This is a genomic window from Methylobacterium frigidaeris (genome assembly GCF_022179185.1).
GTDB classification, from domain to species: Bacteria; Pseudomonadota; Alphaproteobacteria; order Rhizobiales; family Beijerinckiaceae; genus Methylobacterium; species Methylobacterium frigidaeris.
In genome coordinates this window covers 1-42,262 of record NZ_BPQJ01000054.1, presented here as the reverse complement: position 1 = coordinate 42,262, position 42,262 = coordinate 1, and the positions used below count along the sequence as shown (strand labels likewise).

38 protein-coding genes and 2 pseudogenes are annotated in these 42,262 nt (G+C 66.8%); 18 read left to right on the top strand and 22 right to left on the bottom strand.

Annotated features, from left to right (window positions below):
- Window positions 1–7 precede the first annotated feature (7 nt).
- The 9 genes from MFF64_RS31580 to MFF64_RS31540 form a co-directional block, all read right to left on the bottom strand.
- A complete protein-coding gene (locus MFF64_RS31580) occupies window positions 8–892 on the bottom strand; it encodes an alpha/beta fold hydrolase (RefSeq protein WP_309296475.1) in 885 nt (294 codons plus the stop codon).
- A gap of 235 nt (window positions 893–1,127) precedes the next feature.
- Window positions 1,128–1,871: an SDR family NAD(P)-dependent oxidoreductase gene (locus MFF64_RS31575; RefSeq protein WP_238193335.1), complete on the bottom strand. Its 744-nt coding sequence runs from the start codon at window positions 1,869–1,871 to the stop codon at window positions 1,128–1,130.
- 18 nt (window positions 1,872–1,889) lie between these two features.
- Window positions 1,890–2,690 (bottom strand): SDR family NAD(P)-dependent oxidoreductase, encoded by an 801-nt coding sequence (locus tag MFF64_RS31570; protein ID WP_238193334.1) that lies wholly within the window; start codon window positions 2,688–2,690, stop codon window positions 1,890–1,892.
- Window positions 2,691–2,722: 32 nt separating this feature from the next.
- The gene (locus tag MFF64_RS31565) at window positions 2,723–3,436 is read right to left on the bottom strand and encodes an ABC transporter ATP-binding protein (RefSeq protein ID WP_099903345.1); all 714 of its coding nucleotides are present in this window, start codon (window positions 3,434–3,436) and stop codon (window positions 2,723–2,725) included.
- A gap of 2 nt (window positions 3,437–3,438) precedes the next feature.
- Window positions 3,439–4,206 (bottom strand): ABC transporter ATP-binding protein, encoded by a 768-nt coding sequence (locus MFF64_RS31560; RefSeq protein WP_099903347.1) that lies wholly within the window; start codon window positions 4,204–4,206, stop codon window positions 3,439–3,441.
- A complete protein-coding gene (locus MFF64_RS31555; protein WP_238193333.1) occupies window positions 4,206–5,258 on the bottom strand; it encodes a branched-chain amino acid ABC transporter permease in 1,053 nt (350 codons plus the stop codon). The genes MFF64_RS31560 and MFF64_RS31555 overlap by 1 nt, the downstream gene beginning before the upstream one ends.
- Window position 5,259: 1 nt before the next feature.
- Window positions 5,260–6,162 carry a branched-chain amino acid ABC transporter permease gene (locus MFF64_RS31550; protein WP_238193332.1) on the bottom strand — a complete coding sequence of 301 codons (903 nt, stop codon included), beginning with the start codon at window positions 6,160–6,162 and terminating at the stop codon, window positions 5,260–5,262.
- 174 nt (window positions 6,163–6,336) lie between these two features.
- Window positions 6,337–7,605: an ABC transporter substrate-binding protein gene (locus MFF64_RS31545; protein ID WP_099904404.1), complete on the bottom strand. Its 1,269-nt coding sequence runs from the start codon at window positions 7,603–7,605 to the stop codon at window positions 6,337–6,339.
- A 184-nt stretch (window positions 7,606–7,789) separates the two neighbouring features.
- Entirely contained in the window at window positions 7,790–9,421 is a 1,632-nt protein-coding gene (locus MFF64_RS31540) for a flavin-containing monooxygenase (RefSeq protein WP_099904402.1), read from the bottom strand.
- Between the two features lie 270 nt (window positions 9,422–9,691).
- Here MFF64_RS31540 and MFF64_RS31535 point away from each other — a divergent pair, with 270 nt between their 5' ends.
- From MFF64_RS31535 to MFF64_RS31530, 3 genes and pseudogenes are all read left to right on the top strand, one after another.
- Entirely contained in the window at window positions 9,692–10,681 is a 990-nt protein-coding gene (locus tag MFF64_RS31535) for a LysR family transcriptional regulator (protein ID WP_238193331.1), read from the top strand.
- A 419-nt stretch (window positions 10,682–11,100) separates the two neighbouring features.
- Window positions 11,101–11,235: a hypothetical protein gene (locus MFF64_RS37930; RefSeq protein ID WP_273557186.1), complete on the top strand. Its 135-nt coding sequence runs from the start codon at window positions 11,101–11,103 to the stop codon at window positions 11,233–11,235.
- Window positions 11,236–11,298: 63 nt separating this feature from the next.
- Window positions 11,299–11,598: pseudogene (locus MFF64_RS31530) on the top strand (alpha/beta hydrolase); the annotation flags it as partial.
- 59 nt (window positions 11,599–11,657) lie between these two features.
- Here MFF64_RS31530 and MFF64_RS31525 read toward each other — a convergent pair.
- Complete coding sequence (locus MFF64_RS31525; protein WP_238193330.1) at window positions 11,658–12,356, bottom strand: GntR family transcriptional regulator; 699 nt, start codon at window positions 12,354–12,356, stop codon at window positions 11,658–11,660.
- A gap of 105 nt (window positions 12,357–12,461) precedes the next feature.
- Here MFF64_RS31525 and MFF64_RS31520 point away from each other — a divergent pair, with 105 nt between their 5' ends.
- The 9 genes and pseudogenes from MFF64_RS31520 to istB all read left to right on the top strand — a co-directional run bounded on the left by MFF64_RS31520 (window position 12,462) and on the right by istB (window position 25,385).
- Window positions 12,462–15,824, top strand: coding sequence for a molybdopterin-dependent oxidoreductase (locus tag MFF64_RS31520; RefSeq protein ID WP_238193329.1), 3,363 nt, complete (start codon window positions 12,462–12,464; stop codon window positions 15,822–15,824).
- A 19-nt stretch (window positions 15,825–15,843) separates the two neighbouring features.
- Window positions 15,844–17,304 carry a short-chain fatty acid transporter gene (locus MFF64_RS31515; protein ID WP_238193328.1) on the top strand — a complete coding sequence of 487 codons (1,461 nt, stop codon included), beginning with the start codon at window positions 15,844–15,846 and terminating at the stop codon, window positions 17,302–17,304.
- Between the two features lie 115 nt (window positions 17,305–17,419).
- Window positions 17,420–17,725 carry an acyl-CoA dehydrogenase family protein gene (locus MFF64_RS31510; RefSeq protein WP_309296474.1) on the top strand — a complete coding sequence of 102 codons (306 nt, stop codon included), beginning with the start codon at window positions 17,420–17,422 and terminating at the stop codon, window positions 17,723–17,725.
- Window positions 17,722–18,306, top strand: coding sequence for an AMP-binding protein (locus tag MFF64_RS31505; RefSeq protein ID WP_238193327.1), 585 nt, complete (start codon window positions 17,722–17,724; stop codon window positions 18,304–18,306). The genes MFF64_RS31510 and MFF64_RS31505 overlap by 4 nt, the downstream gene beginning before the upstream one ends.
- 364 nt (window positions 18,307–18,670) lie before the next feature.
- Window positions 18,671–20,330, top strand: a pseudogene (locus MFF64_RS31500) (IS1182 family transposase).
- Between the two features lie 904 nt (window positions 20,331–21,234).
- On the top strand, window positions 21,235–21,417 hold the full coding sequence (locus MFF64_RS31495; protein ID WP_238193326.1) for an Rmf/CrpP family protein: 183 nt from the start codon (window positions 21,235–21,237) through the stop codon (window positions 21,415–21,417).
- Window positions 21,418–22,726: 1,309 nt separating this feature from the next.
- Window positions 22,727–23,113, top strand: a complete 387-nt coding sequence (locus MFF64_RS31490; protein WP_238193325.1) for a response regulator — start codon at window positions 22,727–22,729, stop codon at window positions 23,111–23,113.
- Window positions 23,114–23,250: 137 nt separating this feature from the next.
- Window positions 23,251–24,576 (top strand): IS21 family transposase, encoded by a 1,326-nt coding sequence (istA, locus tag MFF64_RS31485; protein ID WP_238193324.1) that lies wholly within the window; start codon window positions 23,251–23,253, stop codon window positions 24,574–24,576.
- A complete protein-coding gene (gene istB, locus MFF64_RS31480; RefSeq protein ID WP_238193323.1) occupies window positions 24,516–25,385 on the top strand; it encodes an IS21-like element helper ATPase IstB in 870 nt (289 codons plus the stop codon). Before istA ends, istB begins: the two co-directional genes overlap by 61 nt.
- A gap of 187 nt (window positions 25,386–25,572) precedes the next feature.
- On the opposite strand, the gene MFF64_RS31475 is transcribed toward istB, so the two are convergent.
- From MFF64_RS31475 to MFF64_RS31445, 8 genes are all read right to left on the bottom strand, one after another.
- Window positions 25,573–26,547 carry an alpha/beta fold hydrolase gene (locus tag MFF64_RS31475; protein ID WP_238193322.1) on the bottom strand — a complete coding sequence of 325 codons (975 nt, stop codon included), beginning with the start codon at window positions 26,545–26,547 and terminating at the stop codon, window positions 25,573–25,575.
- 67 nt (window positions 26,548–26,614) lie between these two features.
- On the bottom strand, window positions 26,615–26,770 hold the full coding sequence (locus MFF64_RS38085; protein ID WP_244913921.1) for a hypothetical protein: 156 nt from the start codon (window positions 26,768–26,770) through the stop codon (window positions 26,615–26,617).
- Window positions 26,770–26,892: a hypothetical protein gene (locus MFF64_RS38080; RefSeq protein ID WP_309296473.1), complete on the bottom strand. Its 123-nt coding sequence runs from the start codon at window positions 26,890–26,892 to the stop codon at window positions 26,770–26,772. Before MFF64_RS38080 ends, MFF64_RS38085 begins: the two co-directional genes overlap by 1 nt.
- A 114-nt stretch (window positions 26,893–27,006) precedes the next feature.
- Window positions 27,007–27,477 (bottom strand): phasin family protein, encoded by a 471-nt coding sequence (locus tag MFF64_RS31465; protein WP_099900397.1) that lies wholly within the window; start codon window positions 27,475–27,477, stop codon window positions 27,007–27,009.
- 564 nt (window positions 27,478–28,041) lie between these two features.
- Window positions 28,042–28,847 (bottom strand): IS5 family transposase gene (locus MFF64_RS31460; RefSeq protein ID WP_099900399.1). Its coding sequence is split into 2 segments (ribosomal slippage): window positions 28,042–28,505 and window positions 28,505–28,847, totalling 807 coding nucleotides; the frame shifts between segments, so codons are not numbered across the junction.
- A gap of 867 nt (window positions 28,848–29,714) precedes the next feature.
- Window positions 29,715–30,038, bottom strand: coding sequence for a recombinase family protein (locus MFF64_RS31455; RefSeq protein WP_238193321.1), 324 nt, complete (start codon window positions 30,036–30,038; stop codon window positions 29,715–29,717).
- A 169-nt stretch (window positions 30,039–30,207) separates the two neighbouring features.
- A complete protein-coding gene (locus tag MFF64_RS31450; protein ID WP_238193320.1) occupies window positions 30,208–30,543 on the bottom strand; it encodes a hypothetical protein in 336 nt (111 codons plus the stop codon).
- 326 nt (window positions 30,544–30,869) lie between these two features.
- Window positions 30,870–32,108 (bottom strand): MFS transporter, encoded by a 1,239-nt coding sequence (locus MFF64_RS31445; RefSeq protein WP_099902024.1) that lies wholly within the window; start codon window positions 32,106–32,108, stop codon window positions 30,870–30,872.
- Window positions 32,109–32,586: 478 nt separating this feature from the next.
- Here MFF64_RS31445 and MFF64_RS31440 point away from each other — a divergent pair, with 478 nt between their 5' ends.
- A complete protein-coding gene (locus tag MFF64_RS31440) occupies window positions 32,587–33,657 on the top strand; it encodes an IS630 family transposase (protein WP_238193319.1) in 1,071 nt (356 codons plus the stop codon).
- Between the two features lie 353 nt (window positions 33,658–34,010).
- Here MFF64_RS31440 and MFF64_RS31435 read toward each other — a convergent pair whose 3' ends face one another.
- From MFF64_RS31435 to MFF64_RS31425, 3 genes are all read right to left on the bottom strand, one after another.
- A complete protein-coding gene (locus MFF64_RS31435; protein ID WP_238193318.1) occupies window positions 34,011–34,301 on the bottom strand; it encodes a hypothetical protein in 291 nt (96 codons plus the stop codon).
- A 375-nt stretch (window positions 34,302–34,676) separates the two neighbouring features.
- Window positions 34,677–34,916 carry a hypothetical protein gene (locus MFF64_RS31430; protein WP_238193317.1) on the bottom strand — a complete coding sequence of 80 codons (240 nt, stop codon included), beginning with the start codon at window positions 34,914–34,916 and terminating at the stop codon, window positions 34,677–34,679.
- Between the two features lie 190 nt (window positions 34,917–35,106).
- On the bottom strand, window positions 35,107–35,364 hold the full coding sequence (locus MFF64_RS31425) for a DUF6894 family protein (protein WP_238193316.1): 258 nt from the start codon (window positions 35,362–35,364) through the stop codon (window positions 35,107–35,109).
- Between the two features lie 212 nt (window positions 35,365–35,576).
- Between MFF64_RS31425 and MFF64_RS31420 the strand changes: the two genes are divergently transcribed.
- The 5 genes from MFF64_RS31420 (at window position 35,577) to MFF64_RS31400 (ending at window position 41,879) form a co-directional block, all read left to right on the top strand.
- Complete coding sequence (locus MFF64_RS31420) at window positions 35,577–36,341, top strand: Crp/Fnr family transcriptional regulator (protein ID WP_238193315.1); 765 nt, start codon at window positions 35,577–35,579, stop codon at window positions 36,339–36,341.
- A gap of 66 nt (window positions 36,342–36,407) precedes the next feature.
- The gene (locus MFF64_RS31415; protein ID WP_238193336.1) at window positions 36,408–39,419 is read left to right on the top strand and encodes a PAS domain S-box protein; all 3,012 of its coding nucleotides are present in this window, start codon (window positions 36,408–36,410) and stop codon (window positions 39,417–39,419) included.
- A gap of 350 nt (window positions 39,420–39,769) precedes the next feature.
- Window positions 39,770–40,030: a hypothetical protein gene (locus MFF64_RS31410; protein ID WP_207767950.1), complete on the top strand. Its 261-nt coding sequence runs from the start codon at window positions 39,770–39,772 to the stop codon at window positions 40,028–40,030.
- A 281-nt stretch (window positions 40,031–40,311) separates the two neighbouring features.
- Window positions 40,312–41,430, top strand: coding sequence for a sensor histidine kinase (locus MFF64_RS31405; protein ID WP_238193314.1), 1,119 nt, complete (start codon window positions 40,312–40,314; stop codon window positions 41,428–41,430).
- The gene (locus MFF64_RS31400) at window positions 41,427–41,879 is read left to right on the top strand and encodes a response regulator (protein WP_099901019.1); all 453 of its coding nucleotides are present in this window, start codon (window positions 41,427–41,429) and stop codon (window positions 41,877–41,879) included. The genes MFF64_RS31405 and MFF64_RS31400 overlap by 4 nt, the downstream gene beginning before the upstream one ends.
- Window positions 41,880–41,883: 4 nt before the next feature.
- Here the strand turns inward: MFF64_RS31400 and MFF64_RS31395 are convergent, their stop codons facing one another.
- Entirely contained in the window at window positions 41,884–42,060 is a 177-nt protein-coding gene (locus MFF64_RS31395) for a hypothetical protein (protein ID WP_165795613.1), read from the bottom strand.
- Window positions 42,061–42,262: the final 202 nt, after the last annotated feature.

Below are 42,262 nucleotides of genomic sequence, written 5' to 3'. Positions count from 1 at the left end.
CGTCGGCTCAAAGCCATACTTCAGGGCGGACCACTCCGATGGGGGCTGACCAATAGCCCTGCAGGCCGCCCTGGAAGCCGGTCCGCGTGTACTCCGTCACGTACACGTCCAGCTCGGCATCCGTCAGCCAGGCGCATGCCCTGATCTGGTCATTGGACGGCATCTCGGTGGCGACGGTGGCGGCCATGCCCTTGTGACGGTCCATCACGTAGTAGGTCGGAAGCCGCGCGAGATCCTCGGCCGATCGTGACGCGAGCGGATGCGGATCGTTGTCGGTCCAGTCGGCGCTCTTCGCGTGGTAGTAGGCGCGTAAGACATCCCGAAGCCCCTGGGGGGCTTGCAGCAGGTCGTCGTTCGCCTCGCGGGTCCTGTACCAGCGCTGGTAGAACTTGCGCGGACGGCTCAAGGCGGCCAGCTGCGCGTCGAGGGCGTCGTCGCTCTGCGCGGGCGAGAGAAGGGCGGCACCCTCGGCGCTCAAGGGAACGGTGGGAGGTCCGGAAAACGGCGCGCTCATCATCACCACAGAGCGGAAGACGTCCGGCCGGAGGAGCGCACACCACGCTGCCGCCGGCGAGCCGGCGTCGTGCCCGACCACGCAGGCGACTTGCTCGCGTCCCAGGGCGGCGGCCAGCGTCAGGGTGTCGGTGACGACGTTCAGGAAGCCGAAGGGATGGGTGCTCGCGTCGTAGGACGGATCCCAGCCGGTCGTCCGGCCATAGCCGCGCTGGTCGGCGGCCACGACGTGGAACCCGGCCTGGGCCAGCGGCAGCATGATCCTGCGCCAGCTATAGGCCAGTTCCGGGAAGCCGTGCAGCAGCATCACGAGCGGCCGGTCGGCCGATTCGAACCCCGCTTCGAGCAGGTGAACGGTCAATCCGTTGATGCCCGGCACCAGCCGCGACCGGATCCCCGTGGGAAGGGTGCCTCGTCCATAGGATGCAGGCGCGTCACCGAAGGGGACGTCGCCGCTACTCGTCCGAGCCCGAGATCGCATGGGTGCGATGCCTGTGATCAGACCTGCGCTCGGACGGAGCGCGGATCGCCGCGTGAGTCTCGAACGGGGCATCGTCCGACGAACCGAGCGTTCCCCCGCCGGACGATGTTCCGGATGGGACGGTCCCCTCCCCTCAGTGGAAGTGCGTCCCGCCGTTGATGTCGAAGATCGCCCCCGACGCGTAGCCGGCTCCCGCGCCGCACAGGAACACCGCGGTCGCGGCGATCTCCTCCGGCCGGGCCATGCGCCGGAGCGGATAGGCCTGCGGATCGTAGCCCTTGCCGGCGGTCATGCCGGTCTCGACCGGGCCCGGGGCGATGCCGTTCACCAGCACGCCGTGCGGTGCGCCCTGGCGCGACAGCCAGCGCACGAAGGCGTGGAGGCCGCCCTTCGAGAAGGCGTAGTGCGGCCCGGAACGGATCCCGCCCATCCAGCCGGCGACCGAGCCGCACAGGACGAGGCGCCCCTCCCCTGCGGCGACCATGCCGGGCAGGAAGGCGCGGGCGAGGTTGATCGGCCCCTTGACGTTCGCCCGGATGACGGCGTCGAGCGCCTCGTCCCAATCCTCGGCCATCCAGTCGTCGACGGGCGCGATGGCGGCGGTGTCGATCAGGCCGTAGACCGGGCCGACCTCGGCGGCGAACGCCGTCACGGCCTGCCGGCAGCCGGTATCGACGCTGTGAATCGCGGCGCGTCCGGCCACCTCGGCGCCGACGCGATCTCGGATCTCCTCGATGGAGAGCCGGTCGGCGAGCACCAGCCGCGCGCCCTGCGCGGCGCAGAGCCGGGCCGTGGCGCTGCCGATGCCGCCGGCGGCGCCCGTGATCGCGATCAGGCGGCCGGTCAGGTCGAAGGGCGATGGTGTCGGGGCGGTCATGGGGCGTCGTCCTGCCGGTCAACGGGCCGGCCGAAGGCCGCCGTAGGTCGTGAGATGCGAGCCCGCGAGCCAGCCCGCATCGACCGGCAGGTTGATGCCCGTGATCGCCGCGGCGTCGTCCGAGAGCAGGAAGGCCACGCCATGGCCGATCTCGGCCGGCTCGACGAGGCGGCCGAGGGCCGCCGCATCGGTGAGGAGGCGCGGGTCGCGCTTGCCGCGGTCGATCGCGGCCTGAAGCGGCGGCGTCGCGACGTAGCCCGGCGAGACCGCGTTCACCCGCACGCCCGAGCGCCCCCACTCGGCGGCGAGGCAGGCTGCCATGTGCACCACCGCCGCCTTCGAGGGCGCGTAGGCGTGGAGCGGCGCCGTGCGCCACGCGGTGACCGAGCCGGTGATCACGATGCCGCCGCGGCCGCGCCTCGCCATCCGGGTCCCGGCGGTGAGGCACGAGACGTAGACCCCGCGCAGGTTGACCGCGACGATGCGGTCGAACTCGGCCATCGGCAGGTCCTCCGGCCGCCCCCCGGGCTGGATCAGCCCGGCATTGGCGACGAGCGCCTCGACGGGGCCGATCCGCCCCTCGATCTCCGCGAAGGCCGCCTCCGTCGCCGCCTCGTCCACCACGTCGAACGGTACCGCCTCGGCGCCGATCGGTCCGGCCGCCTCGCGGGCCCGGGCGGCATCGATGTCAGAGATGACCGCGCGCCAGCCGCGCCCGGCGAGCACGCCCGCGACGGCGAGACCGATCCCGCTCGCGCCGCCGGTCACCAGGGCGACCCGGCCGCGTCCCTCGTTCCGCTCCAAGTCCTGGCGTTCCATGTCCGCCTCCCGTTCGGTCGGTCTCATGCGGCTCACACCGCGAGGTAGCGCTGCGTGATCGCGGTGTTGCCGCGCAACTCCGCCACCGGCGCGCGGTAGACGACCTGCCCCTTGTCGACGACCGTCGCGTGGGTGGCGATGTCGAGGCAGAAATGCATGTTCTGCTCGGCGAGCAGGATCGTGACGCCCATGCCGCGCAAGGTCCGGATCAGCCCGCCGATCGCCTGGACGATGATCGGCGCCAGGCCCTCGCTCGGCTCGTCGAGGAGCAGCACGTCGGGGTTGCCCATCAGGGCGCGGGCGATGGTGAGCATCTGCTGCTCGCCGCCCGAGAGGCGCCCGGCATGGCGGGTGCGCATGCCGGCGAGGATCGGAAAGACCTCGTAGATGCGCGTCAGGGTCCAGTACGCCTCACCGCGCCGTCCGCGCTTCATCGCGACGATCAGGTTGTCCTCGACGCTGTGCTCGGGAAAGACCTGCCGGTCCTCCGGCACGTAGCCGATGCCGGCCCGGGCGATGCGGTAGGGCGCCCTCCCCGAGACGGTCTCGCCGGAGAGCCGAACCTCGCCGCGCCGGGGCGGCACGAGGCCGGCGATCGCCTTGAAGGTGGTGCTCTTGCCGGCGCCGTTGCGGCCGAGCAGAGCCATCGTCTGGCCCTTCTCGACGGTGAGGTCGAGGTTGAACAGGATCTGGCTGGCGCCGTAATAGACGTCGGCGCCGCGGACCTCGAGCATCGGGGTGCTCATGCTCACGCCTCCCCGACCGTCTCGGACAGGCGGTGATCGGTGCCGAGATAGGCGTCGATCACGTCCTTGTTGCGCCGGATCTCCTCCGGATTCCCTTGAGCCAGGACCGCGCCGTACTTGAGGACGTGGATCGTCTGCGCGATCTTGAAGACGATGTCCATGTCGTGCTCGATGAACAGCATCGTCATGCCGGTGACCTGCCACAGGCTGTGGACCTTGCCGATCATGCGCCAGCGCTCCTCCGGCCCCATGCCGGCGGTGGGCTCGTCGAGGAGGAGCATCTTCGGGTCCATCGCCAGGGCGAGCCCGATGTCGAGGAGCTTCTGGTCGCCGTGCGAGAGGTTGGCCGAGACGACCTTCGCCTTGGGGCTCAAGCCCATGAGGTCCATGATCTCGTCCGCCTGGCGGCCGGCCGCCGCGACGGGAAAGCGCGTGAACACCCGGGCCGAGCCGCGCCGGTGCGAGACCACCGCGGCGGTCAGCGCCTCGCGCACCGTGAGGCTCGGGAACAGCGAGGCGACCTGGAACGCCCGCGCCATGCCGCGCCGCACCACCTCCAGGCTCGAGAGCCCGACGATGTCGGCGCCGTCGAACACCACCCGGCCCTCGTCCGGCCGGACATGGCCGGAGATCAGGTTGAAGAACGTGGTCTTGCCGGCGCCGTTCGGCCCGATGATCGCCGTCAGCGAGCCGGTGGGGAAGTCGATCGAGACGTCGCGGCTGGCGCACACGCCACCGAACGACTTCGAGAGGTGCTCGACGCGTAGCATCACACGATCCTGCTCTTGAGAGCGCCGTCCGGGAGGGGCGCGGGCTCGGCCCCCTCGGGGGTGGGCCCGGCCGGCGTATTCGGACGGGTTGTGCGCCGGCCCTGCAACCAGTCGTAGACGACGTCGGCGAGGCCGCGGCGCAGGCCCAGCACGATGACGAGGATGACCGTCCCCAGCACCAGCCCGTGATGCTCGGTGTAGATCGTCACGAAGTGGTTGAGGGTCTGGAGCAGCAGCGTGCCGACGAGGGGACCGAGGAAGATCGTCGTGCCGCCGAGCATGATCATGAAGATCGCCTCGCCCGAGGTCGTCCAGAACGCGAATTCCGGGTAGGCGCCGGACACGAACAGGGCGAGGATCAGCCCGCCGACGCTCGCCATCGCCGCCGCGAAGACGAAGATGCCGAGCTTCATCGCGGTGACGTCGACGCCGAGGAAGTTGGCCCGGGCCGGGTTGTCGCGGATCATCCGCAGCGTGTAGCCGAAGGGCGATTGCGAGACCTGCCGCATCGCCAGGATGCAGAGCACGAACACCGCCGCGCAAGCGCCGTAAAGCACGCGGGCATCGTTGAGGTCGAGTCCGAGGATCGGCGGGCGCGGGATGCCGCCGCGCAGGCCCTGGTCGCCGCCGGTCAGGCTCACCCAGGTCACGATCACGCTGTGGATGAACATCTGGAAGGCGAGCGTGATGAAGGAGAAGTAGATCTCCTTCAGCCGCACGCAGATCGCCCCGATGACGAGGGCGACGAGCGCGGTGCCGCCGACCGCCGCCAGCATGGCGAGCGGGATCGAGACCCGGCCGGTCTGCATCAGGAGCCCGAACGCGTAGGCGCCGGTGGCGAAATAGGCGGCGTGCCCGAACGACACGAGGCCGGTGAGCCCGACGAGCAGGTTCAGCGACATCGCCAGGAGCCCGTAGGCGAAGAAGTAGATCAGGAAGTCGCGGAGCGCCGGGGCCGGGAATGCCATCGGCAGAACGAGGAGCAGGGCGAGAGCCGCGATGGCGAACGCCACGTCGCGCAGGAGGCCGGGACTCAAGAGGCCGGAACGCATGTCAGGCGGCCTCCCGGCCGAGCAGGCCGCTCGGCTTGACGACGAGGACCAGGGCCATCAGGGCGAACATCAGCCCGTCGACGAAGAGCGGAAAGCCGATCGCCCCGAAGGCGCGGGTGAAGCCGATGAGCAGGGCGGCAAGGAAGGCGCCGGCGATCGACCCCATGCCCCCGATCACCGTAACGATGAAGCTCTCGATCAGGATCGAGACGCCCATGCCGGGGGTCAGGGTGCGGATCGGCGCCGCGAGCGCGCCGGCCAGCCCCGCGAGCAGGCTGCCGAGGCCGAACACGCCCGCGTAGAGCAGCGTGGTGTTGATGCCCAGCGCCCCGACCATCTGCGGGTTGATGGCGAGCGCCCGCACGATCTTGCCGAGCCGCGTCCGGTTGATGCCGAGCCAGAGGACGAGGCCCGCCGCGAGGGCGACCCCGACCATGAACAAGTAGTAGCCCGGCACGAAGCCGCCGGCGATCTCAACGGGGGGCAGCGCGAAGACGTCGGGCATGCCCATCATGCGGTACTCGCCGCCGTAGAGGATCTTCACGCCGTCATCGAGGATCAGGATCATCGCGTAGCAGACGAGGAGCTGCATCAGGATGTCCCGGCCGTAGACCCGGCTCATCACCAGCCGCTCGAACGCCATCCCGAACAGCCCGACCCCGATCGCGCCCGCCGCCATCGAAGCGAGGAAGCTGCCGGTCAGCGCGTAGGCGGTGAAGGCGAAGTAGGCGCCCATCATGTAGAAGGCGCCGTGGGTGAAGTTGATGATGCCGAGCACCCCGAAGATCAGAGACAGGCCCGAGGTGACGAGGAACAAGAGCATCCCGACGATCAACCCGGTCGAGACCTGGGTGACCGCACAGGATGCCGAGGACAGGCAGTCGACGAGGGCCTCAAGGTTCAAGGCGTTTCTCCCCAGGGGCAGAGGGGTCGAGGCTCGGCGCGGAGCCTGCTTGATCTGTTCGTGTCGATCGACCCGGCACGCGGGCGAACATCTCTCCACGTCATCCCGGGCTCCGCTGCGCGGCCCCGGGATGACATCGAGGGCTCCAATTCGTTCGGCCCATACGAACAGCGCTCAGGCGTAGCCCTTGCTCTTCTTCCACTGGGTCTCCAGCTCGACGATCTTGCCCCAGCCGACGTCGGAAAAGTCCTCGACGAAGGGCGCCTTCGGCACGGTGCGGCCCCAGGCGACGGGGTAGCCGATGATGGTGTGGTCGCTGTCGCGCATGGTGATTGTGTCGCCAACCGCGAAGGGGGCGGCGATCGACATGCCCTTCAGGGCTCCGGCGAGCGCCGTGCCCTCAGTGCGGCCGTTGGTGCGCTTGAGTGCCTCGGCGATGAAGAGGCAGCCGAGATAGACCTGCCAGGCCCAGTTGGTCGGCTCGTGGCCCGCGATCTTGGCGAAGGCGTCGGCGAAGGCGGCGTTGGCGGGTTTGGCCGGATAATTGCGGTTGTAGCGGTAGGCGGTGTTGAGCCCCGGCGGCAACTGCTTGATCGCGGTCAGCACCGGCGGGTCGCCGAGGCCGCCGGAGAACATCGTGATGCTGTTGAACAGGCGGTAGAGGTTGCTCTGCTCGATGAAGGCCACCAGGTCGCCGCCCCACAAGGCCGAGTACACCGCCTGCGGCTTCGTCTGCAGGATCTTGGTGATGCTCTCGGTGTAGTCGGGGGCGAACAGCTTCGGCCAGACCTGGTCCACGGTCTCGATCGAGGGCTCGAACATCTTGGCGAATTCGAGGAACTCGGCGGTGTTGTCGCGACCATAGGCGTAGTCGGGCGAGCACGTCATCCAGCGCTTGAGCCCCTTAGCTTTCGCGTTCCGCGCCGCGTAGGTGCCGCCCGCGACCGCGTCGTGGATGCCCTGGCGGGCGCAGCGGAAGGCGGTCTTGACGTGCAGCTTCGGGTCGGCGGAGAGCGAGGAAGTCTCCGAGCAGGTGTGCAGGCACAGGACCGGCAGGTCGCGGATCACCTCGTGCACCGCGAAGGCCCCGGACGAGGCCTCGCCGTCGATGATGATCTCGCAGCCGTCGTTGTTGATGAGGTCGCGGGTCACCTTGGCGGCCTCGTCGGGCCGGCCCTTGGAGTCGCGGTCGATCAACTCGAGGGTGCGGCCGTTGATGCCGCCGGCCTCGTTGATCTGCCGGAAGGCGAGCTGCGCTGCGGCCCGGCTCGACGTGCCGAGGATCGCGACCCGCCCCGAAAGGATCGTCGGCATCCCGACCCGGATCGCCTTGGCCTGGGCACCCGCGACATGCGGGAACCCCGTGACTGCGGCGCCGGCCGCCAGCCCGCCCAACACCTGCCGGCGCGATGGCGCGCGGCTGCTGACCGTGTTCGTGCCCATCCGGTTCCCGTCCCTGATCTTGCAACCCGGGCGCTTTCGCCCTGGGCCTGTGCCGGCGTCTTTTGTTATTTACTTGATGTTTGGTACGTCGATCCTCCGGCATGGTCGGAGGCGAGTCAATCGATACTTGGCTGAAACATTTGGCTGAAACCCTTGGCCGAGAACGTCGCCCGGCGGGCCGCCGTCAGCGCAAGGCGAAGCCCTGGTAACCCTCGGCGGCGACGCGCTCGCAGATGCCGCGGTAATGCGCCATGCCGCCGGCATAGGGCATGAACACCCGCGGCTTGCCCGGCACGTTGGCGCCCAGATACCACGAGCTGCTCGCCATTGGCAGAAGCGTCGCGGAGGCCGCCCGGTCGACCTCCTCGCCCCAGAATTCCGCCGCCTCCGCCTTGGCCTCGATCCGGTCGAGGCCTCGCTCGCGCAGGTGCGCGATGCAGTCGGCGATCCACTCGGCGTGCTGCTCGATCGCTACCGGCATGTTGGTGAGCACCGACGGGCTGCCCGGGCCGGTCATGGTGAACAGGTTCGGAAAGCCCGGCACCTGCAGCCCGAGATAGCTCTTCGGACCCGCCGCCCACACCTCCTTGAGTCGAATGTCGTCGCGCCCGCGGATGTCGAGGTTGAGCAAGGGGCCGGTCAGGGCGTCGAAGCCGGTGGCGAACACGATCACGTCGAGCGGATAGGTCGCATCCGTAGTCCGCACGCCCTCCGGCACGATCGCCTCGATCGGCGCCTTCTTCAGGTCGACCAGGGTGACGTTGTCGCGGTTGAAGGTCTCGAAGTAGTTCGTGTCGATCGGCGGGCGCTTGGTCGCGAACAGGTGGTCGCGCGGCGTCAGCGCTTCCGCGGTCTCCGGGTCCTCGACGATGCTGCGGATCTTCGCCCGGATGAACTCCGAGGCGGTCTCGTTGGCCTCCTTGTCGAGCATGATGTCCCGGAAGACGGCACGGAAGCGTAATCCCCCGCGCTCCCAGGCGGTCTCGTAGATCGCCTGCCGCTCCTGCGGTGACACGTCGAAGGCGGAGCGGTCGTGGAAGTCGAACGGGTGGCCGTTCGGCGCCGCGCGGGCCTTCTCGCGCAAGGCAGAGGAATTCTCGCGGACCCAAGCCTTGAACGCATCGTCCATCGGGCCGTTGCGGGCCGGCACGCTGTAGTTGGCGGTGCGCTGGAATACCGTGAGGTGGGCCGCCTCCGCGGCGATGACCGGCGTCGCCTGGATGCCGGTCGAGCCGGTGCCGATCAGCCCGACGCGCTTGCCCGAAAAGCCGACGCCCTCGTGCGGCCAGCGGCCGGTATGGTACCAAGCGCCCGAAAAGCTCTCGAGGCCCGGGATCGCCGGCACGTTGGCGCTCGACAGGCAGCCGACGGCGGTGATCAGGAACTGCGCCTCGAAAAGCTCGCCGGATTCCGTGGTCACCGTCCAGCGGTTCTCGGCCCCGTCGTAGGCGGCACCGGCGACGCGGGTGTTCAGCTGGATGTCGCACCGTAAGGAGAAGCGGTCGGCGACGTGGTCGAGGTAGCGGCGGATCTCGCCGTGCTCCGGGTAGCGCTCGGTCCAGTCCCACTCCTCCTCGAGCTCGCGCGAGAACGAGTAGGAATAGTAGTAGCTCTCGGAGTCGCAGCGCGCGCCGGGATAGCGGTTCCAGTACCAAGTGCCGCCGATGCCCTCGGCCGCCTCCAGCACCCGCACCGACAGGCCGAGCCGGTCGCGCAGCAGGTGCAACTGGTACAGGCCGGAGAACCCAGCCCCGACGATGATCGCATCGTAATGGTGCGGCCCGGCCTCAACAGTCTCCGCGCGCGGATTCCTCATCGCGTCCTCCCTGGTCGGACACGTCGCCCGGAAACCCCGGTGCGGTCCGTCTCGTTCCTGTGGCGAGGCCGATCCGCCGGACCGGCGTGATGGCCGTTCTCGATTATCCAGCCGTCGGCCATGGCGTGGCCGCGGCATTCCGGCATCGTGGCTTCGACAGCCCGGCGCCTTAGACGCCGGAGGCTAACGCGTTGCGGACGCAGCATCCATTTCCCATACTGCGAACCACATGTGAAATTTATTCATCATGTGCCCGGGAGGCGAACGACAATGAACCGCTTCGGGGAGATGCTGGTCTTCGTGCGGGCGGTGGAGGATGGCGGCTTCTCGGCCGCGGCGCGCAGCCTGACGATGACGCCCTCGGCGGTGAGCAAGCTGATCGGCCGCCTGGAGAGCCGGCTCGGCGTGACGCTATTCAACCGGGCCTCCCGCACCGTCACGCTGACGGCGGAGGGCGAGGCGTTCTACACATCGGCGCTGCGGGCGATCGAGGCGGTGGAGGACGCGGAGGCCTCGGTGCTCGGCGGCGGGGCGACGCAGGGCACGTTGCGCGTCCGCTCGATGCCGACCTTTGCGACCCACCAACTCGCACCGCTGATCCCGGCCTTCCGCCGCCTGCATCCGGGCCTGCGGCTCGACTTCGTCCTCAGCATGGAACCGGGCAACCTGCTCGACGGCGGCATCGACGTGGCGATCCATGTCGGGGAACTCGCCGATTCCTCCCTCACGGCCCGGCGGTTCGCGAGCACGCGCTGGATCATCTGCGCGTCGCCGGCCTACCTCGCAGCGAAGGGGACGCCGAGGCGCCCGGAGGATCTGGCGGCCCACGAATGCCTGAACTTTCCCTCGACCGCCCCCTGGAGCATCTGGAGCCTGCGCGACGCGGCAGGAGAAACCCGGCGGCTCAAGCCGGCCGGGAGCGTCGCGGCGAATACGGGACAGATGCTGCTGGCCATGGCCCGCTCCGGGGCCGGTATCGTGCGGCTGGCGGAATTCCACATCATCCACGATCTGCGCGCCGGCCGGCTGGTCGAGATCCTGCCCGAGCGCCACAGCGGCGCCGAAGATCCAATCTTCGCCCTCTACAACGGCCGGCGCCACCTCAGCCCACGGATACGCGTCTTCCTGGATTTCCTGGAGATGTCCTTTTCCCAACAGCCGCCGGCGTGGGAGAGATCCTTGAACGAGAGGGTGTGGAAAACGCCTCATGACGAGCAGCTGAAGGAATGCGATCCGGGCACGCACGCTCAGCCTGCTTGACGAGGCTGGCCGTAATTCCGCGCTCGAGCCCGATAGCGTCGGCCTATCCGAGATCCTCGAACGTCTCTCACGCCTCGCAAGCAGGTTCGAGCCACGCCCGTGCCGTGCAGACGGAGCCCGAGATGCGGGCTTGATGCTGTGACGACGAATGGCGCCTCGAGCGCCTCATAGGACTTCCGATTGATTGCCTCGCAATGCGGAAGTCGGCTTCGTTCAGGTGTGTGGAGCCTCCGGCTCCACCGCGCGGGCTGATGATACGAATTCCGGAAGGATCCTTCCGGAATTCATGTCACATGTCGGTCGCCTGATCATCCCGTGAACCGCCCCGGATTTCCGAACGACTGTAATCAGATAGCGGCGGCCACGGCGCAAACGGTACCTTGGCAAACATATTCCTATCCACGGCTTGCGGTCGGTTCATGGCCGAAGCAGGCCGGCAGGACGTGCCGCAGCTCGAAGCGACGCGGCTGTCGCTGCATTGCTCCGTGCAGCAGGCGGCTCGCTGCTACAACGAGGCCGGAATCGACGCAGGCAAGGCCTTTCGGCTGATCTGATCGGTGCAGGCAGGGCACGGCAAGCGACCTGCGAGCTTCCGCCTCGCGCCAGTTGCAGCTCACATCGGCCGCGCCGCCAAGCTGTATGCGGCGGGCCACGACCTGAGGGACCCGCAGCTCTCGCCGATCTACGGCGATTTCAGCCGCTTCCCGCCAGCGATCCTGACCTCGGGCACGCGCGACCTGTCCCTGTCGAACACCGTGCGGACGCATCGCGCGCTCAAGCGTGCCGGCGTCGTGGCCGAGCTGAACGTCTACGAAGGTCAGTCGCACGCCCAGTAAATGGGGAACGTCGACGCACTGGAGACGCGGGAGGCGTTCACCGACATCGCCCGGTTCTTCGACGCCCATCTCGGGCGATAGAACGGTCGCGTTTGCGAGCGCCCCCGATCCGGATCCACGGATCGGGGGCGCCGTCCGGATCAGGCCCGGACCGCCCCGTCGCGCGGCGCTTTCAGATAGTCCGAGAAGATCGGCTCCCAATCCATGATGTGCTTGTGCATGAGCGCCGCCGCGTCTGTCTCGCTGCCCTGCTGCAGCAGCGCGATGATGCGGTAATGCTCAGGGACGGATTCCTCCTGGCGCGCCAATCCGGCCGGTGAGCCGATCCCGTAGAGCCGCATCGTGTCCCGCAGCCGCATCACGATGCCGGTCAGGACCGCGTTGCCGGCCCGGGACAAGAGCTCGCGGTGGAAGGCCCGGTCAGCGGCGAGGTAGAGCGGGACGTCGCGCGTGCGCACCGCCCGGGCGATCGCATCGGCCTGACGCGTGAGCTCCGCGACGTCGGCCAGCCCGGACCGCACCAGCTTCACGAAGGCGGAGGTCTCGAGCTGCAGCCGGACCTCGAACAGGTTGCGCAGATCCTCCAGGGTCGGCTCGACGACGCAGAAGCCGCGGTTGCGCAGGGGCTGAAGAAGGCCGTCGTCGGAGAGCTGGAGCAGGGCCTCGCGCACCGGCGTCGTCGAGATGCCGAGCGTCCGGGCGAGACCCGGCACGGACAGGATGGTGCCCGGCCCCACCTCGCCCGAGACGATGTCGAGGCGCAGGCGTTGCTGCACCTGCTCGCGCAGGTTGGCCTCGGCGGTCATCGGCGCCGCGGCGACATTGTGCTGGCTGACCATTCTTCACCCTCCGATTGCCGCTTATACGCGCGGCGAACCGGCTTGCGGTAGCGCGTCACGCGGTTCACACTAACGCGTGACGCGCTACCGGATAGGAAGGTCGGGATGTCCGAGGTCAAGGCGGGCTATTGCACTCTCTGCCGCTCACGGTGCGGCTCCCTCAACGTGATCGAGGACGGCAGGCTCGTCGCCGTGCGGCCCAATTCCGACCATCCGACCGGCAGCGCGCTCTGCGCCAAGGGTCGCGCCGCGCCCGAGATGGTCGGCAGCCCGCGGCGCCTGACCGTCCCGCTCCGGCGCACCCGGCCGCGCCACGATCCCGATCCGGGCTTCGTGCCGATCACCTGGGACGAGGCTCTGGGCGAGATCGCGGCCCGCCTCGGCGAGATCCGGACGCGCCGGGGCGCCGAGGCGGTCGCCTTCGCCGTCACCACGCCGAGCGGGACGCCGATGGTCGACAGCTTCGAGTGGGTCGAGCGGTTCATCCGGGTCTTCGGCAGCCCGAACCTGATCTACGCGGTCGAGGTCTGCGGCTGGCACAAGGACTACGCCCAGGCGCTGACCTTCGGGCGTGGCATCGGCATCCCCGATTACGACCGGGCGGAGGCGATCGTGCTGTGGGGGCACAACCCGGCCCGCACCTGGCTCGCCCAGGCGACGCGGGTCGCCGCCGCCCGCCGCCGCGGCGCGACGGTGGCGGTGGTCGATCCCAAGCGCGGGGGCTCGGGCGAGGACGCGGATTTGTGGCTGCGGATCCGCCCCGGAACCGACGCCGCCCTGGCCCTCGGGGCGATCCGGCACCTGATCGCGACCGGCCGCTACGACGCGCCCTTCGTCCGGCGCTGGACCAACGCGCCGTTCCTGATCGATCGTGACACCGGCCGCTTCGTCCGAGCGGGCGAGCTGTGGCCCGGCGGCGCGGAGGAGTCGTGCTTGGTGCTCGGCCCCGACGGGCCGCGTCCGGCCGAGGCTGATCCCGACGATTCCACGATCCTGCTGCGGGGCGAGGACGTCCTGCGCGCGCGCGACGGGCGCACCCTCTCGTGGGCGACCGCGCTGACGCTGCTGGAGCGCGAGGCGGCGGCCTACACGCCCGACCACGTCGCGGCGATCACCGGCCTGAAGCCTGACGACCTCGCCCGGTTCAACGCGCTGTTCGAGGGCTCGCCCCGCCTCGCCTACCATTCCTGGACCGGGGTCGGGCAGCACACCAACGCGACCCAAACCGAGCGGGCGATCGCCTCCCTCTACGCGCTGACCGGCGCCAACGACCGGGCCGGCGGCAACCTGTGGACCGTGCCGCCGCCCTCCCGGAGCGTCAACGATTACAGGCTTCTGGCGCCACACCAGCGCGCTAAGGCCTTGGGGCTCGACGCGCTTCCCCTCGGCCCGCCGTCCCGGGGCTGGATCACTGCGCGCGACTTCGCCCGCGCGGTGACCGAGGGCGAGCCCTACCGGGTCGAGGCGCTGATGAGCTTCGGCTCCAACATCGTAGTGTCGCAAGGGGCGTCGTCGCGCAACCAGGAGGCGCTGCGGGCGCTGGGTTTCCACGTCCACGTCGACATGTTCCTGAACCCGACGGCGGAGAACGCCGACATCGTGCTCCCAGCCAGCATGCCGTGGGAGCGCGAGGCGCTGCGGGTCGGGTTCGAGATCACTCAGGAGGCCGCCGAGCTGGTGCAGCTGCGCCAGGCCATGGTCCCGGCCCTGCTCGACACCCGGGCGGATTACGACATCGTGTTCGACCTGGCCTGCCGGCTCGGCCATGCGGAGGCGTTCTTCGGCGGTTCGGTCGAGGCCGGCTGGAACCACCAGCTCGCGCCGCTCGGGCTCACCGTGGCGGAGCTGCGCGCCCGCCCGGAGGGCATCCGCGTCCCGCAAGCCGTCTCCGAGCGCAAATACGCCGCGCCCGGCGCGGATGGCCGGCCGAGGGGCTTTGCCACGCCGACCGGCCGGGCCGAACTCTATTCGGAGCTCCTGCTGGCGCATGGCCAGCCGCCCCTGCCTGCCTATGTCCCGGCCGCCGGCGGTGGCGACCCGGCGCTGCCGCTCTGGCTCTCGACCGCGAAGTCGGGCTGGTACGTGCATAGCTCGCACCGGCACATTGCCTCTTTGCGCCGCAAGGTTCCCGATCCCATGGTCGAGATCAGCCCCGCCGCTGCCGCGGCCCGGGGCATCCTGGACGGCGACTGGACCAGCTTGTGCACGGCGCACGGCACGGCGCGGCTGCGCGCCCGGATCGACCCGACGCTGGCGGACGACGTGGTCATCGCGGAATTCGGCTGGTGGGAGGATTGCCCGCCGCTCGGCCGGCCGCGCGATCCGAGCACCGGGGCCGGCACCCTGAACGTCAACGATGCGCTCTCGGACACGGACCGGGATCCTGTCAGCGGCTCGGTGCCACTGCGCGCCGTCGCCTGCGAGATCGCGCGGGACGAGGAGCGGAGCCGCGGCTGGTGGAGCGGCGGGCGCGCCTTCACGGTCACGGGGGTCCGGCGCGAGGCGGCGGACATCGTCGCCCTCTCGCTCGCCCCGGCAGACGGTGGTCCGCTGGCGGGTTTCCGGCCCGGGCAGCACGTGCTGGTGGCGACCGGCGACGGGCTGGCGCGCTCCTACTCGCTCACCGGGCCGCACCAGGATCCCAACCGCTACGAGATCGCCGTAAAGTGGGTCGGCCCGGGCACCCCTTCGCCGGGGCGGATGTCGACGCATCTCCACGGGCTTCAGGCGGGCGCGAGCCTGATGCTGGAGGCGCCCCAGGGCATCTTCACGCCGCCCCTCGATGGGGGCCGGCCCGTCCTCCTGTTCGCCGCCGGCATCGGCATCACCCCCTTCGTCAGCTACCTCTCGGCGCTGGCACGGGCCGGCGCCCGCCCGCCCGCGTTCCATCTCGTCCATGTCTGCCGCGACGGGGGCACTCATCCGTTCGGGCAGACGTTGCGGGACCTTGCTCCCCGCCTGCCGGGCCTCACCGCCACCCGCGTCTTCACGCGGCCAGCGCCTGGGGATGTCCTTGGCCGGGACTACGACCGCGCCGGCCGCGACGCCCTGCGCGACCTGCCCCCGCCCTTCCCGGGCCAGCGCCCCCTCGCCTATCTGTGCGGTCCGGAGGCCTTCGTGGCGGACGCGACCGCCCTCCTCCGCGCCTGGGGGCTGCCGCTCTACGACATCGCCAGCGAGCTGTTCACCACCCGGACGGAGGTCCCGGCTGACCTGACGCCGCGCACCGTCGCGCTCGCCCGCAGCGGGCAGACATTCACATGGTCGCCCGGAACGGGAACCCTGCTCGATGCCGCCGAGGCCGCCGGTCACCGCCTGCCGAGCGGCTGCCGCACCGGCCAGTGCGAGAGCTGCCAGGTCCGGGTCGAGGCCGGGTCGGTCGCCCATCTCGCCACCTATGACGGCCCCCCCGACCATTGCCTGACCTGCCGCGCCGTCCCGCTCGTCGACTGCGTGCTCGACGCCTGACCCTGAGGAGGATCCCGTCATGACCACCGTCCCCGACACCATCCACGCCCGCACCGCCGCACCGGCGCCGCCGCGCGAGAACCTGCTGGTACGCCTGTCGCAGGTGATGGTGGCCTTCGCCGAACGATGGTTTCCCGACGCCTACGTCTTCGTGCTCCTCGCCGCCATCCTGGTCGCCGCCGGGGCGCTCCTGCATGGCGGAGAGGCGGTGACCATCAGCCGGGCCTTCGGCGACGGGTTCTGGAGCCTGATCCCGTTCACGATGCAGATGGCCCTGGTCGCGGTCGGCGGCTACGTCGTCGCGGTGTCGCCGCCGGTGGCCCGGCTGATGCGCCGCGCGGCATCCGTGCCGCGGACCGGGCGGAGCGCCGTCGTCTTCGTCGGCGTGGTCAGCATCCTCCTGTCGCTGGTGAACTGGGGCGTGAGCCTGATCTTCTCGGGACTGCTGGTGCGCGAGATCGCCCGCCGCACCGACATCCGGCTCGATTACCGTGCCGCCGGCGCGGCGGGATATCTCGGCCTCGGCTTCGGCTTCACGCTCGGGATCAGCTCGTCGGCCGCCCAGCTCCAGGCCACCCCGGCCAGCATCCCGGCCTCGCTGATGCCGATCACCGGCGTAATCAGCTTCTACGAGACGATCCTGACCTGGCAGAACCTGCTGGTGATCGGCGTCGGCGCCCTGCTCTCGGCGGCGATCTGCCACTTCACCACGCCGTCCGACGCCAATGCCGTCACCGCGTCCGATCTCGGCGTGAGCCTGGCGGAATCGCGGATCGAGGACCAGCGTCCGACCCGGCCCGGCGACTTCCTCGAGTTCAGCCCGATCCTGACGATTCTGACGGTCGTCCTGGCGGCGGGATGGCTCTACGAGACCTTCCGGTCCGGCAACCCGCTCATCACGCTGTCGGGGCTCAACACATACAACTTCGTGTTCCTGCTCTTCGGGGCCCTGCTGCACTGGCGGCCGCGGAGCTTCCTGACGAGCTTCTCGCATGCGATGCCGAGCGTCGCCGGCGTCCTGCTCCAGTTCCCGTTCTACGGCGGCATCGCCTACATGCTGACCCGGGTGAAGAACGCCTCCGGCGCGACCCTGTCGGACACGATCGCGCACGGCTTCGTCAGCCTCGCGCACGACACCGGCACCTTCTCGGCCATCGTCGGCCTGTACTCGGCGACGCTCGGCTTCTTCATCCCCTCGGCCGGCGGCAAGTGGGTGATCGAGGCGCCCTACGTCATGAAGGCGGCCAACGAGGTCGGTGCCCATCTCGGCTGGACCGTGATGGTGTACAACATCGCCGAGACGCTGCCGAACTTCATCAACCCGTTCTGGATGCTGCCGCTGCTCGGCGTGCTCGGACTGAAGTCGAAGGACCTGATCGGCTACACCTCGATGCAGTTCTTCATCCACTTCCCGATTGTGATGATCCTGGCCTCCTACCTGATGACGACGTTCACCTACGCGCCACCGGTGATGCCGTGAGGCGCCAGAGGCGACGCGAGTTGCGACGCCGTCGCGACGCCGAGCCCGCTCACTGCGGGCTCTCGAGCCGCCGCGGAACGTAGCGGCCGGTGCCGACCGCGTCGTCCTGGAGGGCGTGGTCGCGCAGGACCATCCGGCCCCGTACCAGCATGTGGAGCACGCGCCCGCGGAACCGCCAGCCCTCGTAGAGCGAGTAGCCGGCGCTCGACCGGACGTCGTCGCGGCCGAAGTCGCGACCGAGGTGGCGTCCAAGGCCGTGCAGGTCTGCGGCGCCTACGGCACGATGGTCAACGCGCCGTTCAACCGGTTCTTCCGCGACGCCAAGACCTACGAGATCGGCGGCGGCTCGACGGAGGTGCTCCGGAACACGCTCGCCAAGTACATCGACAAGCATATCGTCAAGCAGGCGGCCGCGTCGTGATCGCCGATCTCCTCGCTGCCCAGGTCGCACGCCGGCCCGACGCGCCCTTGGCGGTCACCCGGGAGGGCCGGTTCAGCTACGCGAAGGTCTCACGCCGCTTCGCCGCACGCCTCGCGGAGGCCGGCATTCGGCCGGGCGACCACGTCGCGCTGATCGCCGGGAACTCGCTCGCGTATCTCGTCGCTTGGTTCGGCATCCAGGCGGCCGGGGCGGTCGCGGTCTGCCTCAACAACCAGGTGATGGGCGAGCGGATCGACTACTTGGTCGGCCAGTCCGAAGCCCGGCTCGTCGTCGCCGGCGAGGCGTGGCTCGGCGCCCGGGCGGACGACCTGCGCGAGGTCCGCGCCGCCCTGCCCCGGTTGCGGCTCCCGGCGGACGCGGATCTCGGTGCAGCCCTCGCCGACCGGCCCGAGGCCGAGCCGGCGGCCCGCGTCGCCTCCGATCTCTGCACCATCCTCTACACTTCGGGCACGACCGGGCTGCCGAAGGGCGTGATGTGCGCCCCTGCCGGCTACCTCGCCACCGGGCGCGAGACCGCCCGCATCCTCGACCTCACCGAGGACGACCGGATCTTCGTCTAGCTGCCGCTGTTCCACACTAACCCGCAGATGTACGCGCTGATGGGTGCGCTCACCGCCGGGGCGTTGCTGGCGGTCGCGCCGCGCTTCTCGGCCGGCGCCTTCTTCGAGGACGCACGGCGGCTCGGGGCGACCGGCTGCACCTTCGTCGGCACCGTGCTCGCCATCCTGGCCGCCCGCTACGACGCGCCTGAGCACGACCACACGTTGCGCTTCGCGATCGGCGGCGGCACCACGCGGGCGCTCGCCAGGACGATCGAGGAGCGGTTCGGCATCAAGGTGATCCTGCTGGCGAAGTCGGGCAGGGCCGGATCAGGGTGGTCTTCCGCGGTGTTGGTGCCGATCCTTCGGTTCGCGAGGCCACACCATGTCGCTCCGCCCGACCACCCCGAACGATGTTCCCGTCGAGACCGCCCGCGTCGCCCGCGCCGCGTTCCCGCACGGCTCGCTGCTGCTCAGCCTACGCGACGAGCTCGGCCCCATCTTCGACGACGAGCGCTTCGCCGCCCTATTCCCGCGCCTCGGTCAACCCGCCGCGGCACCCTGGCGCCTGACCCTCGTTACCCTGCTCCAGTTCGCCGAGCGCCTGCCTGACCGGCAGGCGGCCGATGCCGTGCGCAGTCGGATCGACTGGAAGTACGTGCTCGCCCTGCCGCTCGCCGGCGCTGGCTTCGACGCCTCCGTCCTATGCGAGTTCCGGACGCGCCTCGTCGCTGGCCGGGCCGAGCACCTGCTCTTCGTCGCCGTCCTCGAGATCGCCCGCGCCCGCAACCTCGTTCGTTCGGGAGGGCGGCAACGGACCGACGCGACGCACGTGCTGGCAGCGGTCAGCAGCCTCAATCGTCTCGCCTGTGTGATCGAGGCGATGCGCCACGCCCTCAGCGCGCTGGCCGTCGCCGCTCCGTCCTGGCTCGCGGCACACGCCCAGAGGCACTGGGCGGAGCGCTATGAGCCCCGCGGTCTGGCCGAGCGCCAGCCGCGCGCCGGGCCCGAACGCCGGGCGCTGGCCATCAGTGTCGGCGCGGATGGGCACGATCTCCTCTCAGCCGTCCACTCCGCAGATGCACCCGTCTGGCTACGACAAGTTCCAGCGGTCGAGACCTTGCGCCGGATCTGGGTCCAGCAGTTCTGTCGCGAGGGCGGCGCGGTCGGCTGGCGCGAGGCAGGGAATGTGCCGCCTGGGGCCCTGTTCATCAGTTCGCCCTACGATCTCGACGCGCACTTCGCACGCAAGGGCACGGCATCTTGGGTCGGCTACAAGGTCCACCTGACCGAGAGTTGCGACGCGGATCGGCCGCGCGTGATCACCCACGTGCAGACCAGTGCGGCGCCCCTTGCCGACGGCGCGGTGACGACGTCGACCCACGAAGGCACTCGCGGCAAAGGATCTGCTCCCGGCCCAGCACCTCGTTGACACCGGTTACGTCGATGCCGGCATCCTGGTCGAGACGCGCCAGCGCTTCGCCGTCGACCTGCTCGGCCCGGTGCGGCGCGACCTGCGCTGGCAGGCCAAGAGCGGGGCGGGCTTCTCGGCTGAGGTGTTCCACGTCGACTGGGGGCAGCGACAAGTGACCTGTCCGCGCGGCGCCATGAGCGCGAGCTGGACGCTGGCGGTCGACAACCGTGCTACGGCAGCGGTCAACGTGAAGTTCTCGCGGCGCGACTGCAAGACCTGCGCCGATCGCGCAGTGTGTGCGGGCCCCTGTGCCGACCGCCGCCTGATGACCCTGCGCACACAAGGCGAGTGCGAAGCGCTGAAAACGGCGCGCCGTCGGCAAGAGACCCCGGCCTTCGCCGCGCTCTATGCATGGCGGGCTGGTGTGGAGGCGACGATGTCCTGGGCGGTACGCGGCTTCGGGCTGCGCCGTGCCCGCTATATCGGACGCGCGAAGGTCCACCTCCAGCACCTCGCCATCGCGGCGGCCCTCAACATGATGCGATTGACCCGGTGGATCGTCGGCCTGCCCATCGCCGGAACCCGCGGCAGCCCGTTTGCCCACCTCTTCCATCAGACCTCACCAGCCTGACTTCGCCAGCAGGATCGAAAGTGCGGATGAACCCCGTTCCAATGCCGTTTGACAGACGGGCGAAGGCCGCGCTGCCCCGTCCCCGCTTCCTCCCGCACCACCCCTCATCTGACCCGCTCCTGACGCTTTCGAAAACAACCATCCTCGCGTTCCATATGCCAAGCTTATGCGAGGGCGGGTCGGACTCCTTGGACGGGAAAATCCGCTCCCGACGCCGTGCAATTAATTGCACGGTGGGCGCTGGCGCCGACCATGCGCACAAGGGAGGCGTACGGAACCAGCTTACGTTCTCGCCTCAGCTCCAGGGTGTCTCCGAGATTGAGTGGGCGGTGGCTGAAGTGCGGGCCTTCACGGCGATAGTACAGGAAACAGGATCAGGCGGGTTCGGGGCGTGACTGGAGCGCTCCCAAGTGCGTGGTTACGTGTCTGTTTTGCGATCCTCAGTTTGGTCCGAGATAGCGGAGGTCGAGCCGAGTGGGACGAGAGGACGGCGTGCTTGAGAGCTACGACAGTCCCTCGGTGCAGGCCCTCTTGCGCCAAGTAGGCAGCAAGCAGCAGGATATCGGCGTCAGCCTGGGACTTGACCTGGCCTATGTGGCGCTACGCCTCCTCGGGAGGAGGAAGCCATGACCAGCACCGAGCGTGCCGAGCCTGGAGACAAGATCTCATCCGATACGTCTGGAACAGGTGAGAACCTCTGCCCGAAGTGCGACGGCACGGGCGAGGTCCGCGGCTCGCCCTGCTCTGACTGCGCTGGCACGGGGAAGGTAATCAAGCCAATATGAGCGGCCTGAACAAGCAGGATTGTAAAAACCGCTTGATGCAGAGGTTCCGAGAGCGACACAGCCGTGAAAAATGTGGCGGTAGCTCCCATATCTTGGTGAGACAACCAGGAGCATGAGCTATGGCCTACGAGGATCACGCGCTCGACCCAACTTCTGAGGGCATGAGAGCAAGGCACCTTGGCCGGCGGCGTGATGCCTGCCCTTACCCTATTAACTCAGAGGAGCGCGCAAAGTGGCTTGAGGGGTTTGAGGGGCGTGTTCGTGATGACGCTCCAGACATGCCGCGAGATCGTGACGCCTGATGCTGACGCTCGCAGCACCCCGGCCAAGCTTTGACCCCGGGTGGGTGGTTTGTGGTTCGTCGATCGGCCGCCCACCATGGAGCGCTGCGGCGATAGTTCACAACGAGCGAACCAGCAGCGCAAGGAATGCGTTGTTTTGTGACGGATTATTTTCAGATTGATCAGATCAACAGCGCCTCTGCCCCGCTCGTCCAGTAGGATCGTATTCTATCATGATGGTGTTTTCGCTTATTACTCTAAGTGTATCCACATTGTTTAGCGTTGCGATCATAATTGCGATCAGCCGCGGGTGGCTCAGGGAGAATTGATATATAAAATAAAATATTCTTCCAATCATTCGGCCCAAGTGCATCGAGTTTTTCCCTCGTCTGTTTGGCTCTAGTCAGGCGACTTGAGCACAGCCGTTGTTCAGATTGTCTCGGCGGGCTTGAGGCAGGGCGCTGATGATGACCTGGATCGTCCGCGTGTCTATTCTCTGATGCGCCCACCTCCTGCGGCCGCCGTTAGGATGACAATCCTGCTGGAGAGAGTGAATTGCCATCTTTCCCACAAGTGAACTCACCACTTCATCCGGCAGTTGAAGGGTAAGGCAAACCGGAGACCAGGGATGAAACGCCTCTTCCATCTTTACCGCGCTGCTGCTTTCACCACGATCGGCTTCCTTTCCACGCCTCTACTCGCTCAGGAGGGCGGTCCCTGCACGGACGACATCGCCAAGCTCCGGCGTGATCTGAGCACGCAAGTCGGGTTGGGAGCTCCCGTATCCGAGCCAGATTACGGCCTGCGCAAGGGGCCGAATGACACTGCAGGCCAGAGAACCGCGTCCGCGGCCACTGGTAGTGCGGGCCAGCCGGTCGGGACGCCTGAGACGGACCGCGCCCAGAAAGGCGGTGCCTCTCGCGAGATGGGCGGCACACCGGGGACCGTCGGCGGCGTGGCTGGCCCGGTTGGTGCCGCTGCTGGAGCTGGACAAGCGGACGCGATCGCCAGCGGCAGGATTGCGACGTCGCCCGAGGACGTCCGCCGCCAGTCCGAGAACCGGCCGACGGCCGCAGCGGAGGCGGCTCAGGGAGGCGTGGCCGCGACTGCCAGGGGTCCATCGACTGAGGACAGGGCCTCGCAAGCCAAGATGGCGCTGCAGCGAGCCGTCGACCTGAATGCGAAGGGCGACCGATCCTGTGCAGACGCCGTCAAGCAGGCGCGGGGCTTGATGCCGTCCCGCTAATGAGGATGGTGAAGGGCTGACAAGCAGCACGTGCCGTCGAGCCACAGGCGCGGATTGTCGGTAATGGGGTGGAGAACGGCGATTATGACCGACATCGATCCTGAGCAGCAGCGAGCCGTCATCTTGGTCGAGGAGGAGGCTGACGAGAGAGAAGCGATCGCGGCGCTCCTGATCGAGGCAGGTTTCAAGGTCGCCCAAGCGGCGACGACGGATGAAGGGCTTGCTCTCCTCACCACTCACAAGGCGGCAGCAGCCCTTGTCACCGACGCGCACGTGCCGGGATCCATTGATGGGTGGGAACTGGCGCAGGAAGCTCGTCAGCGCTGGCCCGAGATGGCAGTCATTTTAACGTCCGGGCATTCAGACGCAACCTCGGGTCCGCTGCCGGACGGGGCCGAGTTCGTCCTCAAGCCCGACATCGTCGGCACTCTCGCACCCATGCTGAGGAGGCTGACTGTCAGCGGGCGTTGAATACTCCCTGATTGCGGGCATCGAAAATTCCCTGGTCGGTGCCCTGGCCCGCGGAGGCGGGACGCCCCCCGCACCCTCGGGCTTATCCATCCTCAGCCACCATGCCCGCCGACGCGTATCGGTCGGGAGTGACGAGGATGGTCCTGCTGGGAGAACTCCTCATGATCCTGGACCTGCACCGACAGGGCCTGTCCGTCACCGCCATCGCCCGCCGGACCGGGCGCGACCCGAAGACAGTCCGCAAGTACATCGAGCGCGGCCTGGAACCGCCGGCCTACGGCCCTCGCCAAGCCGGACGTCCGAGCAAGCTCGCGCCCTATCTCGACTATCTGCGCGAGCGCGTCGCGGCCTTCCCCGATCTGAGCGCGGTTCGCCTGACCCGCGAACTGCGTGAGCGCGGCTATACGGGAGCCTACACCGCTGTGAAGCGGTTTGTGGCTGCGATCCGGCCGGCCGAGGCCAAGCCCTACGAGGTCCGCTTCGAGACGCCGGCCGGCCAGCAGGCTCAGGTCGACTTCGCGCGCTTCGTCGTCATCTTCACGGACGCACCGGATACGGCCTGCATCGTCTGGCTGTTCTCGCTGGTGCTCGGCCATTCCCGGCACATTGAGGCGCGCTTCGTCCTGCACCAGGATCTGCAGACCCTGCTGCGCTGTCACATGCAGGCGTTCGCCGCGATCGGCGGCGTGCCGATAGAGATCCTCTACGATCGCATGAAGACGGCGGTCACCGGCGAGGATGCGGGCGGCCACATCGTCTACAACCGATCTTTGCTAGCGCTGGCCAAGCACTACGGCTTCCTGCCCCGCGCCTGCCGGCCCTACAGGGCAAAGACGAAGGGTAAGGTCGAACGGCCATTCTCCTACATCCGCCAGGACTTCTTCCTGGCGCGCTCCTTCCGCGACCTCGACGACCTGAACGCCCAGCTGCGAACCTGGCTCGACTCAGTCGCCAACGTCCGCCTGCACGGCACCACGCAGCGGATCGTCTCGGAGGCCTTCGCCGCCGAGAAGCCCGAGTTGCAGCCGCTGCCGGCCGTGCCCTTCGATGCCCTGCTCAAGCTGGAGCGGCGCGTCAGCCACGACGGCCTCGTCTCGATCGGCGGCAACTATTACAGCGTGCCTGATCGGACCCGGCGCGTGGTCGAGGTGCATCAGCTGCCCGACACGATCCGCATCCTCGACAGCGGCCGCCTCGTGGCGAGCCATCCGATCCTGGAGGGGCGGCGCCAGTACCGCGTCGATCCCGACCATCGTCAGGGGGCGGCGGCGCGGGCCATGCGCCACGGCCATCCCGACAGCCTGACGGTCGGCCGCCGCGGCGATCACGTCGCTCGGCGCTCGTTGGCCGTCTACCAGGCGATCGGCGAGCGGCTCGCCGGCACTGGGATCGGAGGCCGCTCATGCCCAGCGCCGCCACAGCCTGTGCCGCCACCACCCTCGACAGCATCAAGCGCAGCCTAGTCGGCCTGCGGATGCCGCGCGCCCTGGAGGTGCTCGATGCCACGGTCCGGCGCATCGAGCAGGGCGAGATCGATGGCATCTCTGCCCTCGACGAGATCCTGACCGAGGAACTGACGCTGCGCGAGAGCCGTCGCGTGAAGACCGCCCTGCTCGTGGCGCGCCTGACCACGGTCAAGACGCTCTCCGGCTTCGACTTCACCTTCCAGCCCTCGCTCGACCGGGAGCGCATCCTGGCGCTGGCCGAGCTGACCTTCATCGACCGATCCGAAGTGGTCCATCTGCTCGGCCCGCCCGGCACCGGCAAGAGCCATCTCGCTACCGCGCTCGCCGTCGAGGCGGTCAAGGCCGGGCGCAGCGTGGTGTTCTCGACGCTGGCCGATCTGATCGCCTCACTCGCCAAGGCTGAGCGCGACGGCACGTTGCGCGAGCGTATCCGCTATCTCTGCCGGGCCGCGCTCTTGGTCGTGGACGAGATCGGCTACCTGCCGGTCGTGCCCGGCGGCGGCAACCTGTTCTTCCAGCTCGTCAACGCCCGCTACGAGCGGGGCGCGATGATCCTGACCTCCAACCGCGGCTTTGCCGAGTGGGGCGAGGTGTTCGGCGATCCGGTCGTGGCCACGGCGCTTCTCGACCGCCTTCTGCACCACGCCGTGGTCATCCAGATCGAGGGGGCGAGCTACCGTCTGCGTCAGCACGCCGACCTCGTGCCCGAGCACGTCCGCTCGAAGGCCCTCATCACCCCGCCGCCCGCCCCGAAGCGCCGCGGCCGACCTCCCGGAAGGGCGATGCTCGATCACGCCGCCGGCTGATCACCGGTCACTGCCGAACCCGCCGGTCAGGGAATTTTGAAAGCCCACAATCGCGGAGACTTCCAGGCCCGTTGACAGCTGACCGAGCGCAAGTGACAGAGGGGCTGACCACGGCCGCCGTGGTCGCGCCCCGCGGACCGGGGGATGGGGAGCCGGAACAGGCTGTCTCCCCGCTCCTCGGACCGGCTCAGGCGGCTCTGGCGCGCGGGTGCTCCGAAGCCTGTTCGACGGCCCTGACCACCTGCTCGGGGGCGAGGTGGTGGATCATGTGCCCCAGGCCCGGAACGACGATCAACGCGCTCTGCGGCAACTCGCGGTGCAGCCGCTCCGACTGGCGGCCGACGTCGGCGACCTGGTCGTCCGCCCCCGCGATGATCACGACCGGCAGCTTCAGGTTGCGGTAGTGCTCGTGAAGCTCCACCGTGACCGGCGTCATAAGCGCCGCGTCCTCCGCCGAAGCCCGCAGCTGAGACGGGCGCAGCATGAGGTCCCTCGGGAACTCCTCGTCGAAGCGCTCCGGCACCGGGGCTGGCGCGAACATCGCCTTGATCAAGCCCGGCAGGATCAGCCGCGACACCACCGGGGACACCGTATAGCGCATCACGTCCCCGAGCACCGGGATCGCCGGCGGCGAGAACAGCACCACGTCGGCGCGCAGCGTCGGGTAGTAGTAGCCGGAAGCCAGCACCAAGCTACGCACCATCTGCGGCGCCTGCAGAGCGAGGGCGACCGCGACCAGGCTGCCCCACGAGTGGCCGAGCACCACCGCCTGCGTGACGCCGAGCCGCCGCAGCGCCTTCTCGAACAGCGTCGCGTGAGCTCGCGGCGTCCATAGGGCGCGCGGCCGCTCGCTGTAGCCGTAGCCGGGCCGGTCGATGAGGATTACCCGGTGGCGCTCGGCTAACGCGTCGACGACGCCGCTGACCAGGAAGTCCTGGATCATGGTGCCGTTGCCGTGGATGAGCACCAGCGGCTCGCCGCGGCCGCGCTCGAGGTAGTGCAGGCGCACGCCGTCGACGGTCATGAAGCGGCCGATTGGCGGGTGGCGCCGTTCCGCCTCGCGCGTCTTGGCAACCGCATAGAGGGCTGAAGCTCCGAGCGCGGCTGCCGCTCCCAGCAGGGTCGGGGCGAGCCAGCTGCGCGTGTTGGATGGCTGCGTCACGGTGAAGGCCTATCTGTTGGGGGCATCCCGCCTGATCAACGGGATCGATCCGACGCGAGGCCGCGTGTCACGGACGGGGAGCTCTGCGAGCGACCGGGCGATCAGGCGCCTGGTGTTCTGCGGCTACGTGCTCGCGGTAGCGGGACACGACCGTCGAGGGCGAGCCGCCGCTCATCAGCGTCTCGGCCGCCTCGACGGCGACCCCGATCTTCTCGATGATCATCAAGGTTGCCTCCGCGCGGCCGTCCCGCCGCCCCCGGCCAGCCTGACGAGCCGGAGCTCGATCACCCTCTGGGCCTCGCGGGCCAGCATCGTCGAGTTGAGGAGGAAGAAGGGGGCGTACATGGGGTACTCCGCACCGCGCGGTGCGGGCGCCCGCGTGGGAGGCAGGAGAAGAGGCGACCGCCCCTCGAAGGGGTTGGCGCGCCCCGAGGTGTGCGGCTCGGGGCGCTAGGCGCCTCAGCGGGTGAGCGCGGAGCTCTGCTGGGCAAGGCCGGAGAAGGCCTTGCTGGCCTCCTCGACCGCGCGGACCGAGCCCTCGGCGATGGCCTTGCTGTCCTGCACCATCTGCTGCAGCCCCTCGCGGACCAGCTCGCTTTGGATTGCGGTGAACTCCTGCACGGAGGTCGCGCGCATCAGCTTATTGAGTCCGTCGAGGTTGCGCTGCCACTGCTTCTGACCCAGCTCGAACCAGATCCGCGAGGCATCCTGTATGGCCTGGGTCAGAACCATGCCGCAGCGCGTGACGGCTTCGAGGTTCTGCTTGGACTGGTGTGCGAGGCGCTCGCTGTCCTGCCCGGTGAAGCCGAGCGTGCGGGTGAAGCGATCAGCGGCCTCGCGGGCCTGCTGAGAGGGTGTCTCGACGTTCTTCTGCACAATCTGCTTGGCGTTTTCAGCAGCATTCTGGCTGAGATCAGCAATTTTACTCATGTCGTCTGCCCCATCTTCTTCACATGTCTACTTAAATCACTTACCAAATACAACGTGAACGCTGCACCCAGACCGTGAGCCAAGTAGGTTCATTTGGTGCGTTGCACCTATGTTGTTGCGGTTTAAGTATTTTCAAGTCTAAGTGAATCGTTTTACTCCAAAAAAGTCATGTCATATTTCATCAATCGTCACGCTCAAGGTTCAACTATGTGACCGCGGTGCACAATCAGCTTCTCATCATTCTGGTGATTGCGGCTGAGGCCAAAACAGCCATGCCACCCCAGGAGCCTTCGTATCGCGGAGGTGCGTTCGGCTTTGATTACCAGGGGATCCGAGCACCCACGACCAGCTCGCCAGCAGCCCATGTGGAGACCCAGATAGCTCGGAGTTGCCAGCTGCCGCCTGTGCACCGGCATACTCCAGCATCATATCTTCAATTTCTGCAGGTCCAATCACGGTGGCTCCTCGGCGGACATGCTGTGCTGCACAACGCAACAGGCAGCGCCTATGTTGGTTCCATGCTGGCTGTTGTTCGGCTGGATGTACGAGTTTCACTAAGAGCGCCTAACAGAACCGCTCGATCTGGTGGAGCGTGATGAGACTGGCCTGCAGGAATGTGAAGGCTTCGTAGATGTCGGCGCGGCGCTCATAGCGGATGGGCAATCGGCGGGCGCGGTTGAACCAGGCGTGGCTGCGCTCGACCACCCAGCGATGCCGTCCGAGCCGGTCACTTCTCTCGATGCCGCGTCGGGCAATCCGCGGCCTGATCCCGCGCTCCCGGCACTCCTGCCGCCGCACTCTGGCGTCGTAAGCCTTGTCGGCGTGCAGCTTGTCGGGCCGCCGGCGCGGGCGTCCCCGCCGCCCGCTACGCACAGGCGGGATCGCGTCCAGCGTCGGGGCCATCAGCGGGCTGTCGTGGCAGTTGGCGCTGGTCAGAACGAGGCCGAGCGGCGTGCCGCGCGCGTCGGTGATGAGATGGCGCTTGGTGCCGGCCTTGCCCCGGTCCGTCGGGTTCGGGCCGGTGGCAGACCCCCTTTTTTCGCCGGCACGCTCGCGCTGTCGACGCTCGCTCGGCTCCAGTCGATCTCACCCGCCGCATGTAGGCGCTCGAGTAGCACCTGATGCAGGCGCCGCCACACACCGGCGGCCTGCCAGTCGCGCAGCCGGCGCCAGCAGCTCATGCCGCAGCCGCAGTTCATCTCGGCCGGCAGCATCTCCCAGGGGATGCCCGAGCGCAGCACGAACAGGATGCCCGTCAGGGCGGCGCGATCGTCCAACCGGGGACGCCCACCCTTGGGGCGAGGCGGGTGTGGCGGCAGAAGCAGGGCGATCGCAGCCCAGAGATCGTCGGGTAGAAGCGGGCGAGCCATACCAGACAACGCCCAACCGACCCGATCGTGCCGTTCTGTTAGGCGCTCTAAGTGGCTCCGCTTCCGCGGAGCTCAGCCTTGAGCGTTGGAGTGGCTCGCGGCGGGATGAAGCGCACCGCGGAATCGATTGATGGTGTGCGCCGCTCCGCTTCGGACGTGACCGCCGAGGCGGCTCGCCTGCGTCATGCCATTCAGGAGTTCGTTGCCAGCGTATCGGCGGCCTGAAGGCTACCCAACACGCCTGAATGAGCGCCGCAACAACCCCTCTGTTGCCGCCCATGCGAGCTCGAGCTGATAGTCTCGGGCGCGCACGAGGTATCAAAGCCACACGCAAGGACGAGCTAGCGTCGAGCCTCGCCCGGGTCACAACCGAATATTGATTGGTGAGGCGTTACTGGTGCGTATCGCGCTGAAGTGCTGCGCATTGCGCCGCACCGCCCCGCGAGGAACTACCTTCCAAAATTCACGCCGCCTCTATCGCGTCCACGCTGCGCCAGGGCCGCCATGTGTCAGAACAACGCCAGGGTCGAGCTATAACTCACGGGCACAAAGGGTACGAAGCATGGATGATAATTGCCGGCCGCGCATTGGCGAGCTGGTGTTGAGACTTCTTGTGGAGGAGGGTTGGCATTTGACTGCGCCATACTCGCTCTTATCATGCGTTCTCTCTTCCCGGGTGCTTTTACCTGCAGTTTAGAATGTGCTACTCCTAAAGCCATTGTGCTGGCGATCGCCCCCGCAACCTCGTGCGACAGGCAGACCGGGCCGGTGCAGTCTGAACAGCTTCCTGATGTGTCCTGGCCTGCCACTTGATCAAGCGATCACACCAGCTGGGAAGCCGCGACGACTGCGGTATTTACAGCAGCGTCACTCCTGTCTTGCCCGCTGCTCGACGGGAGTCACTGACGGCCCGGCGAGAGCATCCCCCTCGAAAACCGGGCCGTCATCATGAACGGCTGCCGCGTAAGTGAGAAGCCGGCTGACCTGTACAGGGGTCCAATGGCCACCACGAGGGGCCGGGATATCACGAGCGTTCAGTGCCTTAGCAATGGCCTGTAACGTCGTGGCGCCTCCCCGGATCTCCTCGATGACCGGCGCTAGATCGGCGGCACGTTGCCTGGCTCGCTCCTGGCGCACGCGGATACTGGTTTCCCGACCTTTGACCGTGAACCTGTCGAGCGCCGTCTTCATCCTGCTCACCGTGTTACGAACTCCTCAGCATCGAGCAGGTGGCCCCGATGTAAGCGGTAGGGCGTCAGCGGAGAGGCTATGCTCCTGCGCCGGATGGTCGTTGACGAAGCATTGAATGGTCTCTCGGGGTCAAGAGTAGCGGTCCGAGTCGGACATGCTGAGGGTCGGCTCACGGCGCAACTCGGCTGCTCCGTGGGATCACGCAACGGGTCATCTTGTGAGGACGAGCTTGATGCCGACCCGTTTCAAGGTGGCAGCCGCGCTCAGCGGACAGATCCGAGTGGCTGGCCAAAATGAACGTCGAGCCCATCGGGTCGGCACGGCTCGCGATGATTTCCAACGCCTGGGAACTCGCCGAAAGAGACGCAATAAAGGCGGCAAGTCCTAGAGCCATGGCTCCGAGTACTCCACTCACCAAATCGGCCCACGGCTCAAGCCAATTGATGGTGACCAAGCCGACGATGAACAGCCCGGCAAGGGGCAAATAGGCGAAGGCCGACAACACGAGGCACGACTCTTGTGCGCCACACGGTGAAGAGATGAACGCATTCCTTTGCTTTGGGATCCTACACCAGCAGCCCGCTCGAGCCCTTCTGGCCAGGCTCTCACGCCTCCTCAAGGGTACTGGGTAGGGCACTGTCCGGATTTCGCCCCCAACCCCGCTGTCGCTGGCAGACAGCCTTAACGCGCTCCAGCCAACCTTCTCGCTTCTCAGCCCACGCGGAGCTAAAGCAGAGCGTAGAACCCTTTATTACATCTACAGGTTGAACAGGTTGGAATTGCTCTGTTTTTAGCCCTTCCGTCCTTTGTATGAGCGAGCCTGTCCTGAGCTCAAGCGGGCTGCAGGGATGTAGCCTTGGTCCGCTCGCGCCGCCGGGTGCGGCGACCAGGCTCTGTCGTGGCATCGAGCCAGACAACCAGTGCCAGGGCCACAAGGGCCGGAGCACTGAGTGCCAGGAATGCTCCGGTCCAGCCAACCAGCGATTGTGCAACCCCGCCGTACCAGGCTGACAGCGCGCCTCCGATGCCCTGCACCGCGTTAACGGTGCCGAGCGCTGTTTGTGTCCGACCCGAACTCCAAGTCAGGTCGGTCACGACCACCGGAACGGCGACACCGACGATGCCGGAGGCAACTCCATCCAGGATTTCGGCCGAGATCAACCAGAGTGGGTCGTCGATGAAGGCGGACAGGGCAGCTCGCACCGGCAAAGCCGCAAGTGCCACAAGCAGGAGCTTGCGCCGGCCGCGCTTGTCGGCGAGCGAGCCGGCGAGCAGCGCCACCGGGATCATCACGAGCTGTGCCACCATGACGTAGCGGGCCGTCCAGGCCGTGGCATCGCTCCCGGCCGCGACGAGCTTCTGCCCGAGCAAGGTCAGCATCCCCCCATTGCCGAGGTTGAACAAGGCAAGAGCGAGCGCCAGGACCATGAGCTTGCGGCTGGAGAGGACGCTGCGGGTTTTAGCCCGCTCCGGCTTGTCGTCTGGATCATCCTCCTTCCAGCCGACGGCCCGGCGCCCGTTGTAGCAGTGACCCGGCGTGGTCAGGGTGGCAACGATGGCCAGCACCGCCATAGCCGCGAGCACCCAGAAAGCCACCGCCGGCCCGAGATGCTCGGTGCCGAAGCTGATGAGACCGGCGGCGATCAGGATGCCGAGGTGATTATAGGCTTGGTTGCGACCGTGCTGCTTGGGGAAGCGATCCTTGCCGACGATGCCGAGCGTGAGTTCCGTCACAGCGGGCAGCAGCAGGATCCCGCCAGCTGCTGCGAGCATCTGGGCTGTGAAGACGGTGAGGAACGACTGGGCCGGTAGAACGAGGAGGGTACCACCGAGGATGGCCGTGCAGGCGACCGCAATGAGCAGGCGCGGGCGTCCGACCCGATCAACCAAGGCACCGGCCGGTCCGCTGAGGAAGAGGCCACCGACACCCACCAGCGTCGTCACCAACCCGACGCGGGCCGGTGACCAACCATCGGTCTTGGCGAGCCAAGTACCAAGGAATGGTCCGAGACCACCTTGGATGTCGCCGATGAAGGTGTTGATGAGGCCGAGGTGCGTAGTGGCGAGCATGGTGGCGGTCGATGCGGGGTGAGGAGGCCGCTCGGCACAACGCCTCCCGATCCGCGACAGCCCTGGATTAAACTAAGTTAGTAATCGCACGAGGGCGTGAAACAGTTCCGCTTCTCACAGCCCGCCTAGGAGCCGAGGCTCGCATCTCGACTTGAACTCTGAGGACCAGCTGCTCACCCGAACCGCTGAGCTGAGCGACGAGCCCATGTGGTCCCACTCAAACCAGAAGACCTCCGAGCATGGCGGTTTGCGCCAGGTTGTCGGTGTGCTGTTGAGCGGATGCGGCGTTTACCGAGGGCGTGCTGCCCTCTATAGCGACAGCCCCGATGCGCTCGCACGTGAACCATGTCGCCACCTCCCGAGCCACCTTCCGGTACGTCCCAATGCATGCGGGTGGAACCACTCTCGCCCTTGCGCAGCTAGTGCATTGACGCATTCAGAGGATTCACAAGAGGCGTAAGCCGTGCGAGTCTGAGGCATGGCTCAGACTGTCTGCGTGATCCCCAGCGCCGCCGACCTGGCGCACCTGTCCGCCATCGTCGCCGATCGGGCGCAGCCCCTCAAGCACATCCAGCGCGCCCGCATCGTCCTGCTCTCGGCCGAACGCCTCTCCGTCCTCGACGTCGCCCAGCAGGCCGGCGTCAGCCAGCCGGCCGTCTGGCGCTGGCAACAGCGATACGCCGAAGAAGGCGTCGAGGGACTGTTGCGCGACAAAACCCGCCCGCCCGGCAAGCCGCCTCACTCCACCGACACCGTCGCCGAGGTGCTGGCGCTGACCTGCTCCGAGCCGCCCGGTGAGGTCACCCACTGGACCGGCCGCGCCCTGGCGCAAGCCGTCGGGATCTCCCTGCGTTCGGTCCAGCGCATCTGGGACGCGCACCGCCTCCAGCCGCATCGGGTCCGCAGCTTCAAGCGCTCGAACGATCCGGCCTTCGCCGAGAAGGTCGAGGACATCGTCGGGCTCTACATGGATCCGCCGCGCCACGCCGTCGTGCTCTCGCTCGACGAGAAGAGCCAGATCCAGGCCCTCGAGCGCACCCGCCCAAGCCGACCCGTCACGCCAGGTCGTCCCGAAACCCGGACCCACGATTACGTCTGTCACGGCACCACGACGCTGTTTGCCGCGCTCGACGTGCTGGAGGGCACCGTGATCGGGCGCTGCATGCAGCGTCACCGCCACGACGAGTTCCTGCGCTTCCTCAACACCATCGAGGCGGCGGTGCCGGCCGGCAAAATGATCCACGTGATCCTGGACAACTATGCCACCCACAAGCACCCGAAGGTACGGGCCTGGCTGGCCCGGCATCCGCGCTGGATCTTCCACTTCACCCCGACCTCGGCCTCATGGATGAACGCGGTCGAGGGCTTCTTCTCCGCCCTGACCCGGCGCAGGCTGAAACGGGGCAGCTTCAGCGGGATCGTCGACCTTCAGGCTGCGATCAACCGCTACATTGCCGAGCACAACGGCAGGCCGAAGCCCTTCGTCTGGACCAAGCCGGCCGCCGCCATCCTCGATGCCGTCAACGGCAACGCTGCACCATCCGAATGAGTCAGTGCACTAGCAGTGTCCGCCTGCGTGAAATTGCCGAATGCCTCAATGTACCCATCGATGTATTTTTAGATGAGGCCGCAGAAAACGAGACTGCGGAACTCATCGACTTTCAGCGTCTTTGTGTCAAGCTAAGAACCCCAGATGGTCGTGCCGCTGCAAGGGACGCTCTGCGTCAGATTGTTGATCAATGGGATCGCACCGGGGGGAAATGCTCCTAACTCACAAGTCATGAGCAGCATCTCGACTTTTATTTGTCCATCGTTTGTAGCTCGCATATCTCTCGCCCAAATCCAATTCGCTGCACGTTGAGGTGTGCTATGGGAACTTAGGTATAATGAGTTCTCCAATTATCAGTATCCGTTCGTCACCTCAGCCTCTAACTGCTGGATTGTGGCCAAAATTTCAACGCGGTGGGCGTACCACAGTGCCAGAGTGTCCCACAAAGTCGTAAGTAGCAGCTCGGACTGTTCCGTTGCTCGACCCTCTGCTTTAAGAACCAGAATTCGGATAGTCTGCTCTGTGATCCGCTGTTCGCCCTCGACAATGTCATGCTCTGCTTTAGCAAGAACTGCCCGTTCGTTGGCGAGGCGATCATTGGGTGAGGGCATGGCAGTCATGCTGGATAGCCCAATCTGATCCATCCATGTTCCATCCTATGCCTCTTTCCTGGTAAGCGTGATCATCCTCTCGTCACTTAGTGTACGCTTTGAGCCGTAAGGCTGGCTCACGGAACAAAAGCGGTCTCCACATAGAACGAAAAACGAACAAGGCGACTAACAGTTAAACTGCCAAGCTTGTACGCCACCTGGATCCGGTACGCGTGGTTGCGCTTGACCTCTCGCACCAGTGCGTAGGACAGCAAGCTGACATTTTCCAGTTAGTTCAAACCTACGTGTAACCAGATATAATTTTCTGTTTTTGATAGTGAACTCAGCGTCCAGAGCGCCGCATTGTCAGACCGGTACGCAAAACTCTCTAGTGATCCGGTCTGAGAACGCGACAGTTCGGAGTTCCTGTCAGCCTTCAAGATAGGGCGCCGCTCGCGGTGGAAACCGCTCAATCATGCGCGATCGTTCCCAAACCTCGATGCCGTAGCCGTTGACTAGGCAGCGACCCGCCTGGCGCGCCTCATCATCCGTGAGCACACGCAGGATGTCAGCCCTTTGTACGGCTCCAGAAGGGCCAAGGAAGAACACCCGATAGGTTACCTCACCCGCAGAGGCTGCCGGTGTATCGTAATCCAGAAGGCCGGACATGTGCACAAGCCCTCGCTTCGCAGGTGGTGACCTCAAACGATCAGCCACCATGGTGTGAACACCATCGACCTTAGCCAAATTCGGGCACGGAGTTCAGTATAAAAGTAGACAATCGTGCGCTGATTTATCCGGCACGCGGGCATGTTTTTCCAAACGGCCCCCTTTAGCGGAGCACCGGCCTCAGAATGGATCAACCGCGACGCTTCTGGCGCTCTGGGTAGCAGGTCGCATCCAGGTTCAGGCTGATGGTACAGAGCCGCGTCCCCCACTCATCGCGGACGTAGGCCACGAACGTGCGCTTGCCGTCCTGCGGCGGCGCTTCACGACCGACATCAGGTAGAGCTGCGATCGCCGCATTACGAGCGGCTTCGAGGCTCGGGTACTCCTCCCCCTCATCATCCCGCAGCGACTGGGCGCCGTCCTCATAGTCGATGAAAAATCGTGGCATCGGACCGGGGATCTGGTTAGGGAAGGTTGCGGCTCAGGGCTAAAAACCCTGATGGGACCGAAGGTTGCAAGGCACGGTGAGTAGTGCCAGTTAACCTGCGGCAAACCTATGAAAACAGGCTAATTTCCAGATAATTGTGCACTTGTGCACAGACAGTGCGTCAAGCGTTGCGCTAGGAGGGGGAGTACACCTAACCCTGACCCCTGCCGCTGATGATCCCTGACACCGATCCGCGTTTCAGCGGCAACCTCCTCCTCAAGGCCCTGCGTCCTAAGGACCGCGCGCTTCTCGCGCCCTACCTGGAGCTGAGAGAGTGCCGACGCAGCGAGGTGCTGTTTGAAACCGGCGAGGACGTCTCCTTCATCTCCTTTCCGAGCGGGTCGAGCGTGGCAGCCCTTGTGATCACCATGCGCGACGGACGCACGGTCGAGGTGGCCACCGTCGGCTACGAGGGCGCGATCGGTGGCGTGGTCAGCCAGGGCTCGCTGCCGGCGTTCAGCCGTGCTGTCGTGCAGATCGCCGGACCGATGCTGCGCCTGGAGACCCAGCGCCTGCAGGAGGCAAAGGCCGCCTCGCCGGCGCTGCGCAACCTGTTCACGCGCTACTCCGACTGCCTGCTGGCCCAGGTTCTGCAGTCGGTGGCCTGCAATGCCCTTCACCCGATCGAGGAGCGCTGCGCCCGCTGGATCCTCGGCTTGCAGGATCGGCTTGGCAGTGAGGTGTTGCCGATCACCCACGAGCTGCTGGCCGACCTGCTCGGCGTGCAACGCTCCTACCTGACCCGCACGCTCAAGAGCCTACAGCAGCAGGAGCTGATCCAAGTCCGGCGCGGGCGCATCATCGTATCCAACCGGCCGGCGCTGGAAGCGAAGGCCTGCGAGTGTCACAGGGCCGTCAAGCAGCACTTCGAGACGGTGCTCGGCGCTGTTTACGGCACATCCGGCACGCTGATCGCCCTGCGGCCGGCTGCTAGTTAGGCAGTGTGAGACGTCAAATCGGCTTCCGACATGGAACAAGATCGCGACCTCACGGCTCATCTGGAGATGAGCCAGCCTCATGACCTCTCCGCGGAGCAGATGCGCTTACGCGCGCTCGATCGTTACCAGATCCTCGACACGCCGACCGAGGAGGAGTTCGACGGCATCGCCATGCTGGCGGCTGAAATCTGCGGAACGCCGATCGCCGTGGTCAACCTGATCGGCGACGGGCGGCAGTTCTTTAAGGCTGAAATCGGGCTGGGCGTACGCGAAACCCTCCTTGAAAGCTCGTTCTGCCGCCAGGCCCTTCTGCAGCAGGATTTCCTGTACGTGCCCGATGCCACGCAGGATCCCTGCTTCTCGTGCAATCCGCTGGTGACTGGTTCTCCGGGCTTGCGGTTCTACGCCGGCGCGCTGCTCAAGACCCCTGAAGGCCTACCAATCGGCACCGTCTGCGTGCTCGATACGACGCCCCGCACGCTGAGCGACCGCCAACAGGCGAGCTTGAGGCACTTGGCGCGCCAGACCATGATGCAGCTGGAGCTACGCCGAACCCTGCTCGAGCAGCGCGCCGAGAGGGAACTGCGGGACCGCATTCTGGACAGTGCGACGGATTACGCGATCGTCGCCACCGATCGGCACGGCCGGGTCACCCGCTGGAACGAAGGTGCCGCGCGCATCCTCGGCTGGACCGAAGTCGAAATGCTCGGCCAGCATGTGCAGGCGTTCTTCACCCCGGAGGACCGAGCCGGACACCGGCCTGAGATCGAGATGCGCCTGGCGCTCGAACAAGGTAGCGCACCCGACGAGCGTTGGCACCTGCGCAAAAGTGGCGAGCGGTTCTGGGCCCAGGGCGAGATGATGCCGCTCAAGGCCGGGGACGGCGCGGTCCATGGCTTCTTGAAGATCCTACGCGACCGTACCCAGCAACGCACGCATGCCGCTGAGCGCGATGCCAGCGAGCTTCGCTTCCGGTCGCTTATCGAAGTCAGCCCGCAGGTGGTCTGGTTCGGCGATGTCGCCGGCACCATCACCTACTGCAACGCATATTGGTACGACTACACAGGCCTTCCTCGCGGAGAGACCGGCGAGGCGAGCTGGATGAGCGTGATCCACCCGGAGCACCGAGAGCGAGTCCGCGAAACCTGGCTCTCGGCAGCCCGGTCCGAGAGTCACTACGAGGTTGAGTTCCCGCTGCGTCGGGCGGATGGCGAGTACCGCTGGTTCCTCTCGCGCGGTCAGCCGATGCGGGACGGTGACGGGCAGCTCCTGAGCTGGATCGGCATTTCGCTCGACATTCACGAGCGCAAGCAGGCTGAGGAGCGCTTCCAGGCCCTCACCGAACTCTCGCCAGCGATCATCTGGTTCGGCAACCCGGATGGCGGCCTCAGCTACCTGAACGACCGCTGGTACGAGTACACCGGTCAAACCCCCGAGCAGGCCCTGCCGCTGGGATGGGCCGAGGTCATTCACCCCGACGACCTGCCTAGCCTGCTGGAAGTCTGGGAGAGCGCCCGCACCCGCGGGGTCCTGTACGACACCGAAGCGCGCCTGCGTCGCCATGATGGCATCTACCGCTGGTTCCTGATCCGGGCTGAGCCACTGCGCGACCAAGCAGGTAAGGTCATCGGCTGGCTCGGCAGCGACAGTGACATCCACGACCGGCGCCAGACCGAGGAGGACCTGCGCAAGACGCAGGACCTGCTACGCCTGGCTGCTGAAGCCACCGGCATCGGCATCTTCGACTACAATCTCGTCATAGGTGAGCTCGGCTGGGATGCACGCGTGCGTGCCGTGTTCGGGTTGTCGCCCGACGCGCCGGTCAGCTACGCGACCTTCCTGGCTGGGCTGCACCCCGAGGACCGCGCGCGCGCGGACGAAGCCGTGCAGGCCGCCCTTGATCCGGCTGGGCCGGGTCACTTCGATATCGAGTATCGCACGCTCGGCCTGGAGGATGGTGTCGAGCGCTGGATCGCTGCGAAGGGCCAGGCGATCATCGAGAACGGCCGCACCGTGCGTTTTGTCGGCACCGTGCGGGACATCACCGCGCGGCGACGGGCCGAGCAGGAGCTGCGCGAGACCGAGGAGCGCTACCGGCTCGCATCTAGGGCGACCAACGACGCGATCTGGGATTGGGGTCTGGCCAGCGACCACATCCGCTGGAACGAAGCCGTGCAAACCCTGTTCGGCTATGCCCCCGACGAGGTGGGACCAAGCGGCTCATGGTGGAAGTCGCACATCCATCCCGATGACCGCGAGCGGGTGAAGACCAGCATCTACGCCGTCATCAACGGCGAGAGCGAGCACTGGAGCGACGAGTACCGCTTCCTGCGCGCGGACGGCAGCTACGCCGACATCCTCGATCGCGGGTACGTGCTGCGGGACGAGCGCGGTCGCGGGGTGCGGATGATCGGCGCCATGCTCGACATCACTGCACGGAAGCGGGCCGAGGAGCACCAGCGCCTGCTCACGGGCGAGCTGCAGCACCGGGTGAAGAACACCCTGGCGCTGGTCCAGGCGATCGCCAGCCAGACGCTGCGCGGTGCTACGGACGTTGATGAGATGCGTGAGGCGTTCGCGTCCCGGCTGATCTCGCTCGGGCGGGCGCACGACATCCTGACCCAAGCCAGCTGGACGGCCGCACCGATCGGCGAGGTGGTTGAAGGTGCCCTCAGTGTGCACCGGAACGTCGGCCCGGCGCGCATTCGCGTCAGTGGCCCCAATGTGCTGCTCGCTGCCAAACCGGCGCTGTCGCTGGCGCTCGCCTTGCACGAACTCGCGACCAATGCGGCCAAGTACGGGTCGCTTTCGAACGAGGATGGCATCGTCGAACTGCGTTGGCATGTTGTGCACGCCGCGGATGAGGCCCGCTTCAGTCTGACCTGGTCCGAGCAGGGCGGCCCACCCATTCTGGTCCTGCCGCAGCGCAAAGGCTTCGGCTCGCGGCTGATCGAACGCAGCTTTGCAGCTGAGGTTGGGGGTGAGGTAAAGCTGACCTACGCGCCGACAGGCCTGGTCTGCCGGTTGGAGGCACCGCTGGCGTCGATGCAGGAGCAGCGCAAAGAGGATGCGGCTTAGCTGTTTTGCGGCTTTGGTCTTGAACGCACAGATATGGCCCACGAAGCAGGCCGGGTCGTTCCCTCCGTCGCGGAGACCCGGCCCACCTGTGACGCCAGCCAAGCAGCCAACGGCGGCAGGCGGGTGTGACAGCTAAGCCAATGCCTACAAACCGGAACGGTTCCAACAACATAACGCCCACTGGAGGGTTCGGACCTTAGCGGGCGATCAGTGCTGAGGAAACGACTCGGAACCTGGGACAGAACGCGCGGGTGCGTGCGGCGTTCCGATCTTCCTTCAATGGAACTGTTTCAAAGTAAAACTTGTTCACACGGTTTGGCATCTGCGGGATTATGCGCTAGGCCCACGGCATGGCGCGCCGCGTTAGCTATCAAATCTTTGACATGCCGGACGGTCGGTTTTCGGTCATGGTAACCATCGAGCCGGACAAGGAAATGGTGCGGACGGGTTTCGTGACCCAAGCTGAGGCTGGCGCATGGGTTGAAGGCCTGCGGGACATCATGGCAGCCCTTGGCGCACCTGTGAGCCTCGCTTTTCCCGAATACCCTAGCTCTCTCCCTCTGAACGATGTGCTGTCCTTCATCCGCAGGGCACCCACCGAGGCCGACTGATTGCCCGGTTCATGCTTCAGGACTACCTCATTTTTTACAGTGTTACTGCGTCAGGTCATCCGGTTGGGCCCGTGGCGCGCTAATGGAGGTTGGTGGGTCGGATTGGTCACAGCCCCGTCAACGATCCAGCCTTGCATCAGCGAGTCAGGGAACAACCCCCTTACCTTGGGCATTGCAGACCCTAGGTCTGCGGCAAGCGCTGCCGCTCATGACGCCTACTGCCCGCTGTCTGGCCTACGCCGCGGGTGCCAGACCAACCCGCAAAAAAATGGCTCCTGACCGTGCCGAACTCCCGGCAACCACTGCAATCCACTGCCGAGGCCAGCACGCCGTTGGTAAGCCTGCGGCGTGGCGCCGGCCAGCTGTTCGAGACCGAGCGGCGGCTCAATGCCGTGCTTAACAACGCCTCGGTGTCGATCTTCCTGATAGATGACCGGCAGCACTGCATCTACATGAACCGCGCGGCCGAGCAGCTGACCGGCTGGACGCTTGAAGAAGTGCTGGCGCGAGACTGCCCGCTGCACGACATCGTCCACCACACCTACCCGGACGGGCGACCGTTCCCTCTGGACGAGTGCGCGATCGACCGCGCCTTCCCGGAAAACAACCAGGAGCGCGGTGAGGAGGTGTTTGTCCACCGCGATGGGCATTTCTACCCGGTTGGGTTCACCGCCAGCCCAATCCGCGACGATGCCACCAACATCATCGGCACGATCATCGAGGTGCGTGACATCAGCGAGGAGAAGGCCGCGGCCGAGCGCCAACGCCTGCTGATCAACGAGCTGAACCACCGGGTAAAGAACACCCTCGCCACGGTGCAGTCGATCGCTGCCCAGACGTTCCGGGGACCGCCGGACCCGGCAGCGCGGGGTGTGTTCGACGCGCGCATGGCCGCCTTGTCGACCGCCCACAACGTGCTGGTCGAGGACAACTGGGAAAGCGCCAGCCTGCGCAGCGTGATCGAGCGCGCGCTTGCGCCGCACCTCCTAGCGGAGGTTGACCTTAACCGCTTTCAGCTACAAGGACCGGATGCGCGTCTGCACCCGAAGGTAGCCGTGACTCTGGCCATGGCCTTGCATGAGCTGATGACCAACGCGGCCAAGTACGGAGCCCTGGCGGTCCCTGATGGCCAGGTCATTCTGACCTGGGCCTTGCGCGACCTGGACGACGGGCGCCAGCAGCTCAACCTGCGTTGGGAGGAATGCGGTGGTCCCGCCGTTACGCCGCCGGCGCGCAAGGGGTTCGGTTCGCGGCTGATCGAGCGGCAGCTCCCCATGGAATTTGATGGCAGCGCCGAAATCACCTACGCGCCTGCCGGCGTGATCTGCGAACTGCAGATCCCGCTGACCACTTTGGGCTGGGTCGGCCAGGAGACTATCGAGGGGCGGCAGGCTTCATGACGTTGCTGGTTGGACGTCGGGTTCTGTTGGTTGAGGACGAAAGCCTCGTCGCCATGCTGGCCGAGGACATGCTGGTCGACCTCGGCTGTGAGGTTGTCGTGGCGATGCGCCTCGACAAGGCCCTGGCGCAGGCTCGTACCGGATCGTTCGATCTGGCGGTGCTGGATGTGAACCTCGGCGACGCGCGCAGCTACCCCATCGCGGATCTGCTGTTCGAGCGTCGCACGCCCTTCCTGTTCGCGACCGGATACGGCAGGCAGGGGCTGGAGGAGGCCTACAAGGCGGTTCCGGTGCTGCAGAAGCCTTACCAAGCGGCGCCGCTGGAACACCTGTTGAAGCGCTTGCTCACCGGGGATGCCCAGGCCCGTACGGGCGCTGGTGGAAGCCTCATGGCATGCGCCTGCCATACCCCAGCCGGCCAGCCTATCCGGGCAGATCACTGCCGTTAGGCGATCAGTCCTGCTGCTTGGCTTCGGACAGGCGCACAGTCAGCTGTTCGACCAGGGCAGCAAGCTGCGGATCTTCCGGCATTGGCATTGCCTCGTAGATCCTGCGCAGCTGCCGGCCGAGATGGTGCTCGGTTGGCTGGCTGCGATGCAACGCAAGGCCATCCTGCTGCAGCAGCGCCATTTTGTCCTCGCGAGTCGTGTCTGACATAGGGACCTCTCCCGTGGGGTCAGACACGGATCAATGACCAAGCCCAGCGCCGTGTTGCAGTTCGTTCTCTCAAACTGTGCCGTTATGCTTAGTGGTCTGAGTTAGAGATCTGTGTGCAGGAGCGTCCGACACTGGCCAGGATCGCGTCGGCTGACTTGGTCCAAACGAATGGCTT

What these genes read in the sequence shown, in the direction of transcription:
- MFF64_RS31575 (WP_238193335.1), bottom strand. Translation starts at nt 1,871, where the DNA reads ATGACCGCCCCGACACCATCGCCCTTCGACCTGACCGGCCGCCTGATC.
- MFF64_RS31570 (WP_238193334.1), bottom strand. Translation starts at nt 2,690, where the DNA reads ATGGAACGCCAGGACTTGGAGCGGAACGAGGGACGCGGCCGGGTCGCC.
- MFF64_RS31565 (WP_099903345.1), bottom strand. Translation starts at nt 3,436, where the DNA reads ATGAGCACCCCGATGCTCGAGGTCCGCGGCGCCGACGTCTATTACGGC.
- MFF64_RS31560 (WP_099903347.1), bottom strand. Translation starts at nt 4,206, where the DNA reads ATGCTACGCGTCGAGCACCTCTCGAAGTCGTTCGGTGGCGTGTGCGCC.
- MFF64_RS31555 (WP_238193333.1), bottom strand. Translation starts at nt 5,258, where the DNA reads ATGCGTTCCGGCCTCTTGAGTCCCGGCCTCCTGCGCGACGTGGCGTTC.
- MFF64_RS31545 (WP_099904404.1), bottom strand. Translation starts at nt 7,605, where the DNA reads ATGGGCACGAACACGGTCAGCAGCCGCGCGCCATCGCGCCGGCAGGTG.
- MFF64_RS31540 (WP_099904402.1), bottom strand. Translation starts at nt 9,421, where the DNA reads ATGAGGAATCCGCGCGCGGAGACTGTTGAGGCCGGGCCGCACCATTAC.
- MFF64_RS31535 (WP_238193331.1), top strand. Translation starts at nt 9,692, where the DNA reads ATGAACCGCTTCGGGGAGATGCTGGTCTTCGTGCGGGCGGTGGAGGAT.
- MFF64_RS37930 (WP_273557186.1), top strand. Translation starts at nt 11,101, where the DNA reads ATGGCCGAAGCAGGCCGGCAGGACGTGCCGCAGCTCGAAGCGACGCGG.
- MFF64_RS31525 (WP_238193330.1), bottom strand. Translation starts at nt 12,356, where the DNA reads ATGGTCAGCCAGCACAATGTCGCCGCGGCGCCGATGACCGCCGAGGCC.
- MFF64_RS31520 (WP_238193329.1), top strand. Translation starts at nt 12,462, where the DNA reads ATGTCCGAGGTCAAGGCGGGCTATTGCACTCTCTGCCGCTCACGGTGC.
- MFF64_RS31515 (WP_238193328.1), top strand. Translation starts at nt 15,844, where the DNA reads ATGACCACCGTCCCCGACACCATCCACGCCCGCACCGCCGCACCGGCG.
- MFF64_RS31495 (WP_238193326.1), top strand. Translation starts at nt 21,235, where the DNA reads ATGGCCTACGAGGATCACGCGCTCGACCCAACTTCTGAGGGCATGAGA.
- MFF64_RS31490 (WP_238193325.1), top strand. Translation starts at nt 22,727, where the DNA reads ATGACCGACATCGATCCTGAGCAGCAGCGAGCCGTCATCTTGGTCGAG.
- istA (WP_238193324.1), top strand. Translation starts at nt 23,251, where the DNA reads ATGGTCCTGCTGGGAGAACTCCTCATGATCCTGGACCTGCACCGACAG.
- istB (WP_238193323.1), top strand. Translation starts at nt 24,516, where the DNA reads ATGCCCAGCGCCGCCACAGCCTGTGCCGCCACCACCCTCGACAGCATC.
- MFF64_RS38085 (WP_244913921.1), bottom strand. Translation starts at nt 26,770, where the DNA reads ATGATCATCGAGAAGATCGGGGTCGCCGTCGAGGCGGCCGAGACGCTG.
- MFF64_RS38080 (WP_309296473.1), bottom strand. Translation starts at nt 26,892, where the DNA reads ATGTACGCCCCCTTCTTCCTCCTCAACTCGACGATGCTGGCCCGCGAG.
- MFF64_RS31465 (WP_099900397.1), bottom strand. Translation starts at nt 27,477, where the DNA reads ATGAGTAAAATTGCTGATCTCAGCCAGAATGCTGCTGAAAACGCCAAG.
- MFF64_RS31455 (WP_238193321.1), bottom strand. Translation starts at nt 30,038, where the DNA reads ATGAAGACGGCGCTCGACAGGTTCACGGTCAAAGGTCGGGAAACCAGT.
- MFF64_RS31445 (WP_099902024.1), bottom strand. Translation starts at nt 32,108, where the DNA reads ATGCTCGCCACTACGCACCTCGGCCTCATCAACACCTTCATCGGCGAC.
- MFF64_RS31440 (WP_238193319.1), top strand. Translation starts at nt 32,587, where the DNA reads ATGGCTCAGACTGTCTGCGTGATCCCCAGCGCCGCCGACCTGGCGCAC.
- MFF64_RS31435 (WP_238193318.1), bottom strand. Translation starts at nt 34,301, where the DNA reads ATGGATCAGATTGGGCTATCCAGCATGACTGCCATGCCCTCACCCAAT.
- MFF64_RS31430 (WP_238193317.1), bottom strand. Translation starts at nt 34,916, where the DNA reads ATGTCCGGCCTTCTGGATTACGATACACCGGCAGCCTCTGCGGGTGAG.
- MFF64_RS31425 (WP_238193316.1), bottom strand. Translation starts at nt 35,364, where the DNA reads ATGCCACGATTTTTCATCGACTATGAGGACGGCGCCCAGTCGCTGCGG.
- MFF64_RS31420 (WP_238193315.1), top strand. Translation starts at nt 35,577, where the DNA reads ATGATCCCTGACACCGATCCGCGTTTCAGCGGCAACCTCCTCCTCAAG.
- MFF64_RS31415 (WP_238193336.1), top strand. Translation starts at nt 36,408, where the DNA reads ATGAGCCAGCCTCATGACCTCTCCGCGGAGCAGATGCGCTTACGCGCG.
- MFF64_RS31410 (WP_207767950.1), top strand. Translation starts at nt 39,770, where the DNA reads ATGGCGCGCCGCGTTAGCTATCAAATCTTTGACATGCCGGACGGTCGG.
- MFF64_RS31400 (WP_099901019.1), top strand. Translation starts at nt 41,427, where the DNA reads ATGACGTTGCTGGTTGGACGTCGGGTTCTGTTGGTTGAGGACGAAAGC.
- MFF64_RS31395 (WP_165795613.1), bottom strand. Translation starts at nt 42,060, where the DNA reads ATGGCGCTGCTGCAGCAGGATGGCCTTGCGTTGCATCGCAGCCAGCCA.